This window comes from Myxococcales bacterium (assembly GCA_016717005.1).
In the GTDB taxonomy this organism is placed as follows: domain Bacteria; phylum Myxococcota_A; class Polyangia; order Haliangiales; family Haliangiaceae; genus UBA2376.
The window spans coordinates 403,700-461,370 of sequence record JADJUF010000038.1 but is presented as its reverse complement, the minus strand read 5'-3'; the positions used below and the strand labels follow the sequence as shown (position 1 = coordinate 461,370).

Below are 57,671 nucleotides of genomic sequence, written 5' to 3'. Positions count from 1 at the left end.
CCGCGCCGCAAGGCGCGCCGCGACGCACCCAGGCGCCACAACGGCGGCGCCGCTGGGCCGACCGGCGGCCCAGGCTAAGAGAGGCTTGCCGCGAGCGCTCGAGCTACCGCGACCGCGGGGCGGTCACAGGCTGGGAGCAGCGCGCGGGCAGGGCGAGGCTCAGGCCTTGCCGTCGTTCTTGAGCGCCTGCACCTCGGTGCGGACCTGCTGGGCGAAGTTCTTCAGGTCCTGCATGGCGCCGCGGACGCGGGTGCCGGCGGCCTTGTTGCCGTCGTTGTAGAACTTGATGAAGTCCGCCTCCATGGCCGCGACGAGGGCCTTGAGCTCGCCGTAGCGGGCCGAGCCGGGGGTCTTGGGGGCAGCGGTCTCGGTCTGGTCGGTTTCCATGGGTCGCACCCTGCCTCAGACCGCGGGCGTCGGCAAGCCCCCCAGCGCAGGAGCGGCGGCCGAGATCACCGCCACCGGAACGCCCCCGGGCACGGAGTTGCGGCCGAGATCACCGCCACCGGCAAGTCCCCGGCACGGCAGCCGCGACCGAGCTTCACCGCCGCCGGCGGCGCAGACCGAACGCCACGAGGGCGAGCCCGACCAGCGACGTCGCCGCGCCGCCGCCGCCGCCGGTGCTGCAGCAGCCGCCGCTGTCGTCGGACGGCCAGCACACCCCGCCGCCGCCGCCGGCGGCCTCGCGGCAGCTGAAGCCCGAGGGGCACGCGTCGTCGGCGCCGGCGGTGCACGCGAGCACGCACAGCGACTGATCGCCGGACGCCGCGCACACGCCCGACTGGCAGTCGGTGCCGTCGGCGCACTCGCTGCCGACGCCGCCGGGCGCGAACGGCGCGACGATGCACGCCTCCTGGAAGCACTCGTGGCCGTCGGGGCAGGGGTGATCGGCGTCGCAGCCGCAGTCGGGATCGGCCGGCAGCGCGCCCTGGCCGCACGCGGCGGCGCAGGCGCCGTCGGCGGCGCACTGCAGCGCCGGCACGTGCTCGTACAGGAACGCGGTCTCGGCGGCGATGCGGGTGTCGGCGCCGAGCTGCGCGCACTGCTGATCGGCGAACGACGCGATGCCGACCTGCGCCAGCTGGCCCTCGATCATCGCGAACGACGGGCCGCCCGAGTCGCCCTCGCACTTGCCGCGGCCGTTGGTCTGCGACCAGCAGATCAGCGACGCGTCGGACAGCCCGACGAACGAGCACGACACCGAGGTCTGATCGACCAGGCGCAGGACGCCGGCGGTCGACGGGTTGGTGCGGCTGGTGGCGCCGAAGCCGACGAGCTGCAGCTCGGTGCCGAGCGGGACCTTGGCGGCGTCGAGGATGATCGGCACCGCGGCGCGGTCGGTCACCGGCGTCGCCAGGCGGATGAGCCCGATGTCGTGGGTGCCGAGCGCGTTCACGTTGAACAGCGGGTGCTTGATGATCTCGGTGGCGCGCACGACGATGCCGGCCGAGGTGAAGATGTTGACGGTGTCGAAGTGGACCCGGAGGCTGGCGGTGATCTGCGCCTGGCTCTGACCGAGGACCGCCGGGTCGATGCAGTGGGCCGCGGTCAGCACCCAGTCCTGGTTGAGCAGCGTGCCGGTGCACAGGCCGCCGCCGAGCTCGAGCGCGACGGTGGTCGGGAACTGTCCGACGGTGGCGGTGGTCCCGCCGACGATCGGCGCCTGGAGCGGGCCGGCGACGGCGGGCGCGGCGAGGAGGCTTCCGGCCAGGACCAGTCCGAGAGTACGCATGGCCGCAGCTTTCGCCAGCCGGGCCCGATCCGGATGCCTGCGCGGCTAACCAGCGATGGCACCCGTGCGGCCCCCCCGCCTCGCGCGGCGGCGTGGCGCACGCGGGGACCCCATCGACGAGGGCGCGCGCGTGGCGGCCCGCCCGCCTCGTGCGGCGGCGTGGCGCGCGCGGGGACCCCGTCGACGAGGGCGCGCGCGTGGCGGCCGCCCGTGGCAGCATCGGGCCATGGCGATCGACGAGCTGTGGACGACCTGGTTCGGCGAGCTCGACGACGCCGGCGCGGCGGCCCCCGCGGTGGTGGCGCGGTGGTGGCGCAAGGACCCGGCGTTCGACGCCGCGCTGACCGCCCAGTTCGCGCCGCTGCACCGCGCGGTCGTCGACGGCGCCCACGAGGCCTGGCGCGCGACGGCGCGCGGCGCGGTGGCGTACGTCGTCGTGCTCGATCAGCTGAGCCGGCACATGTTCCGCGGCACGCCGGCGATGTACGCCAGCGACGCGCAGGCCCTGGCCGCCGCCAAGGACGCGGTGGCGCGCGGGTTCGACCGCGCCGTGCCGGCGGCGGCGCGCGACTTCCTGTACCTGCCGTACATGCACAGCGAGGCGTTGACCGACCAGGACGCGTGCGTGGCGCTGTTCGCCGACGTCGCCGGCGCAGCCGAGGCGGTCGACTTCGCCGAGCGTCACCGGGTGATCATCCGGCGCTTCGGCCGCTTCCCGCACCGCAACCAGATCCTGGGCCGAGCCTCGACCGCCGAGGAGCAGGCGTTCCTGCTCGAGCCCGGCTCGTCGTTCTAGACGCGCAGCGCCGGATCTACGCGCGGGGAGGCGCGCGTCGCGCGGCGCGCGTCGCGGAGGTCTCGCAGGCGAGGCTCGTCGGGCTTGCCGCCCGAAGGCGCCGCCCCTGTCCGGCGGGCCTCGGAGGCCCTGCACCTGCCTGGCCCGGCGACGCCCCGCCCCGACCGCTCAGCGCGTGATCCGGACCTCGCCAGCGCTGCGCACGTCGTCGACCGCGGCCTTGACGACGGCCGAGCAGCGCTGCGCGGTGCAGCCCGAGACCGAGAAGCTCGAGCCCTTCACGCCCGGCACGCTGCCGCGCATGCCGTTGGTGACGCCGTCGGCGGTGCCGGCGGCGATCGTGATGCGCGAGCCCGACGGATCGGGATCGACGTTGGTGATCGACGCCGCCAGCGGCGGCAGCTTGCACGGCGGCTGGCCGGAGCCGCCACACGGCGGCGGCGGCGGCGGCGGCTTCGAGCACGACGGCTTGCCGGGCACGCCACAGCGGGGCTTGCAGCGCGGCTTGCCCTTCACGCCGCAGGTCGGCTCGGGCGCCTTGCTGGGGGTGTCGTCGACCGGCGGCACCGCGGCCAGCTCGTCCGGGAAGGGCACCTGCGCCGGGAAGTCGGACTTCCGCGGGCGCTGGCCCCGCGTGAACTTCAGCTTGAGATCGAAGTCGGCCGTGTCGAGGCGGCCCTGCAGGTAGACGTGGATGAGGTAGGTGCCCTCGTCGAGGTCCTCGAGCTTGCGCTGCTTCTTCTGCTCGTTGACGTCGTCGGCGTCGGCGTCGGCGCGGACCAGCACCTTGTTGTTGGGGTCGAACACCTCGAACGCGACGTCCATGTCGGCGTCCCCGCCGGGCACGGCCTCGAAGTCGAGGTCGAGCGTGCCCGAGCCCGGCAGCGCCAGCGAGTACCACTTGGCGCGCTTGTACTCGGCGTAGTCGAGCTCGCCGGAGACCTTGGCCTTGTTCTCGTCATCGAGCTCGATGGCCTTGGCCTTGGTCCACGGGGTCGGCTTCTTGCCCTTGTACCCGCTGTGCTGGGGCACCTGCTTGCCCGCACAGCCCAGCCCGCCCAGGACCAAGGCCAGGACGACCAACGTTCCGACGTGTCGCATGCGCGGAACATAACACCAGGTCTGGGCCGGATCGACCTTGCGGGCTCCGCCGCGGTTCCCCGGTGGCGAAAAAATCCCCCGTGAACTCGGGACGATCGGGCGCCACCAGAAACTTGCCCTACCGGATCTTACATGTAGGATAAAGTCCTCCCCGAGGTACCATGGCCAACAAGCCACTGCCCAAGAAGTTCTCCGCTCCGACGCCCAACAAGCGCACCTCCGACGGCACCCGCGGCCGGGAGGTCGCAGGCATCCTGGCGCTCGGCGCCAGTCTGTTCGTGCTCCTGGCGATGCTCTCGCTCCAGGCGCACGCGCTGGTCATGGGCCCGTTCGGGCGCAGCGTCGCTGCGCTCGTCTACAAGATCGCCGGCCTGGGCAGCTATGCCCTCGTGATCATGGCGATCTCTGCCGCGGTGCGGTCGCTCATGGAGAAGCGCCCGCTGATCCCGTGGCAGCTCGCCGTCGGTGTCCCGCTGGGTGCGCTGGCGATCGCGGTCCTGCTGCAGCTCGCGGTGCCCACCTACCGCATCGCCGGCATCGGCCCGGGCGGCGGGCTGGGCGAGGACCTGGCCGAGGTGTCGCGCGCGCTCATCTCGACCGCGGGCACCGCGTTCCTGGCGCTGGTCGGGCTGTTCATCGCGGTGATCATCGCGACGCCGCTGCGGATGCGCCAGGTGCTGGGCTGGATCGGCATCGGCGCCCGCGCCACCGGGCGGTCGCTGGCCACCGGCGCCCGCGGCGGCGGCAAGTTCGTCGCCGAGGTCACCCGCGCGATCCTGCCCGAGCGCGACCGCGACGAGTACGAGGACGACCTCGTCGACGACGGCGACGATCCGCTGGCCGTCGCCGACGGCGAGCTGCCCGAGCCGATCATCGTCGATCGCACGGTGCCCAACGCCGCGTTCGCCGGCGACACCGAGCGCATGACCACGGCCGTGCCCGACGACGAGGCCGAGGTCGCGGGCAAGCGCAAGAAGAAGAAGCGCGAGCCGGCGACGACCGAGGTCGATCTGCCGCCGATGGCCGACGTGGTGTCGCTGCCCGAGGTCGCGGCCAAGAAGAAGAAGCCCAAGATCGAGATCGTCGACGACGTCGAGACCAGCGAGCTGGCGCTGATCGCCGAGCCGCCGACGCGCGCGGCCCGGGGCAGCGCGGCCCCGCTCGGCGGCGCGTCCCTGGCGGTGGCGACGGCGCCGACCGCCGACGGCCCGGCGTCGCTGATCGTCGAGCCGCGGTTCAAGCACGCCGACAAGGCCGAGATGGCGGCCAAGGAGAAGGCCGCCGAGAGCGAGCGCGGCTTCGTCAAGCTCGGCGACGGCGCCTACCAGCTGCCGGCGATCGGCCTGCTCAACTACGACGCCGCCGGCCAGAACCAGCTCGACAAGACCTACATGCTCGAGCTGTCGGCGCGCCTGACCAAGACCCTCGAGAACTACGGGGTCAAGGGCGAGGTGGTCGCGATCCGGCCCGGCCCGGTCGTGACGATGTACGAGTTCGCGCCGGCGCCGGGCATCCGCGTCGCCAAGATCGCGAACCTGTCCGACGACCTCGCGATGGCGCTCGAGGCGCTGCGCGTGCGCATCGTCGCGCCGATCCCCGGCAAGGCCGCGGTCGGCATCGAGGTGCCCAACAAGACCCGCGAGAAGGTGTTCATGAAGGAGATCGTCGCCGACGAGATCTTCCGGCGCACCAGGCCAAGCTGCCGATGGCGATCGGCAAGGACATCGAGGGCGCGCCCGCCGTCGTCGACCTGGCGCGCATGCCGCACCTGCTCGTCGCCGGCACCACCGGCTCGGGCAAGTCGGTCGCGGTCAACGCGATGATCTCGAGCCTGCTGTACTCGTCTCGCCCGAGGACGTCCGCTTCATCATGGTCGACCCCAAGATGCTGGAGCTCTCGATCTACGAGGGCATCCCGCACCTGCTCTTGCCGGTCGTGACCGATCCCAAGAAGGCCAACCTGGCGCTGCGCTGGGCGGTCGACGAGATGGAGCGCCGCTACGACCTGCTGGCGCACGCCGGCGTCCGCGACATCAGCGGCTACAACGACAAGATCGGCAAGGCCCGCGCCAAGTGGGAGGCCGAGCAGCTCCGGCGCGCGGCCGACGCCGCCGAGGCCGCGATCGGCGCGGCGGTCGACGTCGACGACGATCAGATCGAGCACGTCGAGATCACCGGCGAGCACGCGCCGATGAGCGAGCCGGCCGTGCGCCTGCCGTACATCGTCGTGGTCATCGACGAGTTCGCCGACCTGATGATGTGCGCGCCCAGGAGGTCGAGACCTCGGTCGCCCGCATCGCGCAGAAGGCGCGCGCCGCCGGCATCCACCTGATCCTCGCGACGCAGCGGCCGTCGGTCGACGTGATCACCGGCCTGATCAAGGCCAACTTCCCGTCGCGGATCGCGTTCCACGTCACGTCGAAGATCGACTCGCGCACGATCCTCGATCAGGGCGGCGCCGAGGCGCTCTTGGGCGCCGGCGACATGCTGTTCTCGGATCGCGGCGCCGCGCCGGCCCGCTTCCACGGCTGCTACGTCGACGAGGAGGAGATCCACCGCGTCGTCGGGTTCCTCAAGACCCAGGGCCGCCCGGTCTACAACCTCGACATCCTCAAGCCGCGCGACGAGGACGCCGAGGGCGACGGCGGCGCGGCCGCGGGCGGCGGCGGCAGCAAGGTCGACGACGAGATGTACGACAAGGCGGTCAACGTCGTGTGCTCGACCCGCAACGCGTCGATCTCGTGGGTGCAGCGCCAGCTGCGCATCGGCTACAACCGCGCCGCGCGGCTGGTCGAGGAGATGGAGAAGCAGGGCGTCGTCAGCTCGCCGGACCACAGCAACAAGCGCGAGGTGCTGGTGGCGGCGGCGTAACGCGCCGCGCGCGCGAGGTCGCGCGCGCGCGGATAGCGACGAGCCCGGTCGATATGGTGCGCGCGGGCGGTGGGGCGGCGGTGATGGCGCGGCGGTGGGGCGCGGCGGTGATGGCGCGGCGCGGCGTGGCGCGGCTGGGCGGCGACGAACGGGCGGCGCGGCTGGGCAGCGACGAACGGGCGGCGCGGCTGGGCAGCGACGAACGGGCGGCGCGGCTGGGCGGCGACGAACGGGCGGCGCGGCGACGATATTCCCGAGCGCGATCGACCCAAGGTTGGCGCCCGCGGGGTCGTCGAACCGGCGACATGAAGGCAACGATGTACGTGGTGAGTCTCTCGGTCCTCGTCGCTGTCGCGGGGTGCAAGAGCAAGCAGCAAGACAGCAGCAGCACGGGTGGCGGCGGCAGTCGCGCCGATGCGGGGATGGCGGCGGGATCGGGCTCGGCATCCGGAGCGGGATCGGGATCGGCATCCGGATCGGGATCGGCATCCGGATCGGGATCGGGCTCGGCATCCGGATCGGGATCGGGATCGGGCTCGGCATCCGGATCGGGCTCGGCATCCGGATCGGATCGGATCGACCCGGATCCGGGATCGGATCGGGACCCGGATCGACGGATCAGGACCCGGATCGGGATCGGATCGGGACCCGATCGGACCGGATGATCCGGCGGGCGTCGGAGCCAACGGCGGCGGCGGCGCGGGATCGGGCTGGCAGGTCCTCGTCGAGGGCGCGACGTGCGCCAAGGGCACCGACCGCGTCACCGACGTGCCGATCAAGCTCGACGGGGCGAAGCTGAGCTTCGTGCGCTCGCGCGGCGGCGGCTGTCCGACGCGGCCGGTCTACACGGTCGTCTACGGCAAGGCCAGCCCGATGCCGGTCACGGTCTGCTTCGACCCCGAGGCCGACCTGTGCGAGATGATGATGGTCGACCAGAAGGTCGAGCTCGACCTGACCGCCGCGCTCGCGGCCGCCGGCGCGACCACCGCCGTGCTCGCGAAGTAGCGCGCGCGCGGCCGGCGACGGGCCATGTCGATTTCATGCGACGGTCGCGGGGCGAGCGGTCTCGGAGGGTATGGAACCGAACCGACCCTGCCCTGGCCCGCGCTGGTTGCGCCTGGCCGCCCTCGCCCTCGCCGCGACCACCGTCACCGGCTGCCTGTTCTTGCGGGCGCGCCGGCCGATCACCACGGACTACCAGTCCGCCAGCGGGGTCGGCGACGCGCCGCCGGTCGCCGCCGACGACGTCATGGTGGTCGCGCGCGCCGAGCAGCTCCCCGACGGGCTGCGCTGGGATCCGGCGGCCGGCGACCGGCCGGGCCAGCGCCTGGTGATCGATCCGGGCTTCCCGACCGCCGACGATCCGCACCGGCTGCTCGGCGCGGTCGCGGCCAAGGAGGGCGACGCCCGCGGCCGGGACGCGCTGCTGGCGGCGGCCCGCGCCGAGGCCGGGCGCCACGGCGCCAACCTGATCTACCTGCTCGACGACCGCCACGACGTCGTCACCGCGCTGGCGGTGCGGGTGTCGGCGGCGACCTCGACCGAGCGGTTCCCGGCGGCGGCCGAGCTCCTGAAGCACCGCCCGACCGCGCTGGCGGACTACCGGCCGAGCGGCGCGCCGATCGCGATCGATCTCGCGGCCGGGGCGCCGTTCACCGTGGCGGCGAAGCGCGGACAGTGCTTCGCGCTGCAGCTCGCGCTCGAGGACGACGCCCGGCTGAGCCCGGCGCTGTCGACGCTGAGCGTAACCCGCACCGACGCGCGCAAGGTCGGCGCGGTCAACAGCCTGGCGCCGCGCCTCGACCGCCGCCAGCGCACGGTCGCCGGACCGGCGGGGTGCCAGCTCGTCGATGGACCGGTCGAGCTCGCGGTCGGGCCCGGGCGCGCGCTCGGCAGCGGCCGCGCGCTGGTGCAGGTGTTCGTGCGGACGATCGACGCCGCCGAGGTCGCGCGCCGCGCCGCCGAGGAGGAGGCCGGGTTCGCCGAGGCCGCCGCGCGCGAGCGCGAGCGCGCCCACGCCGACTGCGCGCAGTGCTTCCCGCTGCTGGTGCGGTGCGGCACGCCCGACCAGCCGTCGTCGTGCCGCGAGTACACGAGCTGCCTGGCGCGCCGCTACGTGAAGGTGGACCAGTGTCGGTGATCGCGCGCGCCGCGCTGGCGCTGGTGCCGCTGACCGCGTGCGTGCTGGTCGCCGACGACGCCGTCGACGCGCCGCCGGCCGATCCGCTCGCCGGGTACCGCGCCCTCGCGGCCGAGCTGGCGGCGCAGCGGACCGAGATCGCCCCGGCCGGCGCGTACACGCTCCTGCCCGCGGCCGATCGCCTGTACTGGATCGATCACCAGGGCGTCGCGAGCCTGCACGCGCGCGTCGACACCACCGGCGCGCGCCTCGACTACGCGATCGATCTCGGCGATCCCGACGGGGTCGCCGTGCTGGTGTCGTCGGCGCTGATCGTCACGTCGGTGCCGCGCGGCGACGAGATGGTCGTCCGGGCGTGGCGGGCCGACGCACCCGCGGCCGCGGTCGGCGAGCTGGTGGTGCCGGCGCCCGCCGACGAGCGCCGCACCTGGCCGATCGCGCTCGACGGCGACGCGGTCTGGCTCGCGCGCGACCTCGGCGCCGGGCCGGTGCTGTCCCGGTGGCGCCCGACCGCGGCCGCGCCCGGGCCGGTCGAGGTGCTGGCGCTGGCCGACACCCAGCCGACGCTGGCGCGGGTCGACGCGGTCGGCGTCGCGCTCGGCCTCGCGGTCGTGGTCGAGGCCGGCCGGGTCTGGCGGGTCGAGCTGGCGACCGGCGCCGCGACCTGGGTGCGGGCCACGACCGAGGCGGTGGGCGCGATCTCGATCGATCCCAGCGGGCTCCTGGTCGAGACCGCCGCGGCGCTCCTGTGGCTGCCGGCGCGCGCGACGACGCCGGTCGACGTCGGCGCGATCATCGCGCGCCACGCCCCGGTCGTGCCGTTCTTCACGACCGGGCACCACCTCGACGGCGCCGCGGCGCTGCGCAAAGGGGCAGGTCGTGTACCTCGGGCAGGTCGGCGTGTTCCGCCTCGACCTCGCCACCGACGCGCTCGCGCCGCTGGCGCTGGCGCCGGCCGACCCGGGGCTGCGGATCGACTTCCGCCAGCCGACCTGGCTCGACACCGGCGCGATCCACGTGCTCGGGCTGACGAGCACCTCGGGCGCGACCGGCGCGACCGGGCCGATCTACCGCATCGACGGCGGTGGGCCGTGACCTCCGCCGCGTGTGCGCTGGCGCTCGCGCTCGCGACCACGGGCTGCGTGCTGCTGCGGCCGACCGCGCCGACGCCGCCGACCGCGGCCGAGCGCCGGACCGCGTACCTGGCGGCGCATCCGGACCGGCCGGCCCAGATCCGCGCGGCGATCTCCGACGGCGACGTGGTCGCCGGCATGACCGAGGCCGACGTGCGCGCGTCGCTCGGACCGGCCCAGCGGACGGCGATCTCGACCGACTCGCGCTACCAGCTCGAGCTCGGCTACCGCACGCCGCGGCGCTCGACCGTGCATCACTTCGAGGGCGGCCAGGCCTGGGACGACGAGGTCGAGACCGGCGCCACGGTGTGCGTCGTGTTCCTGGTCGCCGACCTGGTCGCCGACGCGCGCTGCACGATCGAGTGGTACCCGCGCCCGGTGCCGGTGCGGCCATGACCGCACGCGGGCGCGCCGGGTCGGCTACGCTCGGCCGGTGTCGTCCCTGTCCGCGCTGGTCGTCGCCGCCGCCGAGGGGCGCGCGCTGGCGTTGCCCGCCGACGCCGACCGCGTCCTGGCCGAGCACCTCGCGGCCGGCCGGGCCCGGGTGCCCGACGCGGCGCTGGACGACGCCGGCTACTGCGCCCACGTCGCGGCGCGCCTGCCCGACGACGATCCCGCGGCGCTGGCGCGGCTGCGCGGCGCCGATCTGTTCCTGGCCGCGGCGCTCGCGCACGGCGACCCGGCCGCGCTCGCGGTGTTCGAGCGCGAGATCGTGCCGGACGTGATGCGGGGCCTGGCGCGGGCGCGGCTCGACGCGGCCGACGCGCTGCAGGCGCTGCGCGTCCACCTGTTCGTGGGCGCGCGGCCGCGCATCGCCGACTACGGCGGCCACGGCGATCTGCGCGCGTGGGTGCGCATCAGCGCCGCGCGCATGGCGGTGCGCGCCGCCGGCCGCACCCGGCGCGAGCTGCCGCTCGACGCGGCGGTGATCGATCACTGGGCCGACCCGGCGCCGGACCCGGCCCGCGCGCAGCTCCAGGGCGATCTGCGAGCGCAGCTCGAGCGCGCCGTGGCCGCGGCGCTGGCGACGCTCGACAGCCGCGCCCGCAACCTGCTGCGCCACACCGTCCTCGACGGGGTCACGCTCGACGAGCTGGCCGGGCTGTACCGGGTCCACCGCGCCACCGCGGCGCGCTGGCTGGCCGACGCGCGCGATCGCATCGCCCGGCAGACCCGGCGCGAGCTGGTCGCGGCCCTGCGCCTGCGCCCGACCGAGCTCGACAGCGCGCTGCGCGCGATCGACAGCCAGCTCGAGCTGAGCCTGACCCGCCTCCTGCGCGAGACCCCGCCGCCGTGACCAGCGCCGCGTGCCCCAGCGACGACGACCTGCTGCGGTTCGCCGACGGCGCGCTCGACGACGCCCGGCGCGCGCCCTCGAGGACCACGTCGATCACTGCGGCCCATGCCGGATCGCGCTGTCGACGCTGGCGCCCGAGCGGGTCGTGGCCGACGAGCACCTCGGCCGCTACCGCGTCGACGGCGTGCTCGGGCGCGGCGGCATGGGCGTGGTGCTGCGCGGCCACGATCCCGAGCTCGATCGCGCGGTCGCGCTCAAGCTGGTGCGCGCGCGCGGCGACGACGCCGAGCTGCGGGCCCGGCTGCGGCGCGAGGCCCGGGCGCTGGCCCGCCTCAACCACCCCAACGTGTGCCAGATCTGCGACGTCGGCGACGACGGCGACGAGCCTACCTGGCGATGGAGCTGGTCGACGGCGTCACGCGCTGCGCGCACCTCGCGACCGGGCCGGCGCGGCGCAGCCCCGCGCGATCCTCGTCGACGCGGGCCGGGGCCTGGCCGCCGCCCACGCGGCCGGCGTGATCCACCGCGACGTGAAGCCCGAGAACCTGCTGATCGCGCGCGACGGCCGCGTGGTCGTGAGCGACTTCGGCCTGGCCGGCGCGATCGCGCCCGACGATGACGACAGCGCCGGCGACGTGCCGGCGACGACCCGCGCGCTCGGGACGCTGGGCTACGCCGCACCCGAGCAGCTGCTGGGGCGCGCGGTCGACGCGCGCGCCGATCAGTTCGGGCTGTGCGCGACCGCGTGGGAGGTGCTGACCGGGCAGGCGCCGTTCGCCGCCGACACCGTCGGCGCGCAGATCCTGGCGATCGGCCGCGGCCCGGCCGGGCGCGGCCCCGCGGATCGCGCGGTCGCGGCGGCGCTGCGGCGCGGCCTCGCGGCCGAGCCCGCCGATCGGTTCCCGTCGATGACCGCGCTGGTGGCGGCCCTGGCGCCGCGGCGCGGCCGGACCCGCGCGATCGCCCTGGGCGCCGCGACCGCGGTGGCGATGGCGGTCGTGGTGGCGGTGCGGCCGTGCCGCGCGCGGGTGGCGCCGCCGCCGACCGAGATCGCGCGCGGAGACGTCGTGGTCGCGCTCGACGCCGGCGCCGCGGCGCCGCCCGTGGCGCCCGACGCGCCGGGAGAACCGGTGGAGCCGGCGGCCGCGGTCGACGCGGGCCCGGCGACCAACCCGCGCGTCCAGCGCGCAACGGCCTCGACACCCTCGCCACCCTCGACGTCCTCGCCACCCTCGCCACCCTCGCCCGCGACGCCACCCCCGGTGTCCGCGCGCCGCGCGCCGCGCTCGACCACCGCGCTCGACGCCGCGGTCGCGACCTGGTGCCGCCTGCCGATCGATCCGCGCCAGCCCGACCCGGCGCTCGCCGCGTGGCACCGGGCCGACTGGGGGCCGGTCGTGCGGTCCGAGCGCGCGACGATCACCGACGGCTTCACCGGCCTGCCGCGGGACGTCGACCTGATCGAGGTGCGCGGCGTGGCCGGCACCCACCGCGTCATGCGCACCGCCGAGACCCCCCTGGCCGTCGGCGCGCTGGCGATCGTGTGCGACAACAGCGCGGTGCCGCCCGACGAGGTCGCGCAGCTGCCGACGAGCTGGCGCGGCGCGCTGCGTATGCCGTCGCTGGTCGCGGCGATCGCGCGACCGCCGCGGATCACCGCCAAGGCCACGCTGGCGCCCGTGCACGTCAACGCCGCCGATCTGGACGCGGCCGCGGCCGCGGGTCGGTGGCTGTGGCCGAGCGGGGTCGTCGTCGTCGCCCGGGTCGTCGTCGGCGCCGACCTCGGCGCCGGCCGGTTCGCGATCGGCGACGCCGCGACCGGCTGGATCATCGAGGTGCCGCGCGGGACCCCGGGCGCGGCGGCGATCGCCGCGGGCGCCGCCGCCTGGATCGTGGTCGCCGACCCGCGCTTCGACGCGGGCCGGATGACCGTCACCGCCCGCGATGCCGAGCCGCGCTACGTCGCGGCGCCGTGACGGCGACCAGGCTCAGCGCCAGCCGCCCTCGATCCAGACGTAGTGATCGCCCTGGAGCGACCACTGCCCACCGACCCAGGCGCGCCCGGCCCGCTGACGCTCCCAGTGGCCCGGCGCCCAGACGTAGCCGCCGTCGCGCCAGACGTGGTTGCCCGTCACCCACACGTAGCCCGCGCGCGGGCGCTGCTGCTCCATCACCGGCGCCGGCGGCGGCGCGGCCCTCGATCCAGATCTTGCCGCGGCGCGCGCGGCCGGGATTCTCGGCGCGGATCGGCGGCGGAGCCGCGGTCGGGTACCCGACGACGATCGGCGGCTGCGGCCGGGCCACGACGATCGGCGGCTGCACGATCGGCGGACGCACCACCACGGTCGGCGGGCGGACCACGACGTTCGGGGGCTGGACGACGACGACCGGGCGCTTGGTGCGGTTGCGGTCGCGACCACGGCCGCGGCCGTGATCGTCCGCGGCGGCCAGCGAGGAGCCGGCCACCATCAAGGCCAGGGTCAGAAACAGGGTGCGACGGGTGCGAGCCTTCATGAGTTCTCCTTGGGGCGCCTTGGGCGCTGGGCGGCAGCCAGATAGACGCGAGGGACGGCGCGGCCATTCAACCACGAAGACCCCTGTGGACACCGAAGGTTAGCCGAGGGCGTCGACCGGCGGGTCGAGTTCGTGAGCCTGCCGTGACCGGGTCAGCGCGTGGCGTAGTCGAGCTGCACGCGCTCGACCGCGGGCTCGTGATCGCCGTCGGTGGTGAACCGCAGGCGGTACTGCAGGAAGCGGCGCACCGGCACGCCCGGCAACGCGTTGCCGGACGCGAACTCGCCCGACCAGGCCTCGGCGGCGCACGCCGGCGCGGTGTCGCACGTGCGCAGCGCGATCGTCACGACCGCGCCGGGCGCGGGCCGCTCCAGCACGGTGATCAGATCGAGCGACGCGACCTCGGCGCCGCCGGCCGCCAGGAGATCGCGCACCGAGCTGGTGAAGGTCGCGACCGTCGGCGTCGGACCGGTGCCGGCCGGATCGGCGTAGCGCACGGTCAGCCAGCTCTGGTCGAGGCTGCCGCCGCCGCTGGCGATGTCGAACCCCAGGCCCCAGGGCGACGTCAGCGCGCCGCCGTCGAACGCGGTCGGGTGGAAGCGGTCGGTGGTGTCGCCGGTGAGCGTGTTGTTGCGCAGCGTCGTATTCGCGGCGGCGTTGCGCAGCGTGGTCGTGACGTTCGAGACCACGTTGTCGATGTTGAGGCGGTAGCCGACGTCGACGCCGGTGATCGTGGCGCCGGCCGAGGGCGCGTGAAGGTGAACAGCGCGGGGGCCAGGCTCGCCGACCGCGCCGGCGGTGAGGGACTCGAAAACGCTCGGCGCGGCCCTCGGCCGGGCAGCCGCGCCGCCGGCAGCGGCTGCCCGACCAGCTCGGGGCCGCTGGCCACCGTCAGGATCGACCTCGCCCCGAGGCTCGACTCGGTGGTGTCGAACACCAGGTCGTGCCAGCCCACGGCGAGCACGAGGTCGCCCGTGGTGACGTCGAAGTTGCCATCGCCGAGGTTGATCAGCCGCTGGGTGCCGTCGACCCACAGCCGGTAGCCGTCGTCGGACTGCACCCGCAGCCGGTAGGTCCCGGCGACCGCGACGAAGAGCTGCCCGGACCAGCGCACGCCGAAGGTGTTGACGTCGGTGACGCCCAGATCGGCGGGCTGGCCGAAGCCCCAGTCGACGTTCGCGGCCGCGGCGACCACGCTGGTGGCGCCGACGTCGAGGAACTGGGCCTCGTCGAAGCCGGTCATGGCCAGGCCGCTCACCCCGTCGACGCGGCACCGCGTCAGCCCGCGCGGGATCGTGGCGCCGTCGAGCCGCGGCCACAGGTCGACCGCGCCACCGCGCTGGGCCACGGCGACCCGGAAGCCGTACCAGCCGGTCGCGGGCGCGTCGAAGGTGGCCGCGCCGCCGGCGCCGAAGTTGACGCCGATCAGCTTGGTGTACGCGGTCGATCCGATCGGCGCGAGCTCGAGGAACGCGTGATCGTCGCCGTCGAGCTGGAACCCGTGGCTGCCGGCGGTGAGGTACAGCTCGCCCCACCACCACAGCGTCCAGTCGGTCGCGGCGGTGATGCCGACGCCGGCCGGGAACGTGTCGTTGGCGAGGTTGAGATCGACGGTGCGGGCCAGGCCGAGCTTGGCGGGTGTCGCCGGCAGGACCGAGCCGTCGGCGGTCGTGCCGTCGTCGAACAGGCGGCTGTCGCTGCCGCCGGCGCACAGCGAGCCGACGTAGTAGGCGCGAGGCGCGACCGCGCCGGCGGCCTCGAGCCGGGTCTCGACCTCGATGGGCGCGCCCTGGCCGAAGTCGGCGGCGGTGTCGTCGATCAGCGCGCGGCCGGTCGTGGTGGCGGCGTCGACGTCGAGCGCGTCGACGTCGAGCGCGTCCGGAGCCGCGGCGTCGACGGCGGCGTCGAGGTCCGCCGCGTCGAGGTCCGCCGCGTCGAGGTCCGCCGCGTCGGGCTCGCCGACGATCGCGTCGGGGTCCGCCGCGTCGGGCTCGCCGACGATCGCGTCGAGGTCCGCCGCGTCGAGGTCCGCCGCGTCGCCGCCGTCAGGGCCGCCGCCGCTCGGCACGAACGAGCACGCACCGAGGAGCACAGCGAGGGACGCACACCAGCGCAGGCCGGTCATTGCGCGATTGTACATGGTCGCCGCGCACGGCTCACGCGAACCAACGTCACCGCACCTGCGCGTACACCGCGCCCGCGCGCGCTCGTGGTATCGCTCCGGCGGTGGCGCTCGCACCTGCCCTCGCGCTCGCCGGCGCCCTCGACCTGATCGCGTGGGCCGCGTTCCGGATCGACAAGGCCCGCGCGCGGCGCCAGCGCCGACGGATCCGCGAGCGGACGCTGCTCGGCCTGGCCGCGCTCGGCGGCGTCGGCGCGGTGGTCGCGATGTACGGCCACCGCCAGCGCCACAAGGTCGCCAAGCCGCGGTTCGTGGTGATCGCGACGCTGGCGGCGCTGGCCCAGGCGGGCGCGCTGGCGTGGTGGTGGCGCGCGGGGCGTTGACCGCGCGAGGCCTTGACCGCGCGAGGCCTTGACCGCGCGAGGCGGCGACCGCGCGAGGTCGACCGCGCGCGGCGACCGCGCGTAGCCACCGCACGGGCGTTGTCCGCGCGAGGCGTCGACCGCGCCAGGCGTTGACCCGCCCGCGTTGATCGCTCCGGACGTTGACCGCGACCCAGGCGTTGACCGCGCGCGCGGCGCACCGCGTCGGCGCGCATCTCTGGTAGCGTGCGCCCGTGCCCGAGCCGGACTTCATCGCTCTCGACCATGCGCGGTTCCGCCGCGTCGATCGCAACATCTTCGTGCGGCGCGTCGTCGCCGACTGCATGACCCACCAGTGCGTCATGGTCGCCGACGAGGGCGCGCCGATGCCGCGCCCGCGGCCGCTGCTCGAGGCCTGCTGCCAGTACGGCGCCGACGTCGACGTGACCGAGCGCGACGCGATCCTCGGCCACGCCGAGCAGCTCCGCGGGCTGCTCACGCCCGCCGCCGCCGCCGCGCCGTGGTTCACGACCGAGGTCCAGACCGATCCGGACTACCCGTCGGGCCAGCACGTGCGCTCGGCGACGTTCACCCGCGCCGACGGCACCACCGGCTGCGTGTTCCTGGCCCACGATCGCCGCGGCTGCGCGATCCACCGGGCCGCGCTCGAGGGCGGCTGGGACTTCCACCAGGTCAAGCCGCACATCTGCCGGCTGTTCCCGATGAGCTACGAGGACGACACGATCTGCATCTCCGACGACTACGAGGACTACGACTGCGCCGACGCCGCGGGCGCGCCGTCGCTGTACCGGGTCGCGCGCGACACCCTGGCCGCGGTGTTCGGCCCCGAGCTGGTCGACGCGCTCGATCGGGTCGAGGCGGTCGTCGGGCCGCCGCCGGCGGCGCCGCTGGTGCCGCTGGGTCGGCGCCCGGCGTCGTGATCACGCCGCGCGGGTGATCGCCCAGTAGATCGCCGGCGCGATCGCCAGGCCGGCGGCGACGTCGAGGGCGAGCGCGGTCGCGACCGGCGCGGCCCGGCGCGCGCGCGCGAGCACCAGCCAGCCCAGCCCCAGGAGCGCGAGCTGCGCCAGCTCGATCCCGAGGTTGAACCCGAGCAGCGCCCGCGCCAGCGCCGGGGCGGGCAGCGCCAGATCGGCCAGCGGCCCGGCGAACGCGAAGCCGTGGACCAGGCCGAACAGCGCGGTGATCGCGATCCGCACGGTGCGCCCCGAGGAGCGCCCGACCCAGGCGAGGTAGCAGGCCGCGAGCCCGGCGAAGCCGAGCAGCGCCAGCGCCGGTCCGCCGGTCGCCGCCGCCAGGGCCGCGAGCGCGGCCAGGCCCAGCGCCACCGCGATCGGCACGTGGCGGCCGCGATGGCCGGCGCGGGCGGCGGCGGCCTCGGCCGCGACCACGACGATCGACGCCGCGACCAGGACCTCGATGCCCGCCGACGACGGCCGCGCGCCCGCGACCACGGCCAGCGCCAGCGCGGCGCTGTGCCCGACGGTGAAGCCGGTCGCGGCCACGGTCAGCTCGCGCAGCGACGCCGCGACCAGCAGCAAGGTCAGCAAGAACAGCAGGTGATCGACGCCCCCGGCGACGTGGCCGAAGCCCAGGCGCACGAACCCGGTGAGGCCGGTCGCGGCCGCGGGCTGATCGAGCGCGACCTCGCGGCGCTCGGCCGCCAGCGCGACGACCACGCCGTGGCCGTGATCGATCAGCCGCGCCAGGTGGACGTGGCCGGGCACGACGTCGACGAGCAGCCCGCACACCAGCCGGGTCGGCGGCGTCGGGCACCGCACGCGCCAGTGGTAGGCCGCGTCGCCGTCGGGCGCGGGCAGCTCGGTCGGGGTCGTCGCCGCGCACGGCCCGGCCGCGCCGACCAGGGCCAGGCCGGTGGTCAGCGCCGCCGGCAGGCCGGTCGGCCCGCCCAGCCGCGCGTACAGCGCGTCGCGATCGAGCCGCGAGATCGTCACGCGCACGTCGGCGCCGCCGCGATCGTCATCGAGCGTGATCACCGAGCGCGCGAGGCTGCGGGTGTGGGCCGCGGCCGGGGCGACCGCGAACGAGACCGCCGCCACCGCGATCAGCAACGCGACGCGCACGCGCGCGCTCACCGCGGGACCTCGTCGGTGTCGCCCGCCGCCACGGCCGCCGGGGCCGCCGCGATCGCGATCGACACGGCGACGCGCACGCGCGCGCTCACCGCGGGACCTCGTCGGTGTCGCCCGCCGCCACGGCCGCCGGGGCCGCCGCGACCCCGTCGCCGCGCGCGACGTCGGGCGCGATCACGACCCGGGCCGCGCGGCGCTCGTCGTCGAGCGTCGCCCGCAGCCGGCGGTCGCCCGCCTGCCGCCAGTACTCGGCCTGGACCTCGGGCCGCACCTCGGCCAGCGCGCGCACGCCGCCGTCGGCGCGCGCCTCGAGCCGCACCAGCCAGCACCCGCCCGAGGTCACGACCGGCGCGCTGACCTCACCGACCGCCAGCGTCAACGCGGCGCGCGCCGCGGTCGGGCCGAGCACGTCGAGCAGGCCGCCGGCCGGCACCGCGCCGGTCGGGACCACCACCGCCGGCCGATCGGCGCCGGCGCGCACCGCGGCCCAGCTGACCTCGTCGGTGACCGTCGCCCGCCCCGCCGCGGCCCGGGCCGCACCGTCGACGCCGGCGAACCACGCGGTCGTGACGGTCACGCGCGGCGCGCGGCTGAACCGCCCCGGCTCGGCGGCGTGGAGCGCGGCCAGGGCCGCGTCGTCGGGCGGCGGCCCCAGCTCGGCGGCGCCGTCGATCTCGGCCAGCACCGCGGCGACCAGATCGGCGCGCACGCGCGGGTCGAGGCGCACCAGGCCCAGGGCCAGGCCGCGCTGCACCAGCAGCTCCTCCTCGATCAGCCGGTCGAGCACGCGCGCGCGCAGCGCCGGATCGGCCGCGCCGTCGCGGCGATCGTCGGCGACCGCGGCCAGCGCCGCCTGGTAGGTGGCGCGGCTGATCGGCACGCCGTTGACCAGCGCCGCCGCGTCGGCCGGCACCGTCGGCGCGCGCCGGTGCGGCGCCACCAGGCCGAGCACCGCGACGGACGCGCCCGCCGCCGCGCCGAGCGCCAGCAACACCAGCGGCCGCGCGGTCACGGCTGCCCCACGCCGGCGTCGACGCCCGGCGCGGCCGCCGCCGGCCGCACCCAGATCGGCGACGACCACGCCCGCTCCTCGATCGGCGTCGTGCAGTCGTCGGCGTAGGGCGTGCGGTAGTCGCCGTAGCACGGGGTCAGGCGCGCGCAGGCGTCGTCGCCGACGCGCTCGCACCGCAGGCCGCCGCCGTTGATCGCCGGCGTGGCCTCCTGGATCGCGCGCACGTAGTACAGGACCTCGCGCCCGCCGGCGACCGCGTCGGGGTCCTCGAACTCGACCTCGCAGCCGGCGCCGCGGTCGTCGCACGGCAGCACCCGCCACGGATCGTCGATGAGGCCGTCGATCGGCTCGTCGGCGCGCGCCTGCGGCCGGATCCGGATCACCTCGACGCGCACGATCTTGTGGCGCTGATCGCCGGGGTGGTAGCACTCGCCCTGGCACAGCCGCGCCAGCCGCGCCGCCGGCAGCGCGGCCAGCACGTCGGCCGGGCACCCGGGCTGCTGCACGAACGAGCCGGCCGCGCGCACGACGAACCGCGGCGTCGCCGTGACCTCGACCGCGGCGCCCATCGACGCCGGCGCCGCCGCGCCCGCGACCAGGTCGAACCACAGCAGGATGCGCTCGCCCGACGTGCCGTAGACCGTGCGCGCCGTGAGCGCGTCCCAGATCGCGCCGCGGCTGCGGCCGGCGGCGTGGACCGCGACCAGCCCGCCGGTCATGAAGAACGACGCCTGCCGCTCGAGGTCCACCACCTGCCAGGGCAGCATCTTGCCGACCCGCGCCCGGTCGAACGGCACCGAGGTCGGGCTCGGCCGCGGCTGCGCGCCGAACACGAACGCGCGCCACGCCTCGTCCTTGGCGCCGGTGGCCTCGGTCAGCTTGCGGCGCGCCAGCTCCTTGTAGCCGGCGCCGGGCCGGGCGCTGTGGTTGTCCGACGACGCCATCAGGCCCAGGCGCTCGTGGTACGGCGCCGCCGGATCGGTGAAGTCGCCGCGCGCGAGCATGTACTGGATCGAGCCGCCGGGTCGGAACCCGAACGTCGGCGCGAAGCAGTCGCGGCACTGCCCGCAGTCCTTCCAGTCGGTGACGCTGGCGCCGGGCACGGTCAGGTGACCAGCGACGCCGGCCGCGACGTAGTTGGCGCGCGCGGCCTCGACCCGGGCCTCGCACTCGGCCGCCGGCGCGGCGCCGCAGCGGTCGCGGATGAGCTCGCCGGCGCGCCAGCAGCACGCCTCATGATCGGCGGTCGGCGCCGGGCACCGGGCCACGCCGTCGGCGCCGCGCTCGAGCTCGTCCCAGCGCCGGTACTCCTCCGAGTTGCCGTGGCCCGAGTAGACCTCGACCAGGCGCTGGCGCGTGACGTCGCGCTGCGCCGGCGCGAGCTGCTTGTCCCAGGTGTAGCCGGGCGGCGTGTAGAAGCCCCAGGTGGTGCCGTGCGGGATCACCAGCGCCGCGCCGCCCCACTGCGCCAGCTTCTCGTACAGCTCGGCCGGCGTCGCGGCCAGCTCGCGGCAGCCGTCGGGCAGCGCGCGCGTGTCGACGCCGGCCGGACACTCCGGCACCGCCGCCAGCTCCTGTTGATAGGTGCGCACGTCGAGGTAGCGCTGGCGCTGGCCGAAGTCGCGCAGCGGGATCTGGGCCTGGCGCCAGCGGCTGATGCCGAGCCCGCGCAGCGCGTTGCCGATCAGCCCGGGCGCCGCGATCGGCCGGCGCGGCAGCGCGGCCTCGTCGACGTCGCGCAGGATGACGTTCTTGTGGCCGTAGTGCTCCTCGGGCGTGGCCCCGACCTGGCTCCACTCCCAGCCCGCGAACGCCACCAGATCGGGATCGGCGGGGTCGCCGGCGACGGCGTTGCACTGCCGCACCGACGCCAGCGACTCGCGCCAGTGGCGCGGGGTCATCGACTCGGCGTGGTCGGTGAGCGCGAAGAAGTCGAGGCCGGCGCAGAAGCGCGCGTAGTCGCACGCGTCGGCCGGCGGGTGCGCGCCCTCGCCTTGCAGGAACGGCAGGCTGCGCATGAACGCGTCGGCCGAGAACGTCGTGTGCACGTGCAGGTCACCGAACAAGATCTGGCTCGTCGGTGGCGGCGGGGTGAACTGGGCGCGCGCCGCGGTCTGGGCCTGGGCGCGCGCGGCGAGGATCGGCGCCGGCGCCGGGCGCGGGTGGATCGTGCCCGGCCCCTGGTGGCGACCGCCGCCGTAGAGGACGTACCCAGCGACGCCGCAGGTCCCGACGAGCCCGACGGTGACGAGCAGCACGGTGCGGAGGCGAGGGCGCATGCCCGATGCTCGCACGGGCGCGCGCCTCGCTGGATCGCCAGCTCGCCGCGGCGTATCGTCTCAGGATGCGGTTCCTCGGGGCGACGGGACTGATGCTGAGCGCGCTCGCGGCCTGCGGCGGCGGCGGCGGCGGCACCGACCTCGACGCCACGCCCGTCGACGGCGCGGTCGACGCGCCGGTCGACGCGCCGCCGGGCCCGACCGCCGCCGACCTGTTCGACGACACGCAGATCCGGACCCTCGACCTGACCGTCACGCCGGCCGACTGGCAGTGGCTCAACGACAACGCGCTGCTCGAGCAGGACGTGCCGGCCGACCTGGTGTGGAACGGCCTGTCGGTCGCGCGCCTGGGCCTGCGCTACAAGGGCTCGGTCGGCAGCCTGCGGTTGTGCTTCGACGGCCAGGGCAACCGCCGCTGCCCGAAGCTGTCGATGAAGCTCGACTTCGACGAGTACGTCGCCGGCGGACGGTTCCTCGGGCTCGAGCACCTCAACCTGCACGCGATGATGCGGGACGCGACCGGCATGAAGGAGCGCATCGTCTACGGCCTGTTCCGCGCCGTCGGCGTGGTCGCGCCGCGCGCCGCCCACGCGCGCGTGCGGGTCAACGGCGAGGACCTCGGCCTGTTCCTGCTGGTCGAGGCGATCGATCGCGAGTACGTGCAGGACCACTTCCGCGCGATCGACGGCGGCGCCGGCAACCTCTACAAGGAGGTCTGGCCCGAGCACGGCACGACCGCGCCGTACGTGGCCGCGCTCGAGACCAACACCGCCGCGCCCGCCGTCGACAAGATGGTGCGGTTCGCGGCCGCCCTGGCCGCGGCCACGCCGGCGACGTTCCGGACCACGCTCGCGACCTGGGTCGACGTGCCGACCCTGGTCAGCTTCCTCGCGGTCGATCGCCTGGTCGACAACTGGGACGGCTTCGTCGGCTGGTACTGCCCGAACGCCGTCGGCGGCACCTGCGGCAACCACAACTACTTCTGGTACGAGGAGACCGCGCGCGATCGCATGTGGCTCCTGCCGTGGGACGTCGACAACACGATGCAGGTGCCGAGCCCGATCCGCACCTCCTACGGCATGCCCGACTGGACCGCGTCGCCGACCGACTGCGCGCGCCGGTCGATCTTCCTCGGCTACTACGGGCGCCCGCCGGCCTGCGATCACCTGACCGCGCTCATGGCCGAGGTGCTGTGGCCCGACTACCAGGCCCGCACCGCCGAGGTCCTGGCCGGGCCGGCCGGACCGGGCGTGCTCGAGGCGCAGCTCGACGCGCTCGCGGCGCAGCTCGCGCCCGAGGTCGCGACCGACGCGTTCGGCCCGACGATGGCCCAGTGGCAGAACGCCGTCACCAAGCTGCGCGCCGACATCGGCACCTTGCGCGCGCGCGTCGCGCCGTAGCGGCGACGATCACCGCAGGGTCGCGATCGCGCGGGCGCGGGCGAGCTGGAACCGCTGGATCAACCCCGCCAGGGCCCGCTCCTCGGCGTCGTGCGCGGCCCGCCAGCTCGCCCATCCGTCGGGCCCCGGCACCTCGAGCGCCCCGTGCTCGAGCTCGAGCCGCAGCGGGCCCACCTCGGCGCCGAGCGCGTGCGCGAGCCGCATCAGCGTCGGGTAGTGCCGGTGGCGGACCGCGAGGCGCGTCAGGGCCAGCGGGTGCGCCGGCGCGATCGCGACCGTGACCTCGACCCGGTCGTCGACGCTGATCGACAGGCGGCGACCGGCGACCCGCGCGGTCAACCCGGCGGCCTGGGCCAGCGCCACGACCTTGGCCACGGGCACGGCGTCGGCGGCGGCGCTGCGATCGCGGTAGGGCGCGCCCGCGGGACGCGGCGCCAGGGTGATCGCCGCCGGCCGCCACGGGTGACGGCGCGCGCGCGCCACCGCCCAGCGCAGCGCCAGCACCGTCGAGACCGGCACCGTCATCAGGGCGACCGCCAGGAGGATCAGCCCCTGGGCGAGCGCCATGATGCCGCCCAGCACGCCGAGGAAGCCGGCGGCCGCGGTCAGGCCCCAACCGATCGGCCCGCGCGCCGCCGCCAGCATGATCGCGCCGGCGGCCGGCGCCGCCGCAGGGTCGGCGACCAGCGTGGCGACGACCGCGCCGCGGCGCACGAGCCGGATGGTGCCGTCGGCCTCGTCGAGCTTGAGGCCGCGCTCGTGGGCGCTGGTGGCCGCGGCCGCGACCTGCGCGGCGGTCCCACGCCAGGTGGTGCCGCTCGCGACCAGGCCGGTGGCGATCAGCGGCAGCTCGTCGAACCTCGTGTCGGCCAGCGTCGCGAACCGCAGCAGGGCCCAGCGCGACTTGATGCGCGCGGTAATCGGCGACAGGCCCGGGGCGATCGCCTCCGCCCAGTCGGTCGCGATCCGGGACCACTCCCCGGCCAGGATGCGCCGCGCGGTCGCGGCGTCCGGCGCCATCGCCAGGTGATAGTCGACGTGGGCACCCCACGCGCGCAGCCGGTTGACCATGCCGGCGCGCTCGCCGGCCGCGCGCGCGTGGGCGTTGAGCCCGGTGTTCTCGGCGAGGGTGCGCCCGACCAGCTGCGGCAGCATCGCCCGAGTATCGCGCACCCCGCCCCGCACCGCGCACCCCGACCCGCACCGGGCCCCGCCGCGACGTTGACGTGCGGCCCCGCGGTCGCGCACAGTCGCGCGGTGACACGACTGCGCATCGGCGTGCTCGGCGCCGGCTCGATCGGCTGCTACGTCGGCGGCCGCCTGCTCGCGGCCGACGCCGCCGACGTCGTGCTGGTGGGCCGGCCGCGCCTGCGCGATCAGCTGGCCGCGCACGGCCTCGCGGTCCAGGACTTCGACGGCCCGCGCGCGGTGGTGCCGACCGAGCGGGTCGAGTTCGCGACCGCGACCGGCGCCCTGGCCGAGTGCGACGTGATCCTGTGCTGCGTCAAGAGCCAGCACACCGACGACGCCGCCCGGGAGCTGGCGACGGTGGCGCGGCCCGACGCCACGGTCGTGAGCCTGCAGAACGGCGTCCGGAATCCGGACACCCTGCGCGCGCACCTGCGGACCCAGCGGGTGCTGGCGTCGATCGTCACCTGGAACGTGATCGCGGTCGAGGGCACCTACCGCCGCGCCACCAGCGGCCCGCTGATCATCGAGACCGCGCCGCCCGCGCTGGTGGCCGCGCTCCGCGCCGGCGGCGTCCCGGTCGAGGAGCGCGCCGACCTGGCGCCGGAGCAGTGGACCAAGCTCCTGGTCAACCTCAACAACGCGGTCAGCGCGCTGTCGGACGCGTCGACCGCGACGCTGCTCTTGACCCCGGGCTACCGCAAGGTCATCGCGGCGCTGGTCACCGAGGGCCTCGCGGTCGTGCGCGCCGCCGGCGTCCGCCCGGCCCGCTGGAACGGCGTGCCGCTGGCGCTGATGCCCCGGGTGCTGCGGCTGCCGACCGCGCTGGTCAAGCTCATCACCCGGGCCCAGCTCAAGGTCGACCCCGCCGCGCGCTCGTCGATGTGGCAGGACCTCGACGCCCGCCGCGCCACCGAGGTCGACTACTTGAACGGCGAGATCGTCCGCGTCGCCGCGCGCACCGGCGCCGCCGCCCCGCTCAACCAGCGCGTCGTCGAGCTGATCCGCGCCGCCGAGGCCGCCGCCGTCGGCTCGCCGCGGCTGTCGCCCGACGAGCTGTGGCGTCAGCTCACCGCGCCCTGAGCACGCGCCGCGCGCGGCCCCACAGCCGGAACGCCGCGCGGTCGCGCCCGTTCAGGGCGCGGCCCACAACGACCCATCCGCCGACCTCGACGCGGTCTGGCGACAGGCCTCCCTGGAAGCTCAGGGCACGACCACCCAGGCGATGTTGGTGATGAACTCGCGGTCGCCGGTCGCGCACACGCGGACCCGCGCCGGCGTCGCGGCGACGAGGCCGGCGATCGCCACGGTCTCGAGGTCGTCGCACGAGTTCGCGTCGTCGCTGACGGTGTAGACGATCGCCGCGCCGTCGGGCGCCCACCGGGCCGAGCCGACCCCGAGGGTCGCGCTGACCAGCGCCGCCGGGGTCGCCGGCTGGGCCAGGTCCATCACGTACCAGCGGTTGCGGTCGGCCGCGTTCTGGAACAGGAGCCGCGCGCCGTCGGGCGCCAGCGTCGGGCGCCGGGCGCTGGCCTTGACCATCGTCTCGACGCCGGTCATCAGATCGCGCGACCAGATCGTCGAGCCGCTCGCGGGCGGCTTGTCGCGCAGCTCGAACAGGAGCTGGCTCGTGCCCGGCACCGGCGTCGGGTGGAACTCGAACTGCGTCGACTGCTCGGCGCGCACGAACTCGAAGCTGCCGTCGGCGAGCTGCAGCCGCCCGAGCCGCCAGCCGCGGTAGCTGGTGTCGGGCTGGAAGTCGTAGCGCCGGCACACGAACGCGGTCGCGCCGTCGGGCGCGAACGTGTGGCACTCGTCGTTCTGGTTGCCCCACGACACCGCGCGCACGGCCTGGGTGGCGGTGTCGTACGCGAAGGTGTTCTGGATCGCGTCGCCGATCGTGACGCCGAAGTGCGCCTCTTGCTCGGCGTCCCATGCCGAGAACAGCACCTCGCTGCCGTCGGCCCGGGCCCCGAACGCCCAGACCCGGTTGGCCTGGAACAGCTCGCGGCGCGCGCCGCCGAGGTCGCTGGCCGGCAGCGCGTAGAGCCGGTTGGGATCGGTCGACCAGTCGTTGTAGAGCAGCCACGCGCCCGACGGCAGCGCCGCGATCGGCGTGAACCGGATGTCGGCCGCGGTCGGCCCGGCCGGCGCGTCGAGGCCGGCGTCGACCGGCGCGCCCTGACCGTCGTCACCGCCGCAGCTCGCGACCAGCAGAGAGAGCGCGCCGATGACGAACCAGGAGCGGGACATCGCGCGGTCATAGGCGCGCGGCCCCGGGTCCGTCAAGCCGCGATGCAGGGCGCACGTCGCGGTCGCGGTCGGCGACGTCACGCCGTCCAGCGTCGCGCCGATCGAGACCGGCGCCGCCAGCGTCACGTCACGCACGCGCGCTGCGCGCCCCGTAGTCGGGGTCGCGCGCGTCGGCAGCGCTCACTCCCCCCCGGCCGATCGATCGCGATCAGCCCCATCCCCCGTCGCTCGTCGCGCGCGTCTTACAGCGTGCAGCCGAGCGAGGTCGCGGTGGTCTTGAGGCCCTCGGTCAGGGTCTTGCAGCTGGGACCGGCCGACGCCTGCGCCGCCTTGCGGGCGGTCTCGTCGAACGAGGCCCACGACGCGAAGGTCGCCTTCTGGGCGTCGGCGGCCATCTTCATGCCGTCGAGCGCCGGGCCGAGCTTGTCGCACTTCGAGAGCTTCTCGAACGTGGCGAGGTACTCGTCGCACTCGGGCACGCCGGTGCTGGCCGCCGCCTGATCGGCCGGCGCCGCCGGCGCCGCCGGGTCAGCCGCGGGCGGAGCCGCGGGATCGGCCGCGGGCGGAGCCGCGGGCGCCGCCGGAGCCACCGCCGCCGGGTCAGCCGGAGCCGGAGCCGCCGTGCCAGCCGCGGGCTTCTGGGTCTCGGTGCCCTTGTTCTCGTCCTTCTTCTTGCAGCCGGTGGCCGACAGGGTGAACGCGAGCGCGAGGGCAGTACCGATGAGCGTGAGCTTCTTCATGTCTCGAGATCCTCCGGAACCCTGAAAAGGAGTGGGCTCCTGGTGCGAGAAGCTACGGCCGCGCCGCCGCGATCTCCAACAATATCTTGTAATATCAGTATGTTAAATTGTATGCGACTTGTCGCGTATCGCAGACAGTGAGCGCAATCCCGCGATACGACGAGGCGATTCGCCCTCACCGCGACGCCGCCGTGGGCTGCTATCCTGGCAATTCGTGGCAGAGGACGCCGACGGCGAGTTTCGCGGCACCGAGCGCTTCCAGGTCCTGGGGAGGATCGGCGCCGGCGGCATGGGCGTGGTCTACGAGGCCACGGACGGCGAGTCGGGCCGACGCGTCGCGCTCAAGACCCTGACGAACCTCGACGGCCAGGCGCTCCTGCGGTTCAAGAACGAGTTCCGCGCGCTCGCCGATCTGAGCCACCCCAACCTGGTGTCGCTCGGCGAGCTGCTCGAGGTGCAGGGCGCGTGGTTCTTCACGATGGAGTACGTGCCCGGCGTCGACTTCATGACGTACGTGTGCGATCGCACCGGCGCCGCCGGCGACACGATCAGCGCGGTCAGCGCGATCGGCGCCTCGGGCTCGGCGATCACGATGCGCGGCACGCCGGCGGCGCGGCCGTGGACCCGGCAGGTGCCGACGGAGGACACCGGCCCGCCGCACGCCTTCGACGAGATCCGGCTGCGCTCGGCGCTGGTCCAGCTCGCGCGCGGGCTGTGCGTGCTGCACAACGCCGGCAAGGTCCACCGCGACATCAAGCCCGCCAACATCCGGGTCACGCCCGAGGGCCACGTCGTCCTGCTCGACTTCGGGCTGGTGTCGGACCTCGCGGTCGACGATCGCTCGACCGACGGCCACATCGTCGGCACGGCGTCGTACATGGCGCCCGAGCAGGCCGCGTCCGAGCGGGTCGGGCCCGAGGCCGACTGGTACGCGGTCGGCGTGCTCCTGTACGAGGCGCTGGTCGGGCGGCTGCCGTACACCGGCTCGTGGCTGCAGGTCATCATGGACAAGCAGATGTTCCAGCCGCCGCGGCCGCGCGCGCGCACCCGCGCGATCCCGCGCGATCTCGACGCGCTGTGCATGGCGCTGCTCGCGATCGATCCGCGCACGCGCCCGACCGGCCGCGAGGTGCTGGCGCGCCTGGGCGCGGGCGACGCGGGCCAGGTGACGCTGACGTCGACCTCGTCCGCGCACGTGCCGCCGTTCGTCGGCCGACGCCGCGAGCTCGAGCTGCTCGACGCCGCGTTCGAGGACACCACCGCCGGCGCGCCGGTCGCGGTGCTGGTCGAGGGCGAGTCGGGCGTCGGCAAGAGCGCGCTGGTGCGCCGGTTCCTCGACGCGCTGGCCGCCACCGAGGGCGGCGTGACCGTGCTCGCCGGGCGCTGCTACGAGCGCGAGAGCGTGCCGTACAAGGCCTTCGACGGCGTCATCGACGCGCTCAGCCACTTCATGATGCGGCTCGACGACGACGCCGCGGCGGCGCTCTTGCCGCGCCAGGCCGGGCTGATGGCGCAGGTGTTCCCGGTGCTGCGGCAGCTCAAGCCGTTCACGATGGCCGACGTGTCCGAGGCCCGGCTCGATCCCCAGGGCCTGCGCGCGCAGCTGTTCGCCGCGGTGCGCGAGACCCTGGCGCGCCTGGTCGCGCGCGGCCCGCTGGTGATCACGATCGACGACATGCAGTGGGCCGACCAGGACAGCCGCGCGCTCCTGGCCGAGGTGCTGCGCGCGCCCGACGCGCCGGCGCTCTTGCTGATCGCGACGGTCCGGCCCGAAGGCGCCGACACCGCCGCCACGATCGAACCCGGGCGCATCCGCCGGATGCAGGTGCAGCCGCTCGACGAGGGCGAGGCCCAGGCCCTGGCCAAGCAGCTGCTGGCGCGGTCGTCGGTGAGCGCGTCGCGCGCCGCCGACATCGCCCGCGAGGCCGGCGGCCACCCGTTCTTCATCGACGAGCTGGTGCGGTTCGCGCAGACCGGCGGCGGCGAGCAGGCCAGCGGGCTGCGGCTCGACGAGGCGCTGCTGGCCCGGGTCGCGGCGCTGCCGGTCGACGCGCGCACGCTGATCGAGGTCGCGGCGGTCGCCGGCGGACCGCTGCGCCAGGCCTCGGCCGCCCGGGCCGCGTCGCTGGCGCCGGCCGAGTTCGCGGCGGCGCTGGCGCTCTTGCGGGCCGAGCGGCTGCTGCGCACCAGCGGCGTGCGCGGCGCCGACACCGTCGAGCCGTACCACGATCGCATCCGCGAGGCCGTGACCGCGCAGCTCGCCGACGACGCCCGCCGCGGTCACCAGCACGAGCTCGCGGTCGCGCTCGAGGGCAGCGAGTACCCGCCCGATCCCGAGCTCCTGGCCGCCCACTGGCTCGGCGCCGGCGAGCGCGAGCGGGCCGCGACCTGGACCGTGCGCGCGGCCCAGGCCGCCGACCAGGCGCTGGCGTTCGATCGCGCGGTGCGCCTGTACCGCAGCGCGCTCGAGCTCCTGCCGGCGCGCCACCCCGATCGTCGCAGCCTGACGGTGCGGCTCGGCGACGCGCTGGTCAACGCCGGCCGCGGCAAGGACGGCGCCGAGGCCTACCTCGCGGCGGCGGTCGGCGCGTCGGCGTCGGAGCTGCTCGATCTCCGGCGCAAGGCCGCCGAGCAGCTGCTCAAGGCCGGCCACGTCGACGAGGGCGTCGCGACCCTGCGCGAGGTGCTCGACCAGGTCGGCATCGCCTACCCGACCACGCCGCGGCGCGCGCTGATCTCGTTCCTGCTGACGCGCGTGCGCCTGCGCCTGCGCGGCATGAAGTTCCGCGAGCGCGACGCCACCCAGCTCTCGCCCGAGCACCTGCGCCAGATCGACGCCTGCTGGGGCGCGGCCGGCGGCTTCGCCGTGGTCGATCCGGTGCTCGGCGCGGCGCTGCAGGGCCGCCACCTGCAGCTCGCGCTCGCGGCCGGCGAGCCGTACCGGGTCTCGCGAGCGCTCGCGCTCGAGGCCGGCTTCCTGTACGCCCTGGCGCCAGCTCGGCGGAACTACGGCCAGGTGGTGCGCGAGCAGGCCCACGCGCTCGCCACCCGCCTCGACCACCCGCACGCGCTGGCGATGGCGACCGGCGCCGCCGGCATCGCCGCGCAGCACACCGGCCGCTGGCGCGCGTCGCTCAAGCCGATGGACGCGGCCGACGCGATCTTCCGCGACGGCTGCACCGGCACGCCGTGGGAGCGCGCGATGTGCGAGCTGTTCGCGGCGATCGATCTGTTCTACCTGGGCGACCTGCGCGGCCTCGGCGCGCGCGGCCTGCGCGCCGTGGTCGAGGCCGACGAGCGCGGCGACCTGTTCCAGGCCGACACCGTCCGGGTCCAGGGCCTGAGCATCGCCGAGCTGGCCGACGACAAGCCCGACGAGGTCGACCGCTCGCTGGCCGCGGCGATCGAGCGCTGGCCCAACGGCGGCTACATCCGCGACTGCGCCGGGCCGCTGATGCTCGCGCGGGTGCGGCTCTACGCCCAGGACGGCGCGCGCGCCCGCACCGCCAGCCTCGCGCAGGCGCGCCAGGCCGAGGCCGCCGGCATGTTGCACAACCAGCACCAGCGCCTCGAGTCGTGGCACGTGCGCGGGGCCGCCGCGCTCGCGGCCGCGCTCGACGCCAGCGCGCCGCGCGCGCTCCTGGCCGAGGCCACCAAGGCCGCCGGCAAGATCGACCGCGAGCGCATGGCCTGGTCGCAGCCGCTCGCCGGCCTGCTGCGCGCCGGCGTGGCCGCGGTCCGCGGCGAGGTCGAGCCCGCGCTCGCGCTCCTCGCCGACGCCACCGCCCAGCTCGACGCCAACGAGATGGCGCTCTACGCCGCCGCCGCCCGCCGCCGCGCCGGCCAGCTCCGCGGCGGCGACGAGGGCGCCGCGCTGGTCGCCCAGGCCGAGGCCTGGATGACCGCCCAGGGCGTCAAGCACCCCGCGCGCATGAGCGCGCTGCTCGCGCCCGGGTTCCGCGAGTAGCGAGCGTCGGTCGCCCACCCGGGCGGCAGCCAGGTCACACCGAGGTCGGTGCGCTGGCCCGGCGACGCCGCCGACGACTCCGAGCCCACGTGGGTCCGCCGCGACCACGCGAGCTCGATGTCCGTCGAGCTCGGCGATGCCGCCGACGACTCCGAGGCCACGTGGGTCCGCCGCGACCACGCGATCTCGATGTCCGTCGAGCCCGGCGATGCGGGCCCGCGACGACGCGCCCGAAGTTCGTGCAGGAGCTGCTATCCTTCACCCATGGCCTCCGCGCCTCAGCTCGTCATGCCGGCGCCCGCGCCGCCTGAACCGCCGGACCAGCGGATCGTGCTCCACGGCGTCACGTGGGCGCAGTACGAGGCGATGCGCGCCACGCTCGCCGACAAGCCTGGCCTGCGGATGACCTACCTCGAGGGGGAGCTGGAGATCATGAGCCCGTCGCGGCGCCACGAGCATCTCAAGAAGTTCATCGCGCGCCTCATCGAGGCCTACGCCGACCAGCGCCGCATCGTCGTCCTGGGCTTCGGTTCGGAGACCTACAAGAAGCAGGCGATGGAGCGCGGCCTCGAGCCCGACGAGTGCTACTGCGTGGGCGACGAGAAGGACGTGCCGGACTTCGCGCTGGAGGTGATCACCACCAGCGGCGGCGTCGACAAGCTGGCGGTCTACCTCGGTCTCGGCGTGCCCGAGGTGTGGTTCTGGGTCGACGCGCGCTTCCAGCTCTTCGGGCTGGAGGCCGGCGCCTATCAACCGCGCGAGCGCAGCCACTTCCTCGCCGACCTCGATCTGTCTCGTCTCGCCGAGATCGTCGCGGCCACGCCACGCGCCGAGCAGGCCCAAGCCGTCTGGCGGTTTCGCGCGTCGCTGCAGACCACGGACTGACGCGGCCCACGACGTCGCAGGCGGTGCGCTCGTCCGCCGCGTGCTCGTACGCGCCGCACGAACAGCCGGTGCGGGTGTTCCGCGAGGACCTCCGGGTCCACCCCGCTGCACCTCGCCGACGGCCCCGTCGGCGGTTGACGCCAGACGACGATCGCCCGGCCTCCGCGAACAGCGGCTCAGCGCGGCGGCGCCGGCGGGTTGTCGAGCGTGTCCTGCAGCGCGACGCGCAGCTCGGGATCCATCAGCTCGCGGTAGATGCGCTCGACCAGCATGCCGGCGCCCATCCAGATCGGCAGGATGAAGAACGAGGTCATCTCGAGCACGTTGCCGGCGTCGAGGTACTCCCAGATCGCGTAGCCGGTGAGGGCCTTGAGCGCGAGCCCGGTGGTCAGCTCGAACAGCATGATCAAGAGGCCGTAGATCGGCGCGCGCAGCCACCACGGCCACTTGAAGACCCCCGCGTTGTAGATCCGCTCGATCGTCGCCGCCGGCAGCACGTAGACCGGGATCATCCACAGCGACGACTGCCCGAACAGCACCTCGAGCGGCGTGTGCCACGGCCCGTCGAGCCCCAGCCGCGGATCGACCTGCCAGTCGAACTGGAACAGGTACTTCACCACCGGGATCGCCCGGCCCGTGCGCGCGATCGTGTACAGCGCCACCTCGAGCGCGATGCCCAGCACCGCGTAGAGCGTGTACCGGAACACCGCGTAGAGGATCTTCAGCTTCAGATCGCGCGGCTGCTGCGCGCTGGCGATGTTCTTGGTCGTCATGCCCAGATGCTCCGTTCGGCCGCAGCGCCCCAGCGGCGTAGGTCAGCGGGTGCGTCGCTCATCGCGCGATCGCGCCGCACGCGTGATCGAGCCCGCCCCGCATCGATCATGCCCCCGACGATACCATCGCGGGTACAGCTATCGGGGCGGAGCCGTCGTCTGATGCGCTCCCAGGCTCCCAGCCGCCTCCTCCTGGCCCTCCACGTGCCGGCGAACGCCCCGCGGTCCACCCGCCTGGTCAGGAGAACGATGGTCAGTCCGGCGGCGCCTGCTCCGACGGCCCCGCCTCGGTGTACCAGGACTGGCCGCGGAGCCATTCGTCGTAGCGCCGGTAGATCTTGTACACTCCCAGCCGCCCCTTACGTTCCTCGAGGAATCTCTCGAGCAGGTCGAACAGCGTCGCCGTCGCCGCGTCCGTCGGCTCCTCCAACGCAGCCTCGTTCGCGAGCATGACGACGAGCCCTTCCCAACCGAGATTGTTGCCGTCGTCCAGCTCGACGATGAGCCACTCGCGGAACCCGATCAGGAAGGTGCCGTCGGTATGCGCGTCGTAGCCAGCGATGAACGCGGCGATCCGCGCGAACGACGGATTGGAGAGCCACATACCCGGACGTTCGCGGAGGCGCTGGAGCGCTGACGGCAGGGACGGACGAGACATGGAACTGACAGTTGATGCCTTCGCCAGACCTTCCACAAGTTCTTGAACTCCGCGATCCGTAGCCCCTGGCCCTGTGCCTGGCTTAGCTCTTGCGTTCCCAAAACTTGTCGCCCCGCGCGCTGAGAAAGCGCTCCAGGAACTCCACCAAACTGGGCGCGACTCCGTACCAGTCCTCCCGCGGGTCGAGCGGCAGCGCGATGAGCACTCGGCGCTCCCCCGACTCCAGCGGGGCAACGACCAGCAGTTCTTGGTCTCCGAGGAACTCGCCGAGGACCACGTCCCCATCGCGATACCGCTCCGGATTGACATCGCGTTCGTATTCCGTTCGTTTCCGGCTATCACCAGGCGACATCAGATGGAGCCCCCATTGCCGATACTCGAAGTCAGTGAACAAGTATGCCTCTCTCGCCGCGGCCCAGAACGCCGAAACGTCGCTAGAAATACCCTGCTTGCCCCATGAGGCCACGATCTCGTCATCGAGCGCGGCGGGGGTCAGCTGCGAGCTGAGAGTGCAGATCTCGTGTGTCTGAATTGGCGGCAGGCCGGCAATATTGCTAAGAATGTCAATCATTGAGGATGCCTCTCAGTAGTTGTTCCACCATGCGTTAAACCCTGTCTGGTGCAGCGTTCTCTCCACCGGCACCAGATTCTCGAATACATTGGAGCCTCCGTACTCTCGCGGCAGCGCTCTCCCCGCACCGCGTAGAGGATGAGGAAGTCGCCGGTGATGTGCTCGCGGAGTGTGGTCGCCGCGCCGAGACGTGCCTGGAGGTGCGCGATCCGTGTGGTGGCCTGGGTCGACTGAGGCCGCCGGGTGAGAAAGTCCGCGCCGAGGTCAGGGAAGCGCTCGAGGTTGGGCACGAGGTGATCGAGCAGGTGGTTGATCAGTGTCTCGAACTCCGGCGCGGCGTCATGCTCGCCGAGGAACCGCTCGATTCCCTCCAGTCGCGCTCGAAGTTGTGGGTGAGCTCGACGACGGCGCGCCGGCTCATCTGCGGCGCTTGAACTTGGTGCGCAGCGCGGCGATCGGCTTGACTCGCCCGGCCTCGACGTCGTCCCAGGCTCGCTCGGCCTCGTCGAGCAAGGTGAGATGGATGTGCGCACGCTCGAGCCGGTGGTAGTGGTCGAGGCGGCGCGCGTCGATGATCGCCACGTACCCGACGCCGTTGCGGGTCACGATCTTCTCGTGCCCGTCCCGCGCCTCCTCGACGAGCTCGCGCAGCCGGGCCCGCACCTGGCCGAGGGGGACGAGATCGTCGCTGGTGATCCCCATGATCAATACACTAGCGAAATTCGTTGAGGAATGCGAAGGATCCCGAGGACGCTCGGCGCGGTCAGCCGCCGACGACGTCGACGACAGGAGCCGACCGGCAGCGACTCGAGGACCAAATGTTGTCAAAGTTGACACCGTCCCCTCCCCTCCGACCCCTCCGGCCCGCTGAATGTCCTCGCTGATGGTCTCAGATGACGAGCTGCGCCCGTACTTCGACGCGATCGCCGCGGCGGTCGATGACGACGAGCCGCGCCTGCGCCTCGCGGCGTTCCTGGAGCAGCGCGGTGATGCGCGGGCCGAGTCGATCCGCATCGGCTGCGCAGTGGCGCGGATGGAGCGCGACGATCCGCAGCTGGCGGTGCTCGACGGCCGGCTGGCGCAGCTGCCGAAGTTCACCTACTTCGGGCCGGCGCCGGCGTGGCACCGGGGCTACAGCTGGGCGCGCGGGTTCATCGATGGGGTCAACTGGTCGGTCGAGCAGTTCGTGGCCCACGGCGCCGAGCTGTGCGAGGCCGCGCCGGTGCGGTCGCTCGACGTGCTGTTCGGCGTCGGCGGCAAAGGGCACCAGCTCGCCGCGTGCCCGGCGCTGGCGAAGCTGCGCAAGCTGACGTTCTTCGCCGGCAGCGACGTGCCCGACCTGCTGGCGATCGCGACGTCGCCGTACCTCACGCAGCTGCCGGAGCTGGCGCTCCAGAACCTGCAGCTCTCGGCCCCGGTGATGGCCCAGCTCGACGACGCGCGGAACTTCCCCGGCCTGCGCGTGCTGCACCTGCACTGGTGCAGGGTCGACGCGGACGTGTGGCCACGCGTCTTGCAGTTTGCGGAGCGGCGGAAGCTCGACCTGCTCGATGTCGACTCGAGCGGGATCTCCGCGCCGAACCTCGAGCTGCTCCAGCGCTCGCTGGGCCACCGGGTTCGCCCCGCGCCACCGCCGGCGCGAGACCTGACGCCCACAGGATTGGCAGCGCGAACGCGGTTCGGACGGCTCGACGTGCGGGCGCTCGCGCCGACCGCGGACGAATGGCGTGGGATCCTGGCGCGTGGGCCGTACGAGCAGGTCACCGAGCTGACGCTGCCGCGGCTCGGCGATGCCGGCGTGGTCGAGCTCGCCCGCAGCGGCATGTTCCCGGCGCTGCTGACGCTGAACGCGGCCGGCGCGGAGCTCGGCGCGCGAGGGATCGCGGCGCTCGCCGACGCGACCGGGCTCGCGGCGCTCGAGGTACTGGAGCTGGGCGAGGGGCTCTGCGAACGGCATCCGCGCGGCGTCCCCGACGACGCGGTCACGTTGCTCGCTCGCTCTCCGGCGCTGCGATCGCTGCGGCGCATCGAGCGCAGCCGCGAGTGGCATGCGTACGGCCCGGGCGCGCGCGAGGGCGAAGAGGTGACCACGATCACCCGCGGCGACAAGGCCAAGCTCGTCGAGGACGCGGTCTACCATTCGATCTGGCCGTGATCCGTCGTCTGCGCACGCACGCGGGGCCTTGACGGACCTGCCCGTCGAGCCACCGACGGTTGTCAACGTCGACACCGTCCCCTCCCCCACCCTGGGTTGGCCGCGTTGACGCTGTCCCCTCCCCGCCTCAGTGGGACCAAAGATTGTCAAAGTTGACACCGTCCCCTCCCCGCTGGCGGCTTACTCCACGGAGACGCTGACGTTGACGCCCTTGCAGGGCACGGTCTCGGTGATCTGCAGGAACGAGCCGCCCTCCTGGCCGGTCACGTCGAAGACGATCGGCCCGTTCGCGACCTCGATGTCGCCCTTCATCTGGCCGTCGACCGCGCCGCCGGTCGAGCGCAGGTAGCTGGTGCCGAGGCCCGCGCCCTCGGGGCCCTCGCCGGTGATGCTGATCTTGACCGGCTCGCCGTCCGCGATGTCGAACTTGGCGTAGCCGGTGGAGCGGCACGGCGCGGTGAAGGTGAACGTCTCGCCCCGGTGGTGGACCGGCGCGTCGTGCATGTTGTCCGCGATCGCGGCGGACCCGCCGCCACCGCCGCCCCCGGCCGGCGACTTCTTGCCGACCAGGCTGCAACCCGTTGCGGCGATCATCAGGAGGGAGGCGAACGACAGGGAGCGGATCGTCAGGTTGCTGAGCATGTGGGGGTGGAGACGCCTCCCCGCGCGATGTGACAGGGAAGCCGGAAGAAAGCGCCAAGAGTTCACAACTACTGGCGGCCGCCCTCGCTGCGTCGCGGCCGAAGCGAGAGGACTGGAGGGGACGCTGTCAACGTCGACGACTATGGGACCCCCCATGCGTCGCGGCCGACGGGGAGCGCGTCGATCGGCCGCGGTCCAAGACCAAAGGTTGTCAACGTTGACACGTCCCCTCCCGACCGCGGCGGGCGCTATCGTGTGCGGGTGAGCCTGGCGCCGACCCGTCCCGATCGACTGATCGGCAGCGCGTGGACGCGCGTCGACCGCGCGTGGCGCCATCGTCACTGGGAGATCGTGGGGCGGGAGGGCGACGAGGTCATCCTCGCCGCAGTGCTCGAACGCGCGTGCCAGCACCGCGTGCGCTGGCGGGCGCTCCGCGACCGCGCGGTGTGGCGGCCGGGCTGGCGGCGCGTGGTCGATGACGGCGATGGCACCGATGGCACCGATGGCACCGATGGCACCGATGGCACCGATGGCACCGATGGCACCGATGGCACCGGGGGCGCCGGTGCCGCCGATGGCACCGATGGCACCGATGGCACCAGTGCCGCCGCTGACGGCGCTGACGGCGCTCACGGCGCTGACGCCGCTGGCCGGGGCGACCCGACCGGGGTTGCCCGGCGGAGCCATGCGCACGGGAAGGCGCTGGCGATCGACGGGATTCAGGCGATGACGGCGCGCAAGGACTGGGCAATTCGGGATCTGGTCGCGCGCCTGGAACTTGCCGGTAAAGGCTGGCAGACGGTCGACCACTGGGAAGCGGATCTGCAGGCGGTCGGGGTCGCGTCAGCACGCGCACCACGCCGGCTCGTCTACATCTCCACGTTCTCACGGGCTCCAGGTCGCTATTACTACCAATGCGAGTCGCCCGCTGGGCAAGGTGACCACTACACGACTGGGGCACATGGCGAGGACGTCGACTACGACACGTTGGTGGGCGCGCTGAAGGCGCATCTCGGATGAGCGACCTGACCGCAGGGACATCGAGGCCTCCGCCACGACATGCTATCGTGCGATCGCGATCTGTCTCGCGAAGGACGCCGCGTCCACCCGCGCACGTGACCGACGGCCTCGCAGGACCAGGAGCGTGACGTGCGGGCTTGGCTCGAGAACTTCTTTCAGCACTCGCTCGACGGCGTGCTCCTCACCCGGACTGACGGCACGATCGTGCGCGCCAATCCGGCGGCGTGTCGCGCGCTCGAACGCAGCGAGGCTGATCTCTGCCAGATCGGCCTCGCCGGGCTCGTCGAGTCGGGCGCGCGGCTGGAGGACGTCATGGCGCAGCGGGCCGCTGATGTGCCGCTCGCCGTCGACCTGACCTTCTGCCTGCCGAGCGGCGAGCGCTTGCCCGCCGAGATCACCCTGGGGCGCCTGCCCGCGAGCCAGGACCCCGCGGTCGACTACGTCATGCTCCGTGACCTGCGCGCGCACCGTCGCGCGGAGGCCGTCCTGCGCGCGGCGCAACGCACCCTCCTGCTGCTGACGAGGTGCAACGAGGAGGTCCTCCGCGCGTCGTCGGAGGACGCGCTCTTTGGCGCGGTCTGCCGGGTGATGGTCGAGGTGGGTGGCTACCGGATGTGCTGGGTGGGGATCGCCGAGCACGACGTGGCGCGCACGGTGCGGCCGGTCGCGCGCGCCGGCGACGATGACGGCTACCTCGACGTCGTGGGCGTCGAGTGGTCCGACGGTCCCCTCGGCAACGGCCCCGTCGGCCAGGCGATCCGCAGCGGGCAGGCGGTCGTCGGCCACGACTTCGCGCACGACGAGGCCCTGCGCCCGTGGGCGGCGGACGCGGTCGCCCGGGGGTATCGCTCGGCCACCTCGCTCCCCATCGTCCACGAGGGCGAGCGCCTCGGCGCGATCACCATGTACTCGGGCCAGCTCGATTCCTTCGACGCGGCCGAGGTGGCGCTGCTCGGCGACCTGGCGCGCAACGTCGCCTACGGCGTGACCGTGCTCCGTCAGCGCGCCGCCCGCGTCGCGGCCGAAGACGCACGCGAGGAGCTGATCGTGGCGTTGGCGGCCGAGAAGGAGCGCCTGGCGGTGGCCGTCGAGGAGGCGCGCGCCCGGGCGGCCGAGCTGGAGGCGGTCCTCGACGCGGTGCCGGCCGGCGTCTTCATCGTCCGGGACCGCGAGGCGCGGCACGTCCACGCGAACCGCTTTGGCGCGCAGCTCCTCGGCCAGCCCCACGGTGCCAGCGTGGCCGTGGGCGCACCAGCCGGCGAGCGCCCGACGAACCTCAAGATCATGCGAGGTGGCATCGAGGTGGCGCCCGTGGACCTGCCCGGACGGATCGCCGCCGCGCAAGGCGTGACGGTGTCGGACTACGAGTTCGAGGTCGTCTACAGCGATGGCTCCGTCCGCCACCTGCTCGGCGGCGCCTCGCCGCTGCGCGACGCGAACGGCGACATCATCGGCTCCGCGGGCGCGTACGTGGACGTCACCGCCCGGCGGGAAGCGGAGGCGGCGCACCGCCGCAGCGAGGCGCTCCTCAAGGCGATCACGGACGCCGTGCCCGATCCGATCTTCCTCAAGGACACCGCGGGCCGCTGGATGTTCGCCAACCCGGCCGCGCTCGAGGTGCTGGGCAAGACCCTCGAGGAGGTGATCGGCAAGACCGACCTGGAGATCACCGCCGACCAGACCGCGGCCGCCCCGATCGAGGACGTCGACCGTCGGGTGATGAGATCGGGCGTGGTCGAGGTGCTCGACGAGGTCGTGCCGACGCCCAGCGGCGACCGGCGGTTCCGCTCCACCAAGGCGCCCTTCCGCGATCCCGCGGGCGCGATCGCGGGCGTCGTCGGCTGCGCGTTCGACATGACCGAGCTCAAGGCCGCCGAGGCGAGCCGCGAGCGGCTCATCACCGCGATCGAGCAGGCCGCCGAGAGCGTCGTCGTCACCGACCCGGACGGCAACATCGAGTACGCCAACCCGGCCTTCGAGGAGATCACGGGCTACAGCCGCGCCGAGGCGCTGGGCAAGAACCCGCGGTTCCTCAAGAGCGGCCAGCACGACGAGGCCTTCTACCGCGCGCTGTGGGCCACGCTCACCAGCGGGCAGACCTGGCGCGGCCGCCTCGTCAACAGGCACAAGAGCGGCCGGCTCTATACCGAGGAGGCCTCGATCTCACCGGTGCGCGACCCGCACGGGCAGGTCACCAGCTACGTCGCCGTCAAGCGCGACATCACCCGCGACCTCGACCTCGAGAGCCAGCTGCGCCAGGCGCAGAAGATGGAGGGCATCGGGCGCCTCGCGGGCGGCATCGCCCACGACTTCAACAACCTGCTGTCGGTGATCCTCAGCTACGCGACCTTCGCCAGCGAGGCGCTCGTCGAGGGCGACCCGGTGCGCGACGACGTGCGCGAGATCAACCGCGCCGCGGAGCGCGCCGCGACGCTGACCCGCCAGATCCTCGCGTTCAGCCGCAAGCAGGTGCTGCAGCCGGTGGCGCTCGACCTCAACCACGTCCTCGGCGAGATGGAGAAGATGCTGCGGCGGGTGATCGGCGAGGACATCGCGCTGTTGCTGGTCACCGATCCGGACCTCGGCAGGGTCACCGTCGATCCGAGCCAGATCGACCAGGTCGTGATGAACCTCGCCATCAACGCGCGCGACGCGATGCCGCGCGGGGGCACGCTCACGATCTCGACCGCCAACGTCGAGCACGACGCGGACTACCTCGCGCGTCACCCGACCGGCGTGGCGGGCCCCCACGTCCGGCTGACGATGACCGACTCAGGGGCCGGCATGGACGAGACCACCGTCGCGCGCATCTTCGAGCCGTTCTTCACGACCAAGGGGGTCGGGAGCGGGACGGGCCTTGGGCTGTCCACCGTCTACGGCATCGTCAAGCAGAGCGATGGGTCGATCTCGGTCACGAGCGCGCCGGGGCGAGGCACCACCTTCGAGATCGACCTCCCGCGCCGGGCGGGCGCGTCGACGCGCCTGGCGAGTCCACCGCCGGTCGCGAGCGCCTCGCCCGCCACGGAGACCGTGCTCGTCGTCGACGACAACGACGGGGTGCGCTCGCTGACCCAGCGGATCCTCGCCGGCGCCGGATACACCGTGCTGGTCGCGGCCAACGGCGGCGAGGCGCTCTTGCACAGCGAGCGGCACGCGGGCCCCATCGACCTCGTCGTGACCGACGTCGTGATGCCGCTCCTCGGCGGCCCCGAGCTGGTCACGCGGCTGTCCCAGGACCGCCCTGGCGTCCGGGCCCTCTACATGTCCGGCTACGCGGATGACGCCGTCGGCAACCACGGCCTGATCGACGCGGACGCGGCGTTGCTGGCGAAGCCGTTCACGCCCAAGGACCTGGTGCGCAAGGTGCGGGACGCGCTCGACGCGCCCCGGCGACACCCTCACGGCGAGCGTCCCGACTCGGAGGTGCCACAGGAGTTCTCCGACGGGGGGGAGCGGGGGCCGACGACGATGCGGTAGTGCGACAGCGGGTCGGGCGGCACGCGCGCGCAGTGTACCGCCGCTCCGCCGCGAATCTTTCCGGCGTCCGAACGCGCGGTGGTAAAATCCGGCGGTGATGGTGGCGACGATCGACGAGCTGACGGCGGCGGATCTGCCGGCGGCGCGGACGTTGCTCGCCGCGGCCTGCGCGTTCGATCGCGCGGCCGAGGTCGCCGAGGAGAAGCTCCTGGGGCACGCGCCGCACGGCGCGCCCCACGCGTTCGCGGCCCGGGCCGACGGCGCGCTGGTCGGGGTCGCGACCGCCAGCGGCGATCGGATCCGGCTGCTCGCGGTCGCGCCGCACGCGCGCGGCCAGGGGATCGGCACGGCGCTCTTGCACGCGTGCGAGGAGACGATCTGGGCCGGCGCCCACCGGTGGGCGCGCGTGCTCGACGAGCCCGGCAACTACCTGGCGCCCGGCGTCGACGTCGACAACCACGAGACGCTGGCGTGGCTGGGCCGCCGCGGCTACGTCCGCCGCGACGAGCACGAGAACCTGGTCGTCGACGTGCGCGCCAACCCGCGGATCAGCGCCGCGCGCGCCACCGAGCTGGCCGAGCGCTGCGCCGACCGCGGCTACACGCTCCGGCGGGCCCGCGCCGACGAGCTCGACGCGCTGTCGGCGGCGATCTCGATCGGTTTCGGCGGCGCGTGGCCGTTCGAGATCGAGCGCGCGGCCGGCCACGCGCCGTGCGGCCTGCACCTGGCCGAGCACCACGGCCGCATCGCCGCGTTCGCCGCCCACGACGGCAACAACCGCGGGCTCGGCTGGTTCGGGCCCGCCGGCACCTGGCCCGAGCACCGCGGCCAGGGCCTGGGCGAGGCGCTCTTGATCGCCTGCCTGGTCGACGTCGCGGCCCACCACCCGCGCGCGGAGATCGCCTGGATCGGCCCGCGCGAGTTCTACGAGCGTGCGCTCGGGCCGATGACCACGCGCCGCTTCGCCGCGATGGCCCGGCACACGCCGAGCCGGCGCACGACCGTGCCGCCGATGATGCGGTGATCCACCGATGGCCACGATCGCCTGGCTCGACCGGTGGCAACTCGACGAGCGCGCGCTCGGGCCGATGACCACGCGCCGGTTCGCCGCGATGGCCCGGCACACGCCGACCCGGCGCACGACCGTGCCGCCGAGGATGCGGTGATCCACCGATCGCCACGAGGTTGCCCACCGCCCGGCGCCGGTGCGATGGTGGCGCCATGACGCGCGCGATGTTGCTCTGCGCTGGCTACGGCACGCGGCTGGGGGCCCTGTCCGATCAGCGCCCCAAGCCGATGTTGCCGGTGTGCGACCTGCCGATCCTGCGGTTCGGGATCGCGCAGCTCGTCGCCCACGGCGTGCGCGACCTGGTCATCAACGTCCACCACCGCGGCGACGTGATCGAGCGCGAGCTGGGCGACGGCGCCGCGCTGGGCGCGCGCATCCAGTACAGCCCCGAGGACGTCATCCTCGGCACCGGCGGCGGGCTCAAGCGCGCGCTGCCGCTGCTCGATCCCGACGGCGCCGACGCCCCGTTCGTCTCGATGAACGGCAAGCTGATCTTCGACGTCGACGTCACCGGCCTGCTCGCGGCGTTCGCGCGCGACCCCGAGGCGCTGGGCATGATGGTCGTGCGGCGCGTGCCCGACGCGGTCGCCTGGGGCGCGGTCGACGTGCGCGACGACGACGGCCGCGCGCGCGTGCGCGACGTGCTCGGCGACGGCGCCCACATGTTCTGCGGCGTCCACGTCACCCGGCCGAGCGTGGTCGCGCGCCTGCCCGACGGCGAGGCCTGCATGATCCGCCAGGGCTACCTGCCGTGGATGCGCGCCGGCGCCGCGGTCGCGGCGTTCGAGCACGGGGACGGCTACTTCGCCGAGCACTCGACCCCGGCCCGCTACCTCGAGAGCAACTGGGCGCTGCTCGACGGCACCCCGCTGGCCCACCCGCCGGGGCCGCTGATCGGGATCGACCCGAGCGCCACGATCGCCGCGGGCGCCGAGGTGCGCGCGCCCGTGCGGATCGGCGCGGGCGCCCACGTCGGGGCCGGCGCGGTGGTCGGGCCGCACGCCGTCGTCGGCGCGGGCGCGGTGGTCGAGCCAGGGGCGCGACTCGAGCGCACGGTGGTGTGGGCGGGCGCGACGGCGGCCGGGGTGCTGCGCGACGCGATCGTCACCGCGACCGGCGTGACCCAGGCGTAGCTGTCGAAGATCCGCCGTCGCCACGCGCGCGAGTTGCGCGATCCCTGACGATCGCGACCAGGCGACGCGGAGTTGCGCCGCTGCGCCGGCCGGTACGCGCCGTGCAAACGCTCAAGACGTGGCCCGCCTCGCCCTCGCCGTCCTCGCCGCGATCGCGGTCCCGGCGACCGCGTGGGCCGAGCGGCCGGCCTCGGTCGCGCTCGGCATCGGCGCCAGCGTCGACTCGACCCCGCTGGGCGTGCGCGCGGTGTCGGCGCCGATCGCGATCGACGTGGGCGCGAGCCTGGCCGCGCCGCTGTGGTGGCACGCCGGCGCCACCTTCGGCAGCGGCGCGCTGGCCGACGAGCTCGGCGACGGCCACACGGTCGCCGTGCGCACCGGCCCCCGGCTCGAGCGCTGCTGGGACGGCGATCTGTGCGTCGGCGTCGGCGTCGAGGCCGGGTGGAGCCACGCCCGCTGGGCCCTGGCCGCCGCCGACGCCACCGTCACCACCGACGCGATCGAGGCGACCGCCCAGCTCCACGCCGCGATCGCCATCGACGCGCGCCGCAAGGTGTTCCTGGCCGCGGCCGCCGGCCCGAGCGTGCGCTACGCGCTGGCGATCGACGACGCGGCCGGCCTGGTCATGGGCGACCGCGTCGACGCCGGCCTCGCGATCGGCGTGCGGCTGGTGGTCCGGAATTGAGTTCCAGCGGGTTCGTCGCCGAACCCAGGCAGGTGTCGGGCGCTCCGTGGTTCGTGGCCGGGCCCGCGCCAGGTCGGCACCTCGAGGGTTAGCCCCGACAGGGCCCCACCCAGAGCGCCCCCCCGGCGCGTGGACCTCCGGAACCGCGCGCGCGCGCCGATGGCGTCGCGCCGACGACCCGCGTACGATCGCGCCTGGGGGTCTCATGCCGCGTCACGCCTGGTTGCTCACGTGTGTCCTGACCGCGGCCGCGCTCACGCCGACCGTCGCGCGCGCCGGCGACGGCGACGATCCGGGCGATCCGCGCGCGGCGATGATCGCGCGCCTGCTCGACGTCGACGTCGGCGACGCCGGCGTCACCTGGAGCGCGCTCGAGGAGGGCTGCGGCCTCGACTGCGAGTACGTCGCCTGGGGCGGCTGCTGGCTCGACGCCGGCGCCGCCGATTGCGAGGTCAAGGTCTACGACGCGAGCACGCGCAAGACCCGCACGGTCAAGGCGCGCGACGCCAACCACGACCCCGACGCCCGCGCCCGCGCGGTGGCCGAGCTCGACAAGCTGCTGGCCAACGTCGGCGAGAACCCGGTCTGGCTGACCGAGCATCGCTTCGAGACGCCGCCGGTGGACGTCGCGACCTGGAACGTGACCTTCAAGTGGAACTGGAAGAAGCTCACGGTCACGGTCTTCGACGGCAAGAAGAAGAAGCGCGCGGTCAAGGCGCCGCGCCTGCGCAAGGGCCTGGGCGTGTCCTCGGCCGCGATCTGGTACACGATCGCCGAGGACGGCTCCGCCGGGCACGCGGTGCTGCGCGTCCACGGTGAGGGCGACGAGGGCGAGGTCGGCGAGGCCACCGCGGTGGTCGAGCTGCCCGGCCTGCACCTGCCGCAGCAGTAGCGCCTCTGAGCGCTGGGAGTCGCGCGCGTCGGGTGCCGTCGGGTGGGGCCAGCGATTGGTCGTGCGGGACCGACCGTCCCGACGTCTTCCCGGCCTGGGCGCGACGCGAGGCTTGAGGTTCGGCGGAGCGTGACAGGTACGGTGATGGCACCCACCCGAACCACGCGATCCGAGCACTTGCACAGGTCCGACGCCGGCACAGCCCTGCTGATGCGACCAGGCATGGACTTTCAGGCTCGCGCCTGCATGGCCCTCGACGATCCCACGCCAGCACCCACGCGCGCGGCCGGCAAGCGCACGCTCACCCAGGCCCTACCGAGATCGAGCGTCCAGCCGTCGGGACCCTCGTCTGCGGAGGCACCGGCGCGCGGCCGCACACCGCTCGGCGACGACCCGTTCGGACTGCACCAGATCGTCGACGCCGCCAACGCCTCTCCTGCCCAGGCCTGCCACCAGCGACGCGATCGCGGTTCGAGGCGTCGCTCGGCGGCAGCCTGGCCGAGGTCCGGTTGCACGACGGCCCCGCGTCGGCCACCGCTGCGGCCCACCTCGACGCGCGCGCGTTCGCCAACGGCCACGACATCCACTTTGCGGCTGGCGCCTACGCGCCTGGCACGCCCGACGGCGATCACCTGCTGGCCCACGAGGTCGCGCACACGCGTCAGCACGACGGCGCGTCGGGGCTGCACCGCGCTGCCACGGTTGGGCCGAGCGACGACCCCGCCGAGCACGAGGCCGACGTCGCCGCCGATGCGATGCTGGTGGGCGCGCCCGCGCTGATCGCGACCCCCGCGACCGCGACGATCGCCCGGTCCCCGACCCGCGCCGCCCCGACTGCTCCGGGCGCCCGGGGCGACACCGGCGCGCGGGCGTGGCGCGACGGCCAGCTGATCCGCGTCGCGCCTGCGCGCCTGTCGCCAGCCCAGGCGAGCGCTGCGTTCGCCGCGGCGGATTTGGCACCAGCCAAGCCGATCACCAGGGAGGCGCTGCGCACCTACGAGCGCCTCACCGAGCCCACCCCACCGGCCGCCGATCTCGCTCGCGCTGTCGAGGCCTTGCCGCACTACGCCCTCCCAGCGCTGGTGACTCTGCAGCGCGATCACAGGCGCGTGGTCAACCTGGCGAGCGTCCTCGGCGTCGACCTGGCGAGCCCCATCGAAGACGCCGAGCAGACCGCGGTGGCCGGCGCGGTGCGCGGCCACCGCCAGGGTGCGGGTGACATCAGCCAGACGGCGGGCGTCACCCTCGAGGCCGACCTGGCGGTCATGGCGGTCCGCGACCAGGAGGCCGGCCTCGGCGATGAACTGGCAGGCGCCGACCACGCCTACGACCGGCTCGTCAGCCATCGCAAGATCGCCGACGTCGGACGCGAGCGCGCCGAGGCCGAGGGCGCCGTGCGCAGGGCAGAGCGCGCCCGCGACAAGGATGCTGGGGCGATCGCGAACTTGTTCAGCTCCGTCGGCAAGTCCATCAAGGGCCTGGCCAAGTGGACCTCGAAACCCGAGGAGGCGGTCGGCGAGCTCGTCGAGGCGGCTGGCGGCCTGTTCGCGTGGTTCACACGCGAGCACGACGCCCCCCAGATCGCCTCCGCCCGGGCCGAGCTCGTCAGCATCCAGCGCGCGCTGCAGACGGCCACCGATGACGAGGCCTACGCCGAGCTGACCGCCGCGGCCGACCACGTCGGGCGGACGATCGATCGCCTCGCCGCGCTGGCACGGCAGGTGAGCGCGGCCAAGAAGCTGCGCGCGCAGAGCTACGCCACGCTCGGCAAGCGCCTGGCGAACGGCACCGACCCTCGGCTGGGCGGCAAGAACCGAATCGAAGGGCTCATCACCCAGATCCCGATGCTCGAGGAGTGGCTGGCGCGGGCTGGCCACATCGAGACCTCGCCGCTGCGCACGCTGCCCGAGCTGGAGAGCCTGATCGCGTACGGTCGCAGCCACGGCAACGACTACGAGGCCTACGGTCGGTGGGCGCTCGCGACCCTGCCGTGGCTCGCCGACTCGATCGATGCGCTGCGTGGCCACTACGCCCGTCGCCTGCGGGAGGCGACGAGCCTGGCGCAGCAGACGCGCGCGCTCGGGGCCCGGGACGACGACGACTGACCGTCGCGCGCTCAGGCCCGGACCGCGGCGGCGACGATCGGCCGGGCCCAGGCCGGGACCGACGGTAGGTCGACGACGCTGCGCACCGCGCCGCGCTCGAGGTGCAGGACCAGCCGCGGCCGCGGCGCGACGCCGGCCGCGGGGTCGGCGTCATCGGAGTTGTCGTACAGGCGCAGCGCCGCCAGCCCGGGCAGGAGCTCGATCAGGTGCAGCCGGCTGGCGTCGTAGCGGCGGCGCACGTCGGCCGGATCGACGTCGTGGCCGCCGCGCGCGACCCGGGCGCGGATGCGCGCGAGGCTGAGCTCGACCGAGGCCAGCCCGGCGTACCAGACCCGCACCGCGACGCCGAGGCTGATCGCGTGGCGCAGGAGCCGGGGGATCGTGGCGCCGGCCAGCGTCGTCTCGATCGCGAAGTCGAGGCGCTCGGCCAGCGTGCGCTCGAGCAAGCGCACGCCCTGGTGCCAGGCGGCGCTGGCGGCGTCGGCCACGCCGAGGCCCTGGGTCGCGACCAGCGCGGCGGCCTGCTCGTCGGGATCGAAGTAGTCGGCGCCGCGCGCGCGGAAGGCGGCGCCGCCGATGCTGCTCTTGCCGGCGCCGTTGCAGCCGGCCAGCACGTAGACCGTCGGCTCAGGCATCCGCGTAGACCGTCGGCTCAGGCATCCGCGTAGACCGTCGGCTCAGGCATCCGCGCGCGCCGCCGCCACCGCCGCCGCGCCCAGCTCGTCGGGCTCGGCGTCGAACGCCGCCGCCATGCCCGCGCGCGCCGCCGGCGCCTGCATCCGATCCAGCAGCGCGTCGAAGCGCGCGTCGAGCGCGGCCAGGCGATCGCTGCGGCGCGCGGTCAGGGCGCGGTAGTCGTCGATCGACAGCAGCACCGCCCGGGGGACGTCGTGCTTGGTGATGACCACCGGCCCGGTCGTGACCGCGGCGTCGAGCAGCTGCGCGAACCGATGCTTGGCGTCGGTCGCCGAGACCGCGGGCGAGCCGTCGACCGAGCCCGCCGCCAGCGACGTCCAGCCGAGCGCCGGCTCGGCGGCCTGGGGCTGCTTCTTGGTCATGGATCCAAGGTGGATCCGGGAGGTCAAAATGTCCAATACAAACGATAAGACTACAGAACTACTGGCAACCAAGAGTCGGGAGTGCCGCGACCTCCTGGATGCACTTCTCGATGATCTTCCGGGCCGCCTGCTGCGAGCGCACGACCGCGTCAGGGGCGACGTCATCGCGCTGCGCGGTCTCGAGCATGAGCGCCAGGGCCTCGGGCTTGGCCTTCTTCATCTGGCACGCGTCGGCCAGGTCGGCGCGCCCGGGCTGGGCCTGGGCGCACGCGCACAACCGCGCGACCAGGTCGTCGCAGGCGGCGCGGCCGCGGGTGACCTCGACCTCGGGCATCGGCGCCGGCCGCGGCGGCGGGCCCTCGCGCGGCTTCTTCTTGCAGCCCGCCAGGGACAGCGCCCCGACCACGACCACCAGCGCGAGCGTCGCGCGGCGCACGATCAGTCGGCCTCGATCCGGGCCAGGATCGCCGAGATGTTGTCGACGCCGCCGGCGTCGTTGGCGGTGTCGATCAGCCGCTCGACCGCGCCGTCGAGCTCGCGCTCGGTCGAGACGATCACCGCGAGCTGGTCGTCGGTGATCATGCCCGACAGCCCGTCCGAGCACAGGATGTAGCAGTCGCCGACCTGGGGCTTCTCGACGTGGATGTCGACCGCCACCGACTCCTTCATCCCCAGCGCGCGCACGACGACGTTCTTGTGCGGCCAGTTGGCCGCCTCCTCGGCGGTCATCCGCTTCATGCGGATGTAGTCGTTCATGAGCGAGTGGTCCTCGGTGAGCTGGACCAGCTCGCCGTCGCGCAGGCGGTAGCAGCGGCTGTCGCCGACGTGGCCGATGATCACGCGGTCGTCGAGGAAGTACATCGCGACGATCGTCGTGCCCATCCGGCCGCCGGCCTGCTGGGTCCGCTCCCAGATCTCGAGGTTGGCCAGCATGACGCCCTGAGTCATGCGGTTGACCTCGGCCCGCTCCTCGGTGTCGACCTTGTACGGCCAGGTCAGCGGCTGCTGCTCGGCGGTCGCCTCGAAGTAGTCGGTGACCGTGTCGACGGCCAGCCGGCTGGCGACGTCGCCCGACGCGTGGCCGCCCATGCCGTCCGCGACGATCGCGAGCCGGATGCTCGTCGGCAGCGCGATCGAGTCCTCGTTGTGCTCGCGCTTGCGGCCGATGTTGGTCGCGCCGGCGAACCGGACGCGGTGGGGCCCGAGCGGAAACGACGTGCTCACCGTCTGGGAACGTACCACGACGACCGCCGCGTCCGCGATCCGCCTGGCGGGTTGACTCGCGGCGCCGCCCGCTTATCCTCAACGTCATGACGGAACCGACGGTGGCGCTGGCGACCTGGTGGTCGCTGGCCGAGGCCAACTCGACCGTGTTGACGATCGTCGTGGCGATCGTCGCGGCCGCGGCGCTCGCGTTCGTCGGTCACCGGCTCTGGACCCGGCGCCGGTAGCGCCAAGGCCCCGTGATCGTCGCCGAAGGCTCCATCGCGGACCGGCCGTTCCCGCGCACGTTCGCGGCCATCGCGGCGCGCGCGTTCACCGGCGAGCTGATCGTCACCAGCGGCGGTCGGGAGTACCGGATCGGCTGGCGCGACGGCGCGGTGGTGGGCGCGACCAGCCCGCACCCGGCCGACAGCGCCGCCAAGATCGCCGTGACGCTGGGCGTGCTCAGCTCGACCCAGGCCAGCGAGGTCGCGCGCGTGATCGCCGCGAACGCCGGCTGCGACGAGGTCGAGGTGGTGGCGCGGGTGGCGCGGCTGACGTCCGAGATGGTCGGGCGCCTGGCGCGCCGCCTGGCCGCGACCCGCGCCGCGCGGATCTTCTCGATCGAGAGCGGCGAGTTCCAGCTCGACGACACGCCGCCGATGGGCGCGATCACGCCGGTCGACCCGCGCTGGATCATGTACAGCGGCGTGCGCACGCACTACACGATCGATCGCCTCCACCGCGAGGTCTCGCGCCTCGCCGGGGCGATCGAGGTGCCCGAGGACGCGGATCTGTCGGCGTTCGGGTTCGGCGAGGGCGAGGCCGACATCGTCGCGCGCGTGCGCGGCGCCCGCCTGAACCTGCTGCCGCCGCCGGCCGACCTCGACGGACGGGTGGTCGAGGCGATCGCGCTGGTGCTCCTGTCGACCGGCGTGGCCGCGGCGGTGGCCGGCGATCCGATCCCGATGGCGTCACCGGCGGTGCCGGCGTCGCCGCGGACGCGCGTCACGTCGTCCTCGCCACCGCGCGCCCGCGACGCGTCGACCGCGATCCCCAGGCCCCGCGACGCGTCGACCGCGATCCCCAGGCCCCGCGACGCGTCGACCGCGATCTCGCAGCCCCGCGACTCGTCGACCGCGATCTCGCAGCCCCGCGACTCGTCGACCGCGAGCTCGCGGCCCCCCGACCCATCGACCGCGATCCCCCGGCCCCGCGACTCGTCGACCGCGATCCCCAGGGCCCGCGACTCGTCGACCGCGATCCCCAGGGCCCGCGACTCGTCGACCGCGATCCCCAGGGCCCGCGACTCGTCGACCGCGATCCCCCGCGCGGGGACCGCGATCGGCGTGCCGCCGATGCGCTCGACCAGCGCGCCCCCGGTCGGGACCTCCTCGAGCCACGCCTCGGGGCCGATCGAAGCGCCGCGCACGATGACCGGCCCGATCCCCGCGCAGGCCGACCGCCGCTCGACCGGCTCGATCCCGGTGCCGCCGCCCCGCACGATGACGACGCAGATCGCGGTGGCGCCGCCGCCCCGCACCTCGACCGGCTCGATCGCCCCGCCGCCATCATCGCCGGGTCGGCCGCGCCACGGCGCCCGATCCCGGGTCGCCGATCCAGCCCGGGCCCTGGCGCTGATCGCCGAGCGCAAGGCCGCGCTCGAGAGCGGGGCCGATCACTTCGCGATGCTGTCGTTGACCAGCGAGGCCTCGGTCGAGGAGGTCCGCACGGCGTACTTCGAGCTGGCCCGCTACCTCCACCCCGATCGCCTCGCGGCGGCGGGGCTCGCCGATGAGCGGCGCGAGGCCCACCGGGTGTTCGCGCGGATCAACGAGGCCTTCGGCGTGCTCTCGGATCCCGATCGCCGGGCCGAGTACGTGCGGACGATGCGGGCTGGGGGCGCCCACGTGGTCGCGGCCGCGGCCGACGCCGCCGCCGCCAAGGTGCGCGAGGTGATCGGCGGCGAGGAGGCCTACCGCAAGGGCGAGATGGCGCTGCGGCGCATGGAGCTCGAGCTGGCGATCACCCAGTTCCAGGCCGCCGTCGAGCTGAGCCCCGAGGAGGCCGACCACCACGCCATGCTGGGCTGGGCGATCTACGTCGCGGCGCCCGACAAGGCCGCGGCGCTGCCGCTGGCGCGGGGCCACCTGCGCAAGGCGGTCGAGCTGTCGGTCAAGGCTCACCTGCCGCACCTGTTCCTCGGCCGGATCGCGCGCATGGAGGGCGAGGCGACCGCGGCCGTCAACCACCTGCGCCAGGCCGTCGACCTGGCCCCGCACAACCCCGAGGCCGCCGCCGAGCTGCGCGCGGCCGAGGCCATGAAGGCGCGCTCGTCGTCGCGCCCGGGCCTGTTCAGCCGCCCCAAGAAGTAGCGGCTACGCCGGGTCGTCGTCGTCGAGCAGCTCGGCGCCCGCGCCGCTCCAGGCCGACAGCACCGCGCCCAGCTCGGCCGCGACCGTCGACGTCAGCGCGATCGCGGCGTGCTTGCGCCACGCGCCGGCGACCTTGCGCAGCCGCACCACGGCGACCCGCGGCGCGCGCCACGCGCCGGTCGCGGGGTCGAGCTCCTGGTACCGGTAGACGCCGGTCGCCCAGCCGCCCCGCACCCACAGGCGACGCTCGAGCTCGCGCCGGACCTGCGCCCCGTCGACCTCGAGGTCGTAGGCGAGATCGTCGGGGTCGTCGAAGCGCTCCATCAGCCGAGCAGCGGCGCGAGCGCGGCCGCCTCGCCCGCCGTGAACGCGATCAGCATCTCGGACTCGCCGTGGGCGGCGCGCTTGACCTCGACCACCCGCGTCGCCACCTCGACCACCACCGCCGCCCGGGTCATCCGCACCGTGAAGGTCTCGCCGATCTCGAGCAGCAGCGGCCCGCGGAGGCGCGCGCTGATCGCCGAGAGCTCGGTCGCGACGTACATGGCGTAGGGCTCGTGGCCGGCGACCACGACGGCTGCGGAGATCGCCTGGCTGTTCGGGCTCGACTGCGGCTGGGCCACGATCGACAGCTATCACGGGCGTCGCCACGGTCACAAGCGCGCGAAACCCCGGGTGAGGGGCTTTCGCCCCAGGGGTCGGACGAGTTAACCTCTGGCCGTGTCGATCTTGAAGCCGGTCGAGAAGCAACGAGTTGCCGAGGAGATCGTCGAGCAACTGCGCTCGCTGATCCTCACCGGCCAGTATCCGCCTGGCTCGAAGCTGCCGCCGGAGCGCGACCTGTCGAAGCGGCTCGGGGTCAACCGCGCGTCGCTGCGGGAGGCCCTCAAGAAGCTCGAGCACCTGGGGCTCGTGCGCATCCGGCAGGGCGACGGCACCCGGGTCACCAACTTCATGGAGACCGGCGGGATCGAGCTGGTCCAGCACCTGCTGCCGCTGGCCGGGCGCAACCACCCCGAGCTGATCCGCGACATGCTCGAGCTGCGCCGGATCTTCGGGCGCGAGATCGCGCGGCTGGCCGCCTACCGCTCCACCCCCGACAGCCTGGTGCGCCTGCGCGCGCTCGCCGACAAGGCCGACGCCGCCGCGACGCCGACCGAGCTGTTCGAGACCGACTTCGAGTTCTACGTGGCGCTGACCCAGGTGGCGGGCAACACCGTCATGGGCCTGCTCATCAACACGGTGCGCGAGGGCGTGCGCTCGTACATGCCGCTGCTCGCCAACCTGACGGCGTCGCCCGAGGCGGTGCGCGCGCACCACCGGGCGTTGCTCGACGCGGTGACCGCCCAGGACGCGGAGCGCGCGGCCAAGGTCGCCGACGATCACCTGCGGACCGGCGCCGAGCTCGCGGCCCGCATGGGCGGCCGGACCGAGCTGGCGCCGCAGCCGCTGCCGGCGGCCTGACCGGCGCGATGACCGCGGTGCTGACGCGGGCCGAGGTCGAGGAGCTCGCGCACCTGGCGCGGCTGGCGCTCGACGACGCGACGGTCGAGCGGCTGCGGAGCGAGCTCGGCGAGATCCTCGCGCACGTCGCGCACCTGGGCGAGGTCGACACCGACGGGGTCGAGCCGATGACCCACGCGGTCGCGATGACGCTGCGGCTGCGCCCCGACGAGCCCGAGGCGCCGCTGCCGGTCGAGGTCGCGCTGGCCGGCGCCGCGGCGGTGCGCGACGACGGCTTCGTCGTGCCCGCGGTGATCCGCGAGCCGTGACGCGATGACCGCGCTGGTGCACATGACCGCGACCGAGCTGGCTGCGCAGGTGCGGGCCCGGGCGGTGTCGGCGCGCGCGGTCACCGACGCGTTCCTGGGCCGGGTCGACGCGACCGACGCGGCGCTCGGCGCCTACGTCACCGTCGATCACGAGGGCGCCCGGGCCGCGGCCGACGCGCTCGATCGCGCGCTGGCCGACGGCGCCGACGGCGGGCCGCTGGCGGGCGTGCCGGTCGCGATCAAGGACGTGATCGTCACCCGCGACCTGGTGACGACCGCCGCGTCGAAGATCCTGGCCGGCTGGGTGCCGCCCTACGACGCCACCGCGGTCGCGCGCCTGCGCGCCGCCGGCGCGATCATCCTCGGCAAGACCAACTGCGACGAGTTCGGGATGGGCTCGACGACCGAGCACGCGGCGACGCGCACGACCGTCAACCCGTGGGCCGCCGACCGCGTGCCCGGCGGCAGCTCCGGCGGCAGCGCCGCGGCGGTGGCGGCGGCGTCGGCGCCGCTCGCGCTCGGCACCGACACCGGCGGCTCGATCCGGCAGCCGGCGGCGTTCTGTGGCGTGGTCGGGCTCAAGCCGACCTACGGCCGGGTGTCGCGCTGGGGCGCGATCGCCTACGCGTCGTCGCTCGATCAGATCGGCCCGATGGCCGCGACCGTCGCCGACGCCGCGCTCGCGCTCGAGGTGATCGCCGGGCTCGATCCGCGGGACGCGACCTCGATCGACCTGCCGGCGCCGGCGCTGGTGGCCGCGCTCGCGCGCGGCGTGCGCGGCCTGCGCGTCGGCCTGCCGCGCGAGTACCTGCCCGACGATCTCGACGCCGACGTCGCGGCCGCGGTCGCCCGGGCCGCGGCGATGCTCGCCGACGCCGGCGCGACCGTGGTGCCGATGTCGTTGCCGCACACGCGCTACGCGCTGCCGGCGTACTACGTGATCGCCCCGGCCGAGGCCGCGTCCAACCTGGCGCGCTACGACGGCGTCCGGTTCGGCGCGCGCTGCCAGGACCCCGCCGACCTCGACGAGCTCTACGCCCGCACCCGCGGCGAGGGGTTCGGCCCCGAGGTGATCCGCCGGATCATGATCGGCACCTACGTGCTGCGGGCCGGCTCGTACGACGCGTACTACCGCCAGGCCCAGCAGGTGCGGGCGCTGGTGCGCCGCGACTTCGACGAGGCGTTCGCCGACGTCGACGTGGTGCTGGCGCCGGTGGCGCCGACGCCGGCGTGGCCGCGGGGCGCGACGCCGACGCCGCTCGACATGTACCGCGCCGACGTGTTCACGCTGGCGTGCAACCTGGCCGGGCTGCCCGGGCTCGCCCTGCCGTGCGGCGCGACCGCCGCCGGCCTGCCGCTCGGGGTCCAGCTCCTGGGCCGGCCGCTCGACGAGGCGACGCTGTGCGCTGCCGGCGCGGCGATCGAGCGCGCGCGCGGGCCGGCGCCGCGCGCGCCGTGGCCCGAGGGGACGCCGTGACCAGCGCGCCCGCTGCCCGGCCCCCCCGCCCCGCCCCCCCCCCCCCCCCCCCCCCCCCGCCCGGCCCCCCCCCCCCCCCCCCCCCCCCCCCCCGCCCCCCCCCCCCCCCCCCCCGCCCCCCCCCCCCCCCCCCCCCCCCCCCCCCCCCCCCCCCCCCCCCCTGGGAGCCGGTGATCGGCCTCGAGGTCCACGTCCAGCTCGCGACCCGGACCAAGGCGTTCGCGCCGGTCGCGGTCGCGTACGGCGCGCCGCCCAACTCGCTGACCGATCCGATCGTGCTGGGCCTGCCGGGTGCGCTGCCGACGTTCAACGCCGCCGCGCTGGCGGCCGCGGTCCGGCTGGGCCTCGCGACCGGCTCGACGGTGCGCACCCACTCGCGGTTCTCGCGCAAGCACTACTTCTACCCGGACCTGCCCAAGGGCTATCAGATCTCGCAGCACGACGAGCCGCTGTGCGCCCACGGCCACGTCGACGTCTGGCACGAGGGCGTCCGCCACCAGATCGCGCTCGAGCGGATCCACCTCGAGGAGGACGCCGGCAAGCTCAACCACGACGGCGCCACGTCGCGGGTCGATCTCAACCGCGCCGGCGTGCCGCTGGTCGAGGTCGTGACCGCGCCGGTGCTGCCGTCGGCCGAGCTGGCGTTCGCGTACATGAAGGCGCTGCACCGGCTGGTCCGCTACCTGGGCGTGTGCGAGGGCGATCTCGAGAAGGGGCACCTGCGCTGCGACGCGAACGTGTCGGTGCGCCGCCGCGGCGACGCCGCGCTCGGCACCCGGGTCGAGCTGAAGAACATCAACTCGTTCCGGTTCGTGCGCGCGGCGATCGAGCACGAGATCGCGCGCCAGATCCGCGTCCTCGACGGCGGCGGCCGGGTCGAGCGCGAGACCCGGCTGTGGGACGGCGTCGCCGGCATGTCGCAGTCGATGCGCGGCAAGGAGGAGGTCGCCGACTACCGCTACCTGCCCGATCCCGATCTGCCGCCGCTGGCGCTCGACGCCGCCGAGCTCGTGGCCGCGCGCGCGGCCCTGCCCGAGCTGCCGGCCGATCGGCTGGCGCGGTACCTGGCCGACTACCAGCTCGCGTTCGACGACGCCGACCTCTTGACCAGCGAGGTCGCGCTGGCCGACTACCTCGACCGCGCGATCGCCGCGTGCGGGCCCGGCCACGCCCGCGCGCTGGCGGCGTGGATCGTCAACGAGCTGCTGCGCGAGCTGGCCGGCCGACCGATCACCGCGTGCGCGGTGGCGCCGGCGGCGCTGGCCGAGCTGATCGTCGCGATCGACGACGGCACGATCAGCGGCAAGCTCGGCAAGGACGTGTTCGCGAAGATGATCGCGACCGGCGACGGCGCCCGCGCGATCATCGCGCGCGAGGGGCTGCGGCAGCTGTCGGACCCGGCCGAGGTGCGCGCGCTGGCCGAGGCGATCGTCGCCGCCAACCCGCGCCAGGCGGCGCAGTACCGCGCCGGCAAGGACACGCTGCTCGGGTTCTTCGTCGGTCAGCTGATGAAGGCCACCGGCGGCCGCGTCAACCCGCAGCTGGCCTCGGACACGCTCAAGGCGCTGCTCGCGGGCTGACCGGGCCCCCGAGGCTTTGCCACGGGTCGTGATTGACACCGCTCGACGGTCGAGCGGTAATGGCCAGAGTTTTCGGGTAGCGCGCCTCGCCTCCGCGTCGGCCTGCCCGCTGGGAGAGCACCGTGAAGAAGTGTACGAGCTGCGCGAAGGATCTGCCCGACGCCGCGATGCATTGCGTCTTCTGCGGTGCCAAGCAGGCCGCCGTCGCGCCGCCCGCGGGCGCCAACGCCAAGACCGTGATGGGCTGGCAGGCGTCCGATCTGATGAAGGACATGGCCGCGAGCGGCGCGCAGCCCGCGCCCGGCGTCGCGATGCCGCCGCCCGCCGCGCCGCCCGCGCCCGCGCCGATCGGCAACATGCAGACCCTGGCCGCCCCGCCGCCGAGCCAGGCGCCGAGGCAGCCGAGCCAGCCGCCGATGGGGGTCGCGCAGACCCTGGCCGCCCCGCCGCCGGGCGGGCCTGCCGCCGGCGGTGCCGCCGCCGCCAAGACGATGTTCGCGCAGGCGCCGCAGAACCCCGGCGCCGCCGCGTTCCCGCCGGCCGCGACCATGCCCGCGCCGTCGGCGTACGGCGGGCCCAACCCCGGCGCCGCCGCGTTCCCCGCCGCGATGACGATGCCGGCGCCGTCGGCGTACGGCGGCCCGGGCGGCCCGAGCCCGGCGCCCTCGCAAGCCGCCAGCGCCGCGACCATGTTCGCGGCGCCCGCGCCGTCGATCCCCGGCCAGGGTCCCTTGCCGGGCGCGGGCATGCCGCCCGGCGGCGGCTTCCAGCCCCCGAACCAGGGTGGCTTCCAGCAGGGCCCCCCGAACCAGGGCGGCTTCCAGCCCCCGAACCAGGGTGGCTTCCAGCAGGGCCCCCCGAACCAGGGCGGCTTCCAGCAGGGTCCCGCCGGCTACCAGCCACCCGGCCCCGGCGGGTTCCCGCCGCCCGGCGGCGGCTACGGTGCGCCTGGCGGGTTCGCGCCGCAGGGTGGTCCGCTGCCCGGCGCCGGGATGCCGCCGCCGGCCTACGCGCCGCCGCCGATGCAGCAGCCGATGCCCCCGATGCAGCCGATGTCCCCGCCGTACCTGGCGTCGCGGACCGCGGCCCGCGCCGGGGCGCCCCGGGATCCGTACGCCGAC

Annotated in this window: 51 protein-coding genes and 3 pseudogenes (1 of these 54 cut by a window edge); 32 read left to right on the top strand and 22 right to left on the bottom strand. The window is 74.6% G+C overall.

Annotation, left to right across the window (positions count from 1 at the left end; all coding sequences use genetic code 11):
• Positions 1-159: 159 nt before the first annotated feature.
• Together IPL61_30990 and IPL61_30985 are read right to left on the bottom strand one after the other, a co-directional pair.
• The gene (locus IPL61_30990) at positions 160-387 is read right to left on the bottom strand and encodes a histone H1 (protein ID MBK9035634.1); all 228 of its coding nucleotides are present in this window, start codon (positions 385-387) and stop codon (positions 160-162) included.
• 154 nt (positions 388-541) lie between these two features.
• Positions 542-1,732 (bottom strand): serine protease, encoded by a 1,191-nt coding sequence (locus IPL61_30985; GenBank protein MBK9035633.1) that lies wholly within the window; start codon positions 1,730-1,732, stop codon positions 542-544.
• A gap of 226 nt (positions 1,733-1,958) precedes the next feature.
• Here IPL61_30985 and IPL61_30980 point away from each other — a divergent pair, with 226 nt between their 5' ends.
• A complete protein-coding gene (locus tag IPL61_30980) occupies positions 1,959-2,528 on the top strand; it encodes a DUF924 domain-containing protein (GenBank protein ID MBK9035632.1) in 570 nt (189 codons plus the stop codon).
• Positions 2,529-2,696: 168 nt separating this feature from the next.
• Here the strand turns inward: IPL61_30980 and IPL61_30975 are convergent, their stop codons facing one another.
• The gene (locus IPL61_30975; GenBank protein MBK9035631.1) at positions 2,697-3,629 is read right to left on the bottom strand and encodes a hypothetical protein; all 933 of its coding nucleotides are present in this window, start codon (positions 3,627-3,629) and stop codon (positions 2,697-2,699) included.
• Between the two features lie 161 nt (positions 3,630-3,790).
• Here IPL61_30975 and IPL61_30970 point away from each other — a divergent pair.
• From IPL61_30970 to IPL61_30930, 9 genes and pseudogenes are all read left to right on the top strand, one after another.
• Positions 3,791-4,321 (top strand): annotated as a pseudogene (locus IPL61_30970) (DNA translocase FtsK 4TM domain-containing protein).
• Between the two features lie 567 nt (positions 4,322-4,888).
• Positions 4,889-6,499 (top strand): annotated as a pseudogene (locus tag IPL61_30965) (DUF87 domain-containing protein).
• Between the two features lie 53 nt (positions 6,500-6,552).
• Entirely contained in the window at positions 6,553-7,164 is a 612-nt protein-coding gene (locus IPL61_30960) for a hypothetical protein (protein ID MBK9035630.1), read from the top strand.
• A gap of 103 nt (positions 7,165-7,267) precedes the next feature.
• Positions 7,268-7,504, top strand: a complete 237-nt coding sequence (locus tag IPL61_30955) for a hypothetical protein (GenBank protein MBK9035629.1) — start codon at positions 7,268-7,270, stop codon at positions 7,502-7,504.
• A gap of 106 nt (positions 7,505-7,610) precedes the next feature.
• Entirely contained in the window at positions 7,611-8,639 is a 1,029-nt protein-coding gene (locus IPL61_30950) for a hypothetical protein (protein ID MBK9035628.1), read from the top strand.
• A complete protein-coding gene (locus IPL61_30945) occupies positions 8,630-10,168 on the top strand; it encodes a hypothetical protein (GenBank protein MBK9035627.1) in 1,539 nt (512 codons plus the stop codon). The genes IPL61_30950 and IPL61_30945 overlap by 10 nt, the downstream gene beginning before the upstream one ends.
• A gap of 37 nt (positions 10,169-10,205) precedes the next feature.
• The gene (locus IPL61_30940; GenBank protein MBK9035626.1) at positions 10,206-11,069 is read left to right on the top strand and encodes a transcriptional regulator; all 864 of its coding nucleotides are present in this window, start codon (positions 10,206-10,208) and stop codon (positions 11,067-11,069) included.
• A gap of 202 nt (positions 11,070-11,271) precedes the next feature.
• Positions 11,272-11,445, top strand: a pseudogene (locus tag IPL61_30935) (hypothetical protein).
• A 139-nt stretch (positions 11,446-11,584) separates the two neighbouring features.
• Positions 11,585-13,045 (top strand): protein kinase, encoded by a 1,461-nt coding sequence (locus IPL61_30930; GenBank protein ID MBK9035625.1) that lies wholly within the window; start codon positions 11,585-11,587, stop codon positions 13,043-13,045.
• Between the two features lie 12 nt (positions 13,046-13,057).
• Here the strand turns inward: IPL61_30930 and IPL61_30925 are convergent, their stop codons facing one another.
• Positions 13,058-13,240: a YXWGXW repeat-containing protein gene (locus IPL61_30925; protein MBK9035624.1), complete on the bottom strand. Its 183-nt coding sequence runs from the start codon at positions 13,238-13,240 to the stop codon at positions 13,058-13,060.
• Positions 13,241-14,148: 908 nt separating this feature from the next.
• On the bottom strand, positions 14,149-15,708 hold the full coding sequence (locus IPL61_30920) for a hypothetical protein (GenBank protein MBK9035623.1): 1,560 nt from the start codon (positions 15,706-15,708) through the stop codon (positions 14,149-14,151).
• A gap of 89 nt (positions 15,709-15,797) precedes the next feature.
• Here IPL61_30920 and IPL61_30915 point away from each other — a divergent pair, with 89 nt between their 5' ends.
• Both IPL61_30915 and IPL61_30910 read left to right on the top strand, forming a co-directional pair.
• Positions 15,798-16,088: a DUF1294 domain-containing protein gene (locus IPL61_30915; protein MBK9035622.1), complete on the top strand. Its 291-nt coding sequence runs from the start codon at positions 15,798-15,800 to the stop codon at positions 16,086-16,088.
• A gap of 233 nt (positions 16,089-16,321) precedes the next feature.
• Complete coding sequence (locus IPL61_30910; GenBank protein MBK9035621.1) at positions 16,322-17,008, top strand: YkgJ family cysteine cluster protein; 687 nt, start codon at positions 16,322-16,324, stop codon at positions 17,006-17,008.
• On the opposite strand, the gene IPL61_30905 is transcribed toward IPL61_30910, so the two are convergent.
• The 3 genes from IPL61_30905 to IPL61_30895 all read right to left on the bottom strand — a co-directional run bounded on the left by IPL61_30905 (position 17,009) and on the right by IPL61_30895 (position 21,472).
• Entirely contained in the window at positions 17,009-17,509 is a 501-nt protein-coding gene (locus IPL61_30905; GenBank protein ID MBK9035620.1) for a HupE/UreJ family protein, read from the bottom strand.
• A 760-nt stretch (positions 17,510-18,269) separates the two neighbouring features.
• A complete protein-coding gene (locus tag IPL61_30900; protein MBK9035619.1) occupies positions 18,270-19,193 on the bottom strand; it encodes a peptidyl-prolyl cis-trans isomerase in 924 nt (307 codons plus the stop codon).
• The gene (locus tag IPL61_30895; GenBank protein MBK9035618.1) at positions 19,190-21,472 is read right to left on the bottom strand and encodes a DUF3604 domain-containing protein; all 2,283 of its coding nucleotides are present in this window, start codon (positions 21,470-21,472) and stop codon (positions 19,190-19,192) included. The genes IPL61_30900 and IPL61_30895 overlap by 4 nt, the downstream gene beginning before the upstream one ends.
• A gap of 65 nt (positions 21,473-21,537) precedes the next feature.
• On the opposite strand from IPL61_30895, the gene IPL61_30890 reads away from it, so the two are divergent.
• Positions 21,538-22,872 (top strand): CotH kinase family protein, encoded by a 1,335-nt coding sequence (locus IPL61_30890; GenBank protein MBK9035617.1) that lies wholly within the window; start codon positions 21,538-21,540, stop codon positions 22,870-22,872.
• A gap of 9 nt (positions 22,873-22,881) precedes the next feature.
• Here the strand turns inward: IPL61_30890 and IPL61_30885 are convergent, their stop codons facing one another.
• Complete coding sequence (locus IPL61_30885; GenBank protein ID MBK9035616.1) at positions 22,882-24,027, bottom strand: hypothetical protein; 1,146 nt, start codon at positions 24,025-24,027, stop codon at positions 22,882-22,884.
• Positions 24,028-24,129: 102 nt separating this feature from the next.
• On the opposite strand from IPL61_30885, the gene IPL61_30880 reads away from it, so the two are divergent.
• On the top strand, positions 24,130-25,143 hold the full coding sequence (locus tag IPL61_30880) for a 2-dehydropantoate 2-reductase (GenBank protein ID MBK9035615.1): 1,014 nt from the start codon (positions 24,130-24,132) through the stop codon (positions 25,141-25,143).
• Between the two features lie 120 nt (positions 25,144-25,263).
• On the opposite strand, the gene IPL61_30875 is transcribed toward IPL61_30880, so the two are convergent.
• The gene (locus IPL61_30875) at positions 25,264-26,313 is read right to left on the bottom strand and encodes a hypothetical protein (GenBank protein MBK9035614.1); all 1,050 of its coding nucleotides are present in this window, start codon (positions 26,311-26,313) and stop codon (positions 25,264-25,266) included.
• A 242-nt stretch (positions 26,314-26,555) separates the two neighbouring features.
• A complete protein-coding gene (locus IPL61_30870; protein ID MBK9035613.1) occupies positions 26,556-27,053 on the bottom strand; it encodes a hypothetical protein in 498 nt (165 codons plus the stop codon).
• A 214-nt stretch (positions 27,054-27,267) separates the two neighbouring features.
• Between IPL61_30870 and IPL61_30865 the strand changes: the two genes are divergently transcribed.
• Positions 27,268-31,020: an AAA family ATPase gene (locus IPL61_30865; GenBank protein ID MBK9035612.1), complete on the top strand. Its 3,753-nt coding sequence runs from the start codon at positions 27,268-27,270 to the stop codon at positions 31,018-31,020.
• A gap of 288 nt (positions 31,021-31,308) precedes the next feature.
• Positions 31,309-31,905 carry a Uma2 family endonuclease gene (locus IPL61_30860; protein MBK9035611.1) on the top strand — a complete coding sequence of 199 codons (597 nt, stop codon included), beginning with the start codon at positions 31,309-31,311 and terminating at the stop codon, positions 31,903-31,905.
• Positions 31,906-32,081: 176 nt separating this feature from the next.
• On the opposite strand, the gene IPL61_30855 is transcribed toward IPL61_30860, so the two are convergent.
• The 3 genes from IPL61_30855 to IPL61_30845 form a co-directional block, all read right to left on the bottom strand.
• The gene (locus IPL61_30855; protein MBK9035610.1) at positions 32,082-32,678 is read right to left on the bottom strand and encodes a hypothetical protein; all 597 of its coding nucleotides are present in this window, start codon (positions 32,676-32,678) and stop codon (positions 32,082-32,084) included.
• A 253-nt stretch (positions 32,679-32,931) separates the two neighbouring features.
• On the bottom strand, positions 32,932-33,282 hold the full coding sequence (locus IPL61_30850) for a hypothetical protein (protein ID MBK9035609.1): 351 nt from the start codon (positions 33,280-33,282) through the stop codon (positions 32,932-32,934).
• A 136-nt stretch (positions 33,283-33,418) separates the two neighbouring features.
• Positions 33,419-33,907: a hypothetical protein gene (locus tag IPL61_30845; protein MBK9035608.1), complete on the bottom strand. Its 489-nt coding sequence runs from the start codon at positions 33,905-33,907 to the stop codon at positions 33,419-33,421.
• A gap of 293 nt (positions 33,908-34,200) precedes the next feature.
• Here IPL61_30845 and IPL61_30840 point away from each other — a divergent pair, with 293 nt between their 5' ends.
• On the top strand, positions 34,201-34,341 hold the full coding sequence (locus IPL61_30840) for a hypothetical protein (GenBank protein MBK9035607.1): 141 nt from the start codon (positions 34,201-34,203) through the stop codon (positions 34,339-34,341).
• On the opposite strand, the gene IPL61_30835 is transcribed toward IPL61_30840, so the two are convergent.
• Positions 34,325-34,609: a type II toxin-antitoxin system Phd/YefM family antitoxin gene (locus IPL61_30835; GenBank protein ID MBK9035606.1), complete on the bottom strand. Its 285-nt coding sequence runs from the start codon at positions 34,607-34,609 to the stop codon at positions 34,325-34,327. The two genes, IPL61_30840 and IPL61_30835, sit on opposite strands and share 17 nt — an antisense overlap.
• 181 nt (positions 34,610-34,790) lie before the next feature.
• Here IPL61_30835 and IPL61_30830 point away from each other — a divergent pair, with 181 nt between their 5' ends.
• Positions 34,791-36,062: a hypothetical protein gene (locus IPL61_30830; GenBank protein ID MBK9035605.1), complete on the top strand. Its 1,272-nt coding sequence runs from the start codon at positions 34,791-34,793 to the stop codon at positions 36,060-36,062.
• A gap of 180 nt (positions 36,063-36,242) precedes the next feature.
• Here the strand turns inward: IPL61_30830 and IPL61_30825 are convergent, their stop codons facing one another.
• Positions 36,243-36,704 carry a hypothetical protein gene (locus IPL61_30825; protein ID MBK9035604.1) on the bottom strand — a complete coding sequence of 154 codons (462 nt, stop codon included), beginning with the start codon at positions 36,702-36,704 and terminating at the stop codon, positions 36,243-36,245.
• Between the two features lie 261 nt (positions 36,705-36,965).
• On the opposite strand from IPL61_30825, the gene IPL61_30820 reads away from it, so the two are divergent.
• From IPL61_30820 to IPL61_30790, 7 genes are all read left to right on the top strand, one after another.
• Positions 36,966-37,724 (top strand): TIGR02450 family Trp-rich protein, encoded by a 759-nt coding sequence (locus IPL61_30820; GenBank protein MBK9035603.1) that lies wholly within the window; start codon positions 36,966-36,968, stop codon positions 37,722-37,724.
• A gap of 129 nt (positions 37,725-37,853) precedes the next feature.
• On the top strand, positions 37,854-41,201 hold the full coding sequence (locus tag IPL61_30815) for a PAS domain S-box protein (protein MBK9035602.1): 3,348 nt from the start codon (positions 37,854-37,856) through the stop codon (positions 41,199-41,201).
• Between the two features lie 97 nt (positions 41,202-41,298).
• On the top strand, positions 41,299-42,225 hold the full coding sequence (locus IPL61_30810; GenBank protein ID MBK9035601.1) for a GNAT family N-acetyltransferase: 927 nt from the start codon (positions 41,299-41,301) through the stop codon (positions 42,223-42,225).
• Between the two features lie 197 nt (positions 42,226-42,422).
• Complete coding sequence (locus tag IPL61_30805) at positions 42,423-43,403, top strand: NDP-sugar synthase (GenBank protein ID MBK9035600.1); 981 nt, start codon at positions 42,423-42,425, stop codon at positions 43,401-43,403.
• A gap of 118 nt (positions 43,404-43,521) precedes the next feature.
• The gene (locus tag IPL61_30800) at positions 43,522-44,088 is read left to right on the top strand and encodes a hypothetical protein (GenBank protein ID MBK9035599.1); all 567 of its coding nucleotides are present in this window, start codon (positions 43,522-43,524) and stop codon (positions 44,086-44,088) included.
• A 205-nt stretch (positions 44,089-44,293) separates the two neighbouring features.
• The gene (locus IPL61_30795; protein MBK9035598.1) at positions 44,294-44,980 is read left to right on the top strand and encodes a hypothetical protein; all 687 of its coding nucleotides are present in this window, start codon (positions 44,294-44,296) and stop codon (positions 44,978-44,980) included.
• A gap of 167 nt (positions 44,981-45,147) precedes the next feature.
• A complete protein-coding gene (locus IPL61_30790) occupies positions 45,148-47,085 on the top strand; it encodes a DUF4157 domain-containing protein (GenBank protein MBK9035597.1) in 1,938 nt (645 codons plus the stop codon).
• 11 nt (positions 47,086-47,096) lie between these two features.
• On the opposite strand, the gene IPL61_30785 is transcribed toward IPL61_30790, so the two are convergent.
• The 4 genes from IPL61_30785 to IPL61_30770 are packed head-to-tail and all read right to left on the bottom strand — an operon-like array spanning position 47,097 to position 49,367.
• Positions 47,097-47,720, bottom strand: a complete 624-nt coding sequence (locus IPL61_30785) for a ZTL protein (protein MBK9035596.1) — start codon at positions 47,718-47,720, stop codon at positions 47,097-47,099.
• 42 nt (positions 47,721-47,762) lie between these two features.
• Positions 47,763-48,143, bottom strand: coding sequence for a type II toxin-antitoxin system Phd/YefM family antitoxin (locus tag IPL61_30780; GenBank protein ID MBK9035595.1), 381 nt, complete (start codon positions 48,141-48,143; stop codon positions 47,763-47,765).
• 58 nt (positions 48,144-48,201) lie between these two features.
• Positions 48,202-48,579 carry a hypothetical protein gene (locus tag IPL61_30775; GenBank protein MBK9035594.1) on the bottom strand — a complete coding sequence of 126 codons (378 nt, stop codon included), beginning with the start codon at positions 48,577-48,579 and terminating at the stop codon, positions 48,202-48,204.
• Positions 48,580-48,581: 2 nt separating this feature from the next.
• A complete protein-coding gene (locus IPL61_30770; GenBank protein MBK9035593.1) occupies positions 48,582-49,367 on the bottom strand; it encodes a Stp1/IreP family PP2C-type Ser/Thr phosphatase in 786 nt (261 codons plus the stop codon).
• Positions 49,368-49,453: 86 nt separating this feature from the next.
• On the opposite strand from IPL61_30770, the gene IPL61_30765 reads away from it, so the two are divergent.
• Together IPL61_30765 and IPL61_30760 are read left to right on the top strand one after the other, a co-directional pair.
• Positions 49,454-49,594, top strand: a complete 141-nt coding sequence (locus tag IPL61_30765; GenBank protein MBK9035592.1) for a hypothetical protein — start codon at positions 49,454-49,456, stop codon at positions 49,592-49,594.
• A 12-nt stretch (positions 49,595-49,606) separates the two neighbouring features.
• Positions 49,607-51,721: a DnaJ domain-containing protein gene (locus IPL61_30760; protein MBK9035591.1), complete on the top strand. Its 2,115-nt coding sequence runs from the start codon at positions 49,607-49,609 to the stop codon at positions 51,719-51,721.
• Positions 51,722-51,724: 3 nt separating this feature from the next.
• Here the strand turns inward: IPL61_30760 and IPL61_30755 are convergent, their stop codons facing one another.
• Both IPL61_30755 and IPL61_30750 read right to left on the bottom strand, forming a co-directional pair.
• Positions 51,725-52,045: a hypothetical protein gene (locus IPL61_30755; GenBank protein MBK9035590.1), complete on the bottom strand. Its 321-nt coding sequence runs from the start codon at positions 52,043-52,045 to the stop codon at positions 51,725-51,727.
• Entirely contained in the window at positions 52,045-52,344 is a 300-nt protein-coding gene (locus IPL61_30750) for a hypothetical protein (protein MBK9035589.1), read from the bottom strand. Before IPL61_30750 ends, IPL61_30755 begins: the two co-directional genes overlap by 1 nt.
• Before the next feature lie 97 nt (positions 52,345-52,441).
• Here IPL61_30750 and IPL61_30745 point away from each other — a divergent pair, with 97 nt between their 5' ends.
• The 5 genes from IPL61_30745 to IPL61_30725 form a co-directional block, all read left to right on the top strand.
• Positions 52,442-53,185, top strand: a complete 744-nt coding sequence (locus IPL61_30745) for a FadR family transcriptional regulator (GenBank protein ID MBK9035588.1) — start codon at positions 52,442-52,444, stop codon at positions 53,183-53,185.
• A gap of 8 nt (positions 53,186-53,193) precedes the next feature.
• Complete coding sequence (gene gatC, locus IPL61_30740) at positions 53,194-53,493, top strand: Asp-tRNA(Asn)/Glu-tRNA(Gln) amidotransferase subunit GatC (GenBank protein MBK9035587.1); 300 nt, start codon at positions 53,194-53,196, stop codon at positions 53,491-53,493.
• A gap of 4 nt (positions 53,494-53,497) precedes the next feature.
• Positions 53,498-54,970 carry an Asp-tRNA(Asn)/Glu-tRNA(Gln) amidotransferase subunit GatA gene (gatA, locus tag IPL61_30735; GenBank protein ID MBK9035586.1) on the top strand — a complete coding sequence of 491 codons (1,473 nt, stop codon included), beginning with the start codon at positions 53,498-53,500 and terminating at the stop codon, positions 54,968-54,970.
• Positions 54,971-55,140: 170 nt separating this feature from the next.
• A complete protein-coding gene (gene gatB, locus IPL61_30730; protein ID MBK9035585.1) occupies positions 55,141-56,550 on the top strand; it encodes an Asp-tRNA(Asn)/Glu-tRNA(Gln) amidotransferase subunit GatB in 1,410 nt (469 codons plus the stop codon).
• A 122-nt stretch (positions 56,551-56,672) separates the two neighbouring features.
• Positions 56,673-57,671: the 5' portion of a hypothetical protein gene (locus IPL61_30725; GenBank protein MBK9035584.1), read on the top strand. 783 nt of this gene lie beyond the right edge of the window; only the first 999 of its 1,782 coding nucleotides appear in the window; it begins with the start codon at positions 56,673-56,675; the stop codon falls past the right edge of the window.

Coding starts and splice junctions, on each gene's coding strand:
- IPL61_30990 (MBK9035634.1), bottom strand. CDS start 387: ATGGAAACCGACCAGACCGAGACCGCTGCCCCCAAGACCCCCGGCTCG.
- IPL61_30985 (MBK9035633.1), bottom strand. CDS start 1,732: ATGCGTACTCTCGGACTGGTCCTGGCCGGAAGCCTCCTCGCCGCGCCC.
- IPL61_30980 (MBK9035632.1), top strand. CDS start 1,959: ATGGCGATCGACGAGCTGTGGACGACCTGGTTCGGCGAGCTCGACGAC.
- IPL61_30975 (MBK9035631.1), bottom strand. CDS start 3,629: ATGCGACACGTCGGAACGTTGGTCGTCCTGGCCTTGGTCCTGGGCGGG.
- IPL61_30960 (MBK9035630.1), top strand. CDS start 6,553: ATGGTGCGCGCGGGCGGTGGGGCGGCGGTGATGGCGCGGCGGTGGGGC.
- IPL61_30925 (MBK9035624.1), bottom strand. CDS start 13,240: ATGGAGCAGCAGCGCCCGCGCGCGGGCTACGTGTGGGTGACGGGCAAC.
- IPL61_30920 (MBK9035623.1), bottom strand. CDS start 15,708: ATGACCGGCCTGCGCTGGTGTGCGTCCCTCGCTGTGCTCCTCGGTGCG.
- IPL61_30895 (MBK9035618.1), bottom strand. CDS start 21,472: ATGCGCCCTCGCCTCCGCACCGTGCTGCTCGTCACCGTCGGGCTCGTC.
- IPL61_30890 (MBK9035617.1), top strand. CDS start 21,538: ATGCGGTTCCTCGGGGCGACGGGACTGATGCTGAGCGCGCTCGCGGCC.
- IPL61_30885 (MBK9035616.1), bottom strand. CDS start 24,027: ATGCTGCCGCAGCTGGTCGGGCGCACCCTCGCCGAGAACACCGGGCTC.
- IPL61_30875 (MBK9035614.1), bottom strand. CDS start 26,313: ATGTCCCGCTCCTGGTTCGTCATCGGCGCGCTCTCTCTGCTGGTCGCG.
- IPL61_30870 (MBK9035613.1), bottom strand. CDS start 27,053: ATGAAGAAGCTCACGCTCATCGGTACTGCCCTCGCGCTCGCGTTCACC.
- IPL61_30860 (MBK9035611.1), top strand. CDS start 31,309: ATGCCGGCGCCCGCGCCGCCTGAACCGCCGGACCAGCGGATCGTGCTC.
- IPL61_30855 (MBK9035610.1), bottom strand. CDS start 32,678: ATGACGACCAAGAACATCGCCAGCGCGCAGCAGCCGCGCGATCTGAAG.
- IPL61_30850 (MBK9035609.1), bottom strand. CDS start 33,282: ATGTGGCTCTCCAATCCGTCGTTCGCGCGGATCGCCGCGTTCATCGCT.
- IPL61_30845 (MBK9035608.1), bottom strand. CDS start 33,907: ATGATTGACATTCTTAGCAATATTGCCGGCCTGCCGCCAATTCAGACA.
- IPL61_30835 (MBK9035606.1), bottom strand. CDS start 34,609: ATGGGGATCACCAGCGACGATCTCGTCCCCCTCGGCCAGGTGCGGGCC.
- IPL61_30830 (MBK9035605.1), top strand. CDS start 34,791: ATGGTCTCAGATGACGAGCTGCGCCCGTACTTCGACGCGATCGCCGCG.
- IPL61_30825 (MBK9035604.1), bottom strand. CDS start 36,704: ATGCTCAGCAACCTGACGATCCGCTCCCTGTCGTTCGCCTCCCTCCTG.
- IPL61_30810 (MBK9035601.1), top strand. CDS start 41,299: ATGGTGGCGACGATCGACGAGCTGACGGCGGCGGATCTGCCGGCGGCG.
- IPL61_30805 (MBK9035600.1), top strand. CDS start 42,423: ATGACGCGCGCGATGTTGCTCTGCGCTGGCTACGGCACGCGGCTGGGG.
- IPL61_30795 (MBK9035598.1), top strand. CDS start 44,294: ATGCCGCGTCACGCCTGGTTGCTCACGTGTGTCCTGACCGCGGCCGCG.
- IPL61_30785 (MBK9035596.1), bottom strand. CDS start 47,720: ATGCCTGAGCCGACGGTCTACGTGCTGGCCGGCTGCAACGGCGCCGGC.
- IPL61_30780 (MBK9035595.1), bottom strand. CDS start 48,143: ATGACCAAGAAGCAGCCCCAGGCCGCCGAGCCGGCGCTCGGCTGGACG.
- IPL61_30765 (MBK9035592.1), top strand. CDS start 49,454: ATGACGGAACCGACGGTGGCGCTGGCGACCTGGTGGTCGCTGGCCGAG.
- IPL61_30755 (MBK9035590.1), bottom strand. CDS start 52,045: ATGGAGCGCTTCGACGACCCCGACGATCTCGCCTACGACCTCGAGGTC.
- gatC (MBK9035587.1), top strand. CDS start 53,194: ATGACCGCGGTGCTGACGCGGGCCGAGGTCGAGGAGCTCGCGCACCTG.
- gatA (MBK9035586.1), top strand. CDS start 53,498: ATGACCGCGCTGGTGCACATGACCGCGACCGAGCTGGCTGCGCAGGTG.